The sequence below is a fragment of the Stenotrophomonas sp. Ste86 genome (genome assembly GCF_024519465.1).
Lineage (GTDB): Bacteria > Pseudomonadota > Gammaproteobacteria > Xanthomonadales > Xanthomonadaceae > Stenotrophomonas.
Genome location: NZ_JALJRW010000007.1, coordinates 113,285 through 170,955 on the forward strand (window position 1 = coordinate 113,285; position 57,671 = coordinate 170,955).

Annotated in this window: 39 protein-coding genes (2 of these 39 running past the window's edge); 34 read left to right on the plus strand and 5 right to left on the minus strand. The window is 68.6% G+C overall.

What is annotated here, in order from left to right; all coding sequences use genetic code 11:
* Positions 1-972: the beginning of a glycosyl hydrolase family 18 protein gene (locus tag NR101_RS09170; RefSeq protein ID WP_256775359.1), read on the minus strand. Its footprint begins 1,140 nt before the window's first position; 972 of the gene's 2,112 nt are visible here — the first part of the coding sequence; the start codon lies at positions 970-972; its stop codon lies off the left edge, out of view.
* Between the two features lie 290 nt (positions 973-1,262).
* Between NR101_RS09170 and purL the strand changes: the two genes are divergently transcribed.
* The 28 genes from purL to NR101_RS09310 all read left to right on the plus strand — a co-directional run bounded on the left by purL (position 1,263) and on the right by NR101_RS09310 (position 45,199).
* Positions 1,263-5,198, plus strand: coding sequence for a phosphoribosylformylglycinamidine synthase (gene purL / locus NR101_RS09175; protein WP_256775360.1), 3,936 nt, complete (start codon positions 1,263-1,265; stop codon positions 5,196-5,198).
* A gap of 450 nt (positions 5,199-5,648) precedes the next feature.
* Positions 5,649-13,220 carry an ESPR-type extended signal peptide-containing protein gene (locus NR101_RS09180; protein ID WP_256775361.1) on the plus strand — a complete coding sequence of 2,524 codons (7,572 nt, stop codon included), beginning with the start codon at positions 5,649-5,651 and terminating at the stop codon, positions 13,218-13,220.
* 158 nt (positions 13,221-13,378) lie between these two features.
* Positions 13,379-15,232, plus strand: coding sequence for a S8 family peptidase (locus NR101_RS09185; RefSeq protein ID WP_256775403.1), 1,854 nt, complete (start codon positions 13,379-13,381; stop codon positions 15,230-15,232).
* A gap of 246 nt (positions 15,233-15,478) precedes the next feature.
* Positions 15,479-17,206: a type II secretion system ATPase GspE gene (gene gspE / locus NR101_RS09190; protein WP_256775362.1), complete on the plus strand. Its 1,728-nt coding sequence runs from the start codon at positions 15,479-15,481 to the stop codon at positions 17,204-17,206.
* 37 nt (positions 17,207-17,243) lie between these two features.
* Positions 17,244-18,464, plus strand: a complete 1,221-nt coding sequence (locus tag NR101_RS09195; RefSeq protein WP_256775363.1) for a type II secretion system F family protein — start codon at positions 17,244-17,246, stop codon at positions 18,462-18,464.
* A 46-nt stretch (positions 18,465-18,510) separates the two neighbouring features.
* Positions 18,511-18,939 carry a type II secretion system major pseudopilin GspG gene (gspG, locus tag NR101_RS09200; protein WP_256775364.1) on the plus strand — a complete coding sequence of 143 codons (429 nt, stop codon included), beginning with the start codon at positions 18,511-18,513 and terminating at the stop codon, positions 18,937-18,939.
* Between the two features lie 93 nt (positions 18,940-19,032).
* Complete coding sequence (locus NR101_RS09205; RefSeq protein WP_256775404.1) at positions 19,033-19,452, plus strand: GspH/FimT family pseudopilin; 420 nt, start codon at positions 19,033-19,035, stop codon at positions 19,450-19,452.
* Positions 19,449-19,865 (plus strand): prepilin-type N-terminal cleavage/methylation domain-containing protein, encoded by a 417-nt coding sequence (locus NR101_RS09210; RefSeq protein ID WP_256775365.1) that lies wholly within the window; start codon positions 19,449-19,451, stop codon positions 19,863-19,865. Before NR101_RS09205 ends, NR101_RS09210 begins: the two co-directional genes overlap by 4 nt.
* Positions 19,862-20,506 carry a type II secretion system protein J gene (locus tag NR101_RS09215; RefSeq protein ID WP_256775366.1) on the plus strand — a complete coding sequence of 215 codons (645 nt, stop codon included), beginning with the start codon at positions 19,862-19,864 and terminating at the stop codon, positions 20,504-20,506. Before NR101_RS09210 ends, NR101_RS09215 begins: the two co-directional genes overlap by 4 nt.
* Positions 20,503-21,366 carry a type II secretion system protein GspK gene (locus NR101_RS09220; RefSeq protein WP_256775367.1) on the plus strand — a complete coding sequence of 288 codons (864 nt, stop codon included), beginning with the start codon at positions 20,503-20,505 and terminating at the stop codon, positions 21,364-21,366. Before NR101_RS09215 ends, NR101_RS09220 begins: the two co-directional genes overlap by 4 nt.
* Positions 21,363-22,529: a PilN domain-containing protein gene (locus NR101_RS09225; protein ID WP_256775368.1), complete on the plus strand. Its 1,167-nt coding sequence runs from the start codon at positions 21,363-21,365 to the stop codon at positions 22,527-22,529. Before NR101_RS09220 ends, NR101_RS09225 begins: the two co-directional genes overlap by 4 nt.
* Positions 22,504-23,307 carry a type II secretion system protein GspM gene (gspM, locus tag NR101_RS09230; protein ID WP_256775369.1) on the plus strand — a complete coding sequence of 268 codons (804 nt, stop codon included), beginning with the start codon at positions 22,504-22,506 and terminating at the stop codon, positions 23,305-23,307. Before NR101_RS09225 ends, gspM begins: the two co-directional genes overlap by 26 nt.
* Positions 23,297-24,088, plus strand: a complete 792-nt coding sequence (locus NR101_RS09235) for a general secretion pathway protein GspN (protein WP_256775370.1) — start codon at positions 23,297-23,299, stop codon at positions 24,086-24,088. Before gspM ends, NR101_RS09235 begins: the two co-directional genes overlap by 11 nt.
* A gap of 10 nt (positions 24,089-24,098) precedes the next feature.
* Positions 24,099-26,306: a type II secretion system secretin GspD gene (gene gspD, locus NR101_RS09240; RefSeq protein WP_256775371.1), complete on the plus strand. Its 2,208-nt coding sequence runs from the start codon at positions 24,099-24,101 to the stop codon at positions 26,304-26,306.
* Positions 26,307-26,409: 103 nt separating this feature from the next.
* Complete coding sequence (locus NR101_RS09245; protein ID WP_256775372.1) at positions 26,410-27,267, plus strand: glycosyltransferase; 858 nt, start codon at positions 26,410-26,412, stop codon at positions 27,265-27,267.
* Entirely contained in the window at positions 27,264-28,100 is an 837-nt protein-coding gene (locus NR101_RS09250) for a glycosyltransferase family 2 protein (protein ID WP_256775373.1), read from the plus strand. The genes NR101_RS09245 and NR101_RS09250 overlap by 4 nt, the downstream gene beginning before the upstream one ends.
* Before the next feature lie 46 nt (positions 28,101-28,146).
* A complete protein-coding gene (gene pncB, locus NR101_RS09255; RefSeq protein ID WP_256775374.1) occupies positions 28,147-29,322 on the plus strand; it encodes a nicotinate phosphoribosyltransferase in 1,176 nt (391 codons plus the stop codon).
* Positions 29,323-29,493: 171 nt separating this feature from the next.
* Positions 29,494-30,675: a UDP-N-acetylglucosamine 2-epimerase (non-hydrolyzing) gene (gene wecB / locus NR101_RS09260; protein ID WP_256775375.1), complete on the plus strand. Its 1,182-nt coding sequence runs from the start codon at positions 29,494-29,496 to the stop codon at positions 30,673-30,675.
* A complete protein-coding gene (locus tag NR101_RS09265) occupies positions 30,672-32,885 on the plus strand; it encodes a cellulose biosynthesis cyclic di-GMP-binding regulatory protein BcsB (RefSeq protein WP_256775376.1) in 2,214 nt (737 codons plus the stop codon). Before wecB ends, NR101_RS09265 begins: the two co-directional genes overlap by 4 nt.
* A gap of 6 nt (positions 32,886-32,891) precedes the next feature.
* On the plus strand, positions 32,892-35,036 hold the full coding sequence (locus NR101_RS09270) for a glycosyl transferase family protein (protein ID WP_256775377.1): 2,145 nt from the start codon (positions 32,892-32,894) through the stop codon (positions 35,034-35,036).
* The gene (locus tag NR101_RS09275; protein WP_256775378.1) at positions 35,033-37,852 is read left to right on the plus strand and encodes a hypothetical protein; all 2,820 of its coding nucleotides are present in this window, start codon (positions 35,033-35,035) and stop codon (positions 37,850-37,852) included. The genes NR101_RS09270 and NR101_RS09275 overlap by 4 nt, the downstream gene beginning before the upstream one ends.
* Before the next feature lie 20 nt (positions 37,853-37,872).
* Complete coding sequence (locus tag NR101_RS09280; protein ID WP_256775379.1) at positions 37,873-38,907, plus strand: twin-arginine translocation pathway signal; 1,035 nt, start codon at positions 37,873-37,875, stop codon at positions 38,905-38,907.
* Positions 38,908-38,911: 4 nt separating this feature from the next.
* Positions 38,912-40,036, plus strand: coding sequence for a cell division protein FtsQ (locus NR101_RS09285; protein ID WP_256775380.1), 1,125 nt, complete (start codon positions 38,912-38,914; stop codon positions 40,034-40,036).
* Positions 40,037-40,048: 12 nt separating this feature from the next.
* Positions 40,049-41,629 carry an MBOAT family O-acyltransferase gene (locus NR101_RS09290; RefSeq protein WP_256775381.1) on the plus strand — a complete coding sequence of 527 codons (1,581 nt, stop codon included), beginning with the start codon at positions 40,049-40,051 and terminating at the stop codon, positions 41,627-41,629.
* 13 nt (positions 41,630-41,642) lie between these two features.
* On the plus strand, positions 41,643-41,873 hold the full coding sequence (locus tag NR101_RS09295) for a phosphopantetheine-binding protein (RefSeq protein WP_137191072.1): 231 nt from the start codon (positions 41,643-41,645) through the stop codon (positions 41,871-41,873).
* Between the two features lie 29 nt (positions 41,874-41,902).
* Positions 41,903-43,378 carry an AMP-binding protein gene (locus tag NR101_RS09300; RefSeq protein WP_256777729.1) on the plus strand — a complete coding sequence of 492 codons (1,476 nt, stop codon included), beginning with the start codon at positions 41,903-41,905 and terminating at the stop codon, positions 43,376-43,378.
* A complete protein-coding gene (locus NR101_RS09305; RefSeq protein ID WP_256775383.1) occupies positions 43,375-44,061 on the plus strand; it encodes an alginate O-acetyltransferase AlgF in 687 nt (228 codons plus the stop codon). The genes NR101_RS09300 and NR101_RS09305 overlap by 4 nt, the downstream gene beginning before the upstream one ends.
* A 4-nt stretch (positions 44,062-44,065) precedes the next feature.
* A complete protein-coding gene (locus NR101_RS09310) occupies positions 44,066-45,199 on the plus strand; it encodes an acyl-CoA dehydrogenase family protein (RefSeq protein ID WP_256775384.1) in 1,134 nt (377 codons plus the stop codon).
* 56 nt (positions 45,200-45,255) lie between these two features.
* On the opposite strand, the gene NR101_RS09315 is transcribed toward NR101_RS09310, so the two are convergent.
* From NR101_RS09315 to ettA, 3 genes are all read right to left on the minus strand, one after another.
* Positions 45,256-46,254, minus strand: a complete 999-nt coding sequence (locus tag NR101_RS09315; protein ID WP_256775385.1) for a DUF4434 domain-containing protein — start codon at positions 46,252-46,254, stop codon at positions 45,256-45,258.
* A gap of 64 nt (positions 46,255-46,318) precedes the next feature.
* On the minus strand, positions 46,319-47,635 hold the full coding sequence (locus NR101_RS09320) for an NCS2 family permease (protein ID WP_256775386.1): 1,317 nt from the start codon (positions 47,633-47,635) through the stop codon (positions 46,319-46,321).
* 151 nt (positions 47,636-47,786) lie between these two features.
* Positions 47,787-49,451 (minus strand): energy-dependent translational throttle protein EttA, encoded by a 1,665-nt coding sequence (gene ettA / locus NR101_RS09325; protein WP_256775387.1) that lies wholly within the window; start codon positions 49,449-49,451, stop codon positions 47,787-47,789.
* Positions 49,452-49,688: 237 nt separating this feature from the next.
* Here ettA and NR101_RS09330 point away from each other — a divergent pair, with 237 nt between their 5' ends.
* Positions 49,689-50,171, plus strand: coding sequence for an RcnB family protein (locus NR101_RS09330; protein ID WP_256775388.1), 483 nt, complete (start codon positions 49,689-49,691; stop codon positions 50,169-50,171).
* Positions 50,172-50,846: 675 nt separating this feature from the next.
* Here NR101_RS09330 and NR101_RS09335 read toward each other — a convergent pair.
* Positions 50,847-54,377, minus strand: coding sequence for an autotransporter domain-containing protein (locus tag NR101_RS09335; RefSeq protein WP_256775389.1), 3,531 nt, complete (start codon positions 54,375-54,377; stop codon positions 50,847-50,849).
* 228 nt (positions 54,378-54,605) lie between these two features.
* On the opposite strand from NR101_RS09335, the gene glyA reads away from it, so the two are divergent.
* The 5 genes from glyA to ribD all read left to right on the plus strand — a co-directional run.
* On the plus strand, positions 54,606-55,859 hold the full coding sequence (gene glyA / locus NR101_RS09340) for a serine hydroxymethyltransferase (RefSeq protein WP_256775390.1): 1,254 nt from the start codon (positions 54,606-54,608) through the stop codon (positions 55,857-55,859).
* 2 nt (positions 55,860-55,861) lie between these two features.
* A complete protein-coding gene (locus NR101_RS09345) occupies positions 55,862-56,302 on the plus strand; it encodes a hypothetical protein (RefSeq protein WP_256775391.1) in 441 nt (146 codons plus the stop codon).
* A 22-nt stretch (positions 56,303-56,324) separates the two neighbouring features.
* The gene (locus tag NR101_RS09350; RefSeq protein ID WP_256775392.1) at positions 56,325-56,765 is read left to right on the plus strand and encodes a hypothetical protein; all 441 of its coding nucleotides are present in this window, start codon (positions 56,325-56,327) and stop codon (positions 56,763-56,765) included.
* A 223-nt stretch (positions 56,766-56,988) separates the two neighbouring features.
* Positions 56,989-57,510 (plus strand): transcriptional regulator NrdR, encoded by a 522-nt coding sequence (nrdR, locus tag NR101_RS09355; protein WP_256775393.1) that lies wholly within the window; start codon positions 56,989-56,991, stop codon positions 57,508-57,510.
* Between the two features lie 72 nt (positions 57,511-57,582).
* Positions 57,583-57,671, plus strand: partial view of a bifunctional diaminohydroxyphosphoribosylaminopyrimidine deaminase/5-amino-6-(5-phosphoribosylamino)uracil reductase RibD gene (ribD, locus tag NR101_RS09360; protein ID WP_256775394.1) — the start only. It continues 994 nt past the right edge of the window; 89 of the gene's 1,083 nt are visible here — the first part of the coding sequence; it begins with the start codon at positions 57,583-57,585; its stop codon lies off the right edge, out of view.

The following is a 57,671-nucleotide window of genomic DNA, read 5'->3' on the forward strand; positions in this document are numbered from 1 at the left end:
GGTGTCGATGTTCTTGACCCGGTAATTGCGCCCGTAGATGCCCCACTGGGTGAAGTACCCGATCACCCGCTTGCTGCCGCCGCCGCCGCCGCCGGCCGCGGTGGTCACACTGATCGAGCCGCTCTGCGCCGAGGCGTTGCCGGCGTTGTCGCGGGCGCGCACGGTGTAGGTGTAGGCGGTGCTGGCGGTGAGTCCGCCGTCGGTGTACTGGGTGGCGCTGGGCGAGCCGACCAGGCTGCCGTTGCGGTACACGTCGTAGCCGGCCACGCCGCTGCCGCCGCTGTTGTCGGTGGCCGCGCTCCAGGCCAGGTTGACCGTGGTGGCGGTTTTGGAGGGCGAGGCCAGGCCACCGGGCACGCTCGGCGGGGTGGTGTCGTTGCTGGCGGCAGTGACGGTCACGCTGACCGTGGTGGAGGAAGTCACCGCGTTGTTGTTGTCGGTGGCCACCGCCTTGAAGGTGTGGCTGCCGGCGCTCGCGTTGGCCCAGGTCACGCTGTACGGCGCGCTGGTGTCGATGCCCAGCGAGGTGCCGCCGCGGAAGAACTCGACCTTGCTGACGCTGCCGTCGGTGTCACTGGCGTTGGCACTGACGGTGATGCTGCTGCCGGCGGTGAAGCTGGCGCCCGCGGCGGGCGAGGTCAGGCTGACGCTGGGCGGCTGGTTGCTGCCACTGCCATCGCAGGCGCCCAGGTTGGTGTAGTAGGGCGCGCCAGCGGGGTGGTCGGGCGGGGCGTTCCAGATGTCCTGGTTGGCCCGGTACAGCACGCCGCCCTTCTGCAGGGTGGTGCCGGACAGGTAGATCACCGCCGGGTTCCATTCCGGGGCCCCGGTACAGTTCGCGGCCAGCGCCAGGGTGGGGGTGGTGGTCGCGGCGGCTGCAGCCAGGGCCAGGGCCAGCAGCCAGCGTTTGCGGCGGCCTGCCGCAAGGGAGGATATCGATGTCACCGCACTGCGCATCATCGGGTCAGGCATGGTCTTACTCCGATCTAGTGATGGGCGCGGGCCGCCGGGTGGGGCGGCCCGCGTGCAGCAGGTCCGGGCGCCGGGGAGAGGCCGGCAACAGCAGTGGGGGCGGACGAGGACCTGGCCGCAAAGCAGGCCAGCCAGGTGGTGATAACGTTGTCATGCATTCCGCCAGCAATCCGTGAACCAGCGCATGGTTCGGCCGTGAAGGCCTACGGGCGGCGGTCAGCGGTCGGGGCGGCCGCGGCGGTGGACTTGGGTACAATAGTGGGCCCGTTTCCAACCACGGTTCCCCGGACATGATGGTCCTCGAGGGCGCATCCGCCCTTTCGCCGTTCCGCCGCGAACGTCTTGAATCCCGCCTGCAGTCCCTGGCCACCGATCTGCGCATCACCGGTGCCTGGCATGTCTACTTCATCCAGACCGAGGGCGATGCGGCCCCGGACCCGGTGATCCTGAGCCGGATCCTGGAGGCCCAGCCGGACCTGGCGGGGCGTGAAGACGGCGCGGTATCGCGCTTCGTGGTGCCGCGCCTGGGCACGCTGTCGCCGTGGTCGAGCAAGGCCACCGAACTGGTGCGTGGTGCCGGGCAGCCGATCCGACGGGTCGAACGTGGCCTGCGCATCGACCTGGCCGGCTGGCCGGCCGATGCCGCCGCGCAGGAAGCGGTGATCCGCGCCCTGCACGACCCGATGACCCAGTCCGTACTGGCCCAGGCCGAACAGGCGCAGGCGCTGTTCAGCGCGCCGGCCCGTGGCGAACTGGAGCGGATCGCGCTGGAGGACCTGGAAGCGGCCAACCGCCGCCTCGGCCTGGCCATGGCCCAGGACGAGATCGACTACCTGCGCCAGCGCTTCGGCGAGTTGGGCCGCACGCCGTCGGACGTCGAACTGATGATGTTCGCGCAGGCCAATTCCGAGCACTGCCGGCACAAGATCTTCAATGCCAGCTGGACCATCGACGGCGCCGACCAGTCGCATTCGCTGTTCCGGATGATCAAGAACACCCACCAGCAGACCCCGCAGCACACGTTGAGCGCGTACAGCGACAACGCCGCGGTGGTCGCCGGTTTCCCGGCGTCACGCTATCGCCCGGACCCGGCCAGCGGCGAGTACCGCAGCGAAGCGGTGGTCGATTCGGCGTTCTGCATCAAGGTCGAAACGCACAACCACCCGACCGCGATCGCCCCGTTCCCGGGTGCGGCCACCGGTGCGGGCGGTGAGATCCGCGACGAAGGCGCCACCGGCCGCGGCGGCAAGCCCAAGGCCGGCCTGACCGGCTTCTCGGTCTCGCACCTTCGCATCCCGACGCTGCCGCAGCCGTGGGAAGCGCCGCGTGCGCTCAACCCGCGCATGGCCCCGGCGCTGGACATCATGCTGGACGGCCCGCTCGGCGGCGCCGCGTTCAACAATGAATTCGGCCGCCCGAACCTGCTCGGCTATTTCCGCAGCTTCGAGCTGCCCGAAGGGCAGGGCCTGACCCGCGCCTACGACAAGCCGATCATGCTCGCCGGTGGGCTCGGTGCGATCGACCAGAACCAGGTCGAGAAGCTGCGCCTGCAGCCGGGCGATGCGGTGATCGTGCTCGGTGGCCCGGCGATGCTGATCGGCCTCGGCGGCGGTGCCGCCAGCTCGGTGGCGTCGGGTGAGAGCGCCGAAGACCTCGATTTTGCCAGCGTGCAGCGCGACAACCCGGAAATGGAGCGTCGCTGCCAGGAAGTGATCGACCGCTGCGTCGCGCTCGGCCTGGACAACCCGATCCGCTGGTTCCATGACGTCGGTGCCGGCGGCCTGTCCAACGCGATCCCGGAACTGCTGCACGACTCCGGCGTGGGCGGCGTGATCGACCTGGGCAAGGTGCCCACCGACGATCCGTCGCTGTCGCCGATGCAGCTGTGGTGCAACGAATCGCAGGAGCGCTACGTGCTCGGCGTACCGCAGGCGCGCCTGGCCGAATTTGCCGCGCTGTGCGCGCGCGAGCGCTGCCCGTTCGCCGCGGTTGGCGTGGCCACCGCCGAAGAACGCCTGGTCGTGGCCTACGGCGCGACCGTGGGCAATACGCCGGCCGATGCGCCGATCGACCTGCCGATGGACGTGCTGTTCGGCAAGGCACCGAAGATGCACCGCGATGCCACGCACCCGCCGGCACCGCGCTGGCCGGCGTTGAAGACCGCCGGGCTGGACCTGCATGAAGCCGGCCTGCGCGTCCTCGCGCACCCGTCGGTGGCGTCCAAGAATTTCCTGGTCACCATCGGCGACCGCAGCGTTGGCGGGCTGACCGCGCGCGAACAGATGATCGGCCCATGGCAGCTGCCGTTGGCCGATGTGGCCATCACCCTGGCTGGTTTCGATACCGTCGCCGGTGAGGCGATGGCGATCGGCGAGCGCACTCCGTTGGCCCTGCTCAATGCGGCCGCATCGGCGCGCATGGCGGTGGGCGAAGCGATCACCAACCTGTGCGCCGCCCCGGTGGACGCGCTGGACACGGTGAAGCTGTCGGCCAACTGGATGGCGGCGGCCGGCCACGAAGGCGAAGACGCGCTGCTGTACGACGCAGTGCGCGCGGTGGGCATGGAACTGTGCCCGCAGCTGGACCTGAGCATTCCGGTCGGCAAGGATTCGCTGTCGATGCAGGCCCAGTGGCAGGCCGATGGCCAGGCGCACAAGTCGGTGTCGCCGGTGTCGCTGGTGATCACCGCCTTTGCGCCTGTCGCCGACGCCAGCGCACAGCTGACCCCGCTGCTCGACCGCGACACCGACAGCGAGTTGTGGCTGATCGGCCTGGGCGCCGGCAAGCAGCGCCTGGGCGGTTCGATCCTGGCCCAGGTGCATGCCGACCACAGCGCCCTGCCGGCCTTCGCCGGGGCGGCGCCGGACCTGGACGATGCACAGCGCCTGCGTGCGTTCTTCGAACTGATCCGCGATGCGCGCCAGTCCGGCCTGCTGCTGGCCTACCACGACCGCAGCGATGGCGGCGCGTTTGCCGCGCTGTGCGAAATGGCCTTCGCCTCGCGCCTGGGCCTGGACATCACCTTGGATGCCTGGGGCGATGATCCGTTCCGCAGCCTGTTCAATGAAGAACTGGGGGCGGTGGTGCAGATCGCCCGGGAAGACCGCGCGGCCTTTGCCGACCTGGTCGAGCGGCATGCGCTGACCGAATGCGCCCAGCGCATCGCGCGCCCGACCACCGCCCCGGTGGTGCGGGTGTCGCTGCAGGGCGAGAGCTTGGTGGAGTGGCGCTGGGAAGCGCTGTTCGATGCCTGGTGGTCGGTCACCCACGCCATGCAGAAGCTGCGCGACAACCCGGACAGCGCCGACCAGGAGCGTGCGATCGCGCGCAACTTCAACGCGCCGGGCCTGAAGCCGAAACTCAGCTTCGACATCAATGAAGATGTGGCAGCGCCGTACATGGATGTACCCGTGTCGCGGGCGCAGGATGCGCAGGGGCGACCGCCCTTCATCAACACCGGCGCGCGTCCGCGCGTGGCGGTGCTGCGCGAGCAGGGCGTCAACGGCCAGATCGAGATGGCCAACATCTTCGAGCGTGCCGGTTTCAGCGCGTATGACGTGCACATGAGCGACCTGATCGAAGGCCGCGTCGCGTTGTCCGACTTCACCGGCCTGGTTGCCTGTGGCGGCTTCAGTTACGGCGACGTGCTCGGCGCCGGTCGTGGCTGGGCCACCTCGGTACTGGAGCGCAGCGCGCTGCGCGATGCCTTCGCCGGCTTCTTCGCACGCCAGGACAGCTTCGCGCTGGGCGTATGCAACGGCTGCCAGATGATGAGCCAACTCAAGGACATCATCCCCGGTGCCGAGCACTGGCCGCAGTTCCGCCGCAACCGCAGCGAGCAGTTCGAAGCCCGTACCGCGCTGCTGGAAGTGGTGGAATCGCCGTCGATCCTGCTGCGCGGCATGGCCGGCTCGCGCTTGCCCGTGGCCGTGGCCCACGGTGAAGGCCAGGCGGTATTCGCCACGGCCGTGGACCAGGCCGCGGCGCGCGTTGCATTGCGCTACGTGGATGGCGATGGCAACGTGGCCACCCAGTACCCGCTCAATCCGAACGGTTCGCCGGACGGCATCACCGGCCTGACCAACACCGACGGTCGGGTCACCATCATGATGCCGCATCCCGAACGCACCCCGCGCGCACTCAACCTGAGCTGGCGTCCAAGCGAATGGCAGGGCGATTCCCCATGGCTGCGCATGTTCCGGAACGCACGCGTATGGTGCGGCTGATACTGCGCACGCGCCTGTTGTCGATGCGGTGAAAGCCGCGTGAAGAAACCGCCGGCACTCCCGGCGGTTTCTTTTTGTGCGCAGCGGAAAATGATCCCCAGCAATGAGTTACAGCGTGTTTCAGTGTGAAACCGCGTTATGACCATTACTCACATGAAACTAACGAAATAACGGTGTTTTGCGCCGTTTTTGTGACGGATTTGGCGGTCATGAGTTTTTGAGAGTCAAAGTGTTGACGTTCTTGCCACGGTGCGTTAACACTGATTGCTCATTTCGGAAGCATTCAGTTCTGCAGTACCGCATGGATGGCGAGTCGGCTGTACGTCTGTAGCGAGCCATTCGGCGCAACGCACTAAATCAAGCGAGTAAACGCCCCCAGGGGACGTTGGACCATGCGGTCCGGCGTTGGCGTCGCTTTGCCTAAAACCAGCCCACTCAGGAGTCGCATCGATGAATCGGATTTATCGCAAGGTCTGGAACAAAGCACTGGGGCAGATGGTCGTTGCCTCGGAATTGGCCAGCAGCCAGTCCGCCGGCGTGGTCATCGACCAGCGACGATCCACCGACACGCGCGGCCCGTCGCTGCTGTCGGCCGCCATCGCATTGACGCTGGGAGCGGGTATCGCCGGGTTCGCGCCAGGTGCGCAGGCGCAGTCGGTGGAAGTGGGCGGCAATGCCAACTGCGTGGTGCTCAACAGCTCGGTGATCGACAGCTGCGTGGTCGACGGCAACGCCACCGCGTCCGGCACCAATGCCGTGGCGATCGGCAGCAACAGCACCGCCTCGGCCAATAACAGCGTTGCGCTCGGCGCAGGCTCGAAGGCCAACCGCGTCAACACCGTCTCCGTCGGTGATGCCGGCAAGGAACGCCAGGTCACCAACGTGGCCGCCGGCACCGCCGCCACCGACGCGGTGAACAAGGCACAGCTGGACAAGGTTGCGGTCGCCGCCGAGGGCGCGACCCGCTATTTCAAGGCCGACGGCGCGGGCAACAACAGCGACGCGGCGAAGATCGACGGTGACGGCGCACTTGCCGCCGGCGCCGGTGCCAACGCCGACGGCGACGGCGCCACCGCGCTGGGGCAGGGCAGCCAGGCGCTGGCCAACGCCACCACGGCAGCGGGCAGCCAGGCCATTGCCGCCGGCTTGGGTGCCAGTGCGTTTGGCCAGAATGCGCTGGCCTTTGGCGATGCCAGCGTTGCGGTCGGCCAGAGTGCCGGCGCCTTCGGTCTGGGCGACGTGGCGCTCGGTGCGTCGGCACTTGCCGCCAGCGAAAACGGTGCAGCCACTGCGATTGGTGGCCTGGCCGAAGCCAGCGCCGATGGCGCCACCGCGATCGGTGGCGGTGCACTGGCGATCGGTGCCGGCAGTACCTCGCTGGGTCGCGGTGCGGGCAGTGGTGGTGAAGCTTCGGTCGCGGTGGGTGCGTTCAGCGTCGCGGTCGCCGATTTCAGCGCCGCGCTCGGCTCCAACTCCGCCGCCGTGGCCGTGGGCAGCGTGGCGCTCGGCGCCGGCTCCTACGCCGATCGCGTGGATACGGTATCGGTGGGCAATGGTGAAAACGGGCTGCGTCGGCAGATCACCAATGTGGCCGACGGGACCGAGGCCAACGATGCGGTGAACAAGTCCCAGCTCGATGACGTGGGCGCGGTTGCGGCCACCACCAGCAAGTATTTCCAGGCCAGCGGCAGCACCGACAGCGATGTGGGGGCCTACGTGGAAGGCGACAACGCCACCGCCATCGGCGAGGCCAGCAACGCCATCGGCAACGGTGCCACCGCACTGGGCGGCGGTGCGGCCGCCTATGCGCAGAACGCCACCGCCGTCGGTTTCAATGCGCTGGCCACCGGCCAGAACAGCGCGGCCTTCGGCAACAACGCGCAGGCCACTGGCCCAGGCAGCGTGGCCGTTGGCGGCGCGGCGGTGGATGCCGATGGCAACCCGCTGATCACCAACGGCGGCGTGCCGGTCGATACCGGTGCGACCAGCGCCGGCGTCGGCGGCACCGCCGTCGGTGCCAGTGCCGAAGCCTCCGGCTTTGCGGCTTCCTCCTACGGCGTGGGTGCCTATGCCGGCGGCGCGCAGTCCTCCGCCTTCGGCGCGGTCGCCAATGCAACCGGTGACTACGCCACCGCCGTCGGTACCCAGAGCGTGGCCACCGGCAACAGCAGCACCGCCATCGGCGGCCCGGCCGACCTGCTGCCGGGCCTGGGCTTCTTCGTGCAGACCCAGGCCAGCGGCGAAGCGGCCACTGCGGTGGGTGCTGGTGCGATCGCCAGCGGCGATTACGCCGTGGCCAACGGCACCCTGACCGAAGCGTCGGGTACCGAAGCCACCGCCGTGGGCTACTTTGCCTATGCACCGGGCGAGGGCGCCACCGCGCTCGGCGCGGAAACCTGGGCCAGCGGCGATCTCAGCACCGCCGTGGGTTTCTACGCCACCGCGCGCGGTGAAAACAGCGTCGCCCTCGGCGCCAACTCGACCGCCACCCGCGCCAATACCGTCTCGGTCGGCGACGTCGGCAACGAACGCCAGATCACCCATGTGGCCGCCGGTGCCGAAGCCACCGATGCAGTCAACAAGGCGCAGCTGGACGGCGTGGCGCAGGTCGCCAATGTCACCGCCAGTCGCTTCAAAGCGAATGCATCCGAGGACAGCGACGTCGGTGCGTTCGCCGACGGCGATGGTGCGCTGGCCGCCGGTGAGGCCAGCAATGCGCTGGGTGCGGGCGCGGCCGCGCTTGGCAACGGCGCCACTGCACTCGGCGATGACAGCGTCGCGGTCGGCCGCAATGTCAGTGCCAACGGCAATGGCAGCGTCGCCATCGGCGGCCTCGGCCAGGCCTATGACGCGTTCAACCAGCCGCTGGTCGATGCCAACGGCAATGCGGTGAAGGTGGGCACTACGGCGGCGCAGGATGCCGTCGCGGTGGGGGCCGGTGCACTCGCTACCGGCACCACCAGCAACGCCTTCGGCAGCGGTGCACAGGCCACTGGCAGCAACAGCCTGGCCGCCGGTTACAAGGCGCGCGCCACCGGCGACTACAGCGTCGCCCAGGGCGACAACGCCTTCGCCAGCGGTGAGGAAACCACCGCCACCGGCGCCTATGCATGGGCGACCGAAGACGGTGCGACCGCCTTCGGCGCCAGCGCGTGGGCGACCGAAGCCAATGCCACCGCCGTGGGCCAGTCGGCCTGGGCCAGCGGCACCGGCTCGACCTCGATCGGCTACAACAGCTGGGCACGTGGCAGTAGCGCCACCGCGCTCGGGCGCGGTGCGTTCGGCTATGGCGACAACAGCGTCGCAGTCGGTTTCCAGGCCCTGGGCAACAGCATCAACAGCATCGCCATCGGCACCAATGTGGTGGCCGGCGGTGAAAGCGCCATCGGCATCGGGGCCGGCAGCAGTGCCAGTGCCTCCAATACGGTGGCACTGGGCGCCGGCGCGGTCGCGGATCGCGCCTACACGGTCTCGGTTGGCAACGCGGAACGCCAGCGCCAGATCACCAACGTCGCCGCCGGTACCGAAGGCACCGATGCGGTCAATGTCGACCAGCTCACCGATGCCACCGCGCAGTTCCAGGCCAGCGGCGACGGCGTGGCCGTGGCCGGCGGTGAGGAAAGCGTAGCGGCCGGCGCCAACGCCGCCACCGATGGTGATTACGCCACGGCGGTCGGCTCCAGCAGCTTCGCTGCGGGCAGCGGCGCCACCGCGTTGGGCAGTGGTGCGTTCGCGCTGGCCGACAATGCCAGTGCGGTCGGCTTCAATGCACTGGCCACCGGCGCCAACGCCATCGCAGTGGGCGCCAACGCACAGGCCAGCGGCGAATACGCCACCGCCACCGGCGCCGAAAGCGAAGCCACCGGCGAGCAGAGCACTGCCACCGGCGCCGCCAGCATCGCCTCCGGGGCCGGCAGCCTGGCCGGCGGCGCGCTATCTGAAGCGGCCGGTGAGGAATCGGTCGCGCTGGGTTACTACAGCACCGCCAGCGGCCAGGGCGCTACCGCCGTAGGCGCTGAAAGCGTGGTCAGCGGTACGCTCTCGGCCGGTTACGGCTTCGGCGCCGAAGCCACTGCTGGTTACACCACCGCGATCGGCGGGCTGGCCGTGGCCAGCGCCTTCAATGCCACCGCGCTGGGCAGCTTCGCCCAGGCCACCGGTTCCAACAGCGTGGCCGTCGGCGGCGATGCCGAGGCGTCCGGTGCGTACAGCACCGCCACCGGCCAGGGCAGCCTGGCCACCGGCACCAACAGCGTGGCCGTCGGCGGTTCGCTGTTCGGCCTGCTGGCCACCGAAGCGTCGGGCAACTACTCCACCGCCGTCGGTGGTGGTGCGTGGTCGCCGGGCCTGAACAGCACGGCATTGGGTAATGCGGCAACCTCCAGTGGCGAGAACAGCGTCGCCCTCGGTGCCGACGCGATCGCCGACCGCGACAACACCGTCTCGGTGGGCAGCGCCGGGGCGGAGCGTCAGGTCACCAACGTCGCCGCCGGCACCGAAGGCACCGACGCGGTCAACGTCAATCAGCTGAACGCCGTGGCTGCCGCGGGCGAAGCCACCAGCAAGTACTTCAAGGCCAGCGGCAGCGACAACAGCGATGCCGGTGCCTACGTCGAGGGCGATGACGCGCTGGCCGCCGGTGAAGCGGCCACCGCGACCGGCGACGGCGCCACCGCGCTGGGTGCCGGCGCGAATGCGCTGGCCACCCGTGCCACGGCCGTGGGCGACAGCGCCTTGGCCAGCGCCGATGGGGCGGCGGCAGTGGGCAGCAATGCGCAGGCCACTGGCGAGAACAGTGTCGCCCTGGGCAGCAACGCCAGTGCCAGCGAGATCGGTGCCAGCGCCGTCGGTAGCGGTGCCGTCGCCAGCGGCGCCTATGCCACGGCCAACGGCGTCGAGTCGGTGGCAAGCGGCCAGCAGGCCACCGCCAATGGCTTCCGCAGCAGCGCTTCCGATGCCGGCGCCTCTGCGTTCGGCAGCTACAGTGAAGCCAGTGGTCGTCTGTCCAACGCGCTGGGTTACGGCGCGATTGCGTCCAACAGCCTGGCCACCGCGGTTGGCACCTCGGCGACCGCCGCCGGTGCCAGCGCGGTCGCGCTCGGTGAATCCAGTGAAGCCACCGGCGATGAAAGCGTCGCCATCGGTGGGTCGACCTTCTTCGGTCTGATCCCGGCCCGTGCCAGTGGCACCGGTGCGGCGGCGTTCGGCGCCGGTGCATGGGCGACCGACGACTACGCCACCGCGACTGGCTGGAACTCCTGGGCCGATGCCGCCAGCGCCACCGCGCTGGGTGCAAATGCCTCGGCAGAAGGCGTCAACAGCGTCGCCCTGGGGGCCGGTTCCAGCGCCGACCGCGACAACACGGTCTCGGTCGGCACGGCCACCGCGCAGCGTCAGATCACCAACGTCGCCGCCGGCACCGAAGGCACCGATGCGGTCAACCTCAACCAGCTCGATGCCGTCGCCGACGTCGCCGAGCAGACCAACCGCCAGTTCAAGGCCTCCGGCAGCGGCAACGGCGATGACGTCGGCAGCTATGTCGACGGTGCTTATGCGACGGCGGCGGGTGAAGCGGCCAATGCGTTCGGCACGGGCGCCTCGGCATACGGCAGCGGCGCGAACGCGTCCGGCCGCTATGCCTCGGCCTCGGGCTTCAACGCGTCGGCCACGGCCGATTCGGCCACTGCCATTGGTGGTGCGTTGTATTACGAAGACGCCAACGGCAACGTAGTGCTCGACAAGGCCACCAGTGCCAGCGGCATCGGCGCCACCGCACTCGGCGCCGGTGCGCAGGCGGTCGGGGTGTTCAGCACCGCCAGCGGTGCCGGTTCGACCGCCGCCGGCCTGCAGTCGTCCGCCTTCGGCTATAGCGCCGAGGCGGGCAGTGACTACAGCACCGCCGTCGGTACCTTCAGCGCCGCCAGCGGCGTGCGGACCACCGCCCTGGGCTACGGCGCCGAGGCCAGCGGTGACTACGCCTCCGCACTCGGCTGGGGCAGTGCCGCGTCGGGCGCCTACGCCAACGCGATCGGCTATGCCTCCCAGGCCAGCGGTGCCAACAGCATCGCCGCCGGCTCCAATGCCTGGGCCACGGCAGCGCAGACCACGGCGGTCGGCCAGTTGGCCTGGGCCACCTCGGCCGGCTCCACCGCGATCGGCCAGGACAGCTACGCCTACAGCGGCATCAATGCCACTGCGCTGGGCAAGAGTTCCTCGGCCAGCGGTGCCGGCAGCGTCGCGCTCGGCGCCGGTGCGCGTACCAGCGAGGCCAATGTGGTCTCGGTCGGTGGCGGCAACGGCACCACCGGTCCGTCCACGCGCCGCATCACCAACGTCGGTGCGGCGGTCAACGCCAACGATGCGGTGAACAAGGCGCAGCTGGATACCGTGGCGGCCACCGCCGATGCGGTCGGCAAGCACTTCCAGGCCAGCGGTACCGGCGTGGCCACGGCCAGCGGCAGCGATGCGCTCGCCGCCGGCTCGGGCGCGGCGGCCAGTGGCAACCGCAGCAGTGCGCTGGGCAGTGCGGCGGTTGCCTCGGCAACCGGTGCCACTGCTGTCGGCGCGGATGCTTCGGCACGCGGCGACAACAGCACCGTGCTCGGCCGCTCGGCGTCGACCAATGCGGTCAACGGCGTGGCGATCGGCAATGGCGCCTTCGCCAGCAATGGGGCGGGCAGCATCGCCCTCGGTGCCGGTGCAGGCGTCTCCGGCGCCGGTTCGGTAGCGCTGGGTTCCGGCGCACGTGCGGTGGAGGCCAACGTGGTCTCCGTCGGCGGCGGCAACGGCACCGACGGTCCGGCCACGCGCCGCATCGTCAACGTCGGCGCCGGGCGCATCGCGGCGGGCAGCACCGACGCGGTCACCGGCGGCCAGCTCAACACCACCAACCAGCGCGTGGGCGCGGTGGAAACCCGGGTGGGCGACATCGACGACCGTATCGGTTCGGTCGAGAGCGTCACCGCCAATGCATTGAGCTATGACGATGCCAGCCGCGACCGTCTCACCTTGTCAGGCGTGCAGGGCACCGTGGTGGACAACGTCGGCAGCGGCGCGATCGCCTCGGGCAGCCGCCAGGCGATCAACGGCGGCCAGTTGTTCCAGTCCTTGTCCGACGCCGCCAGCTTCCTCGGCGGCGGTGCCAGCGTAGGCATGCAGGGTGTGTTCGTGGCGCCCAACTACGTCATCCAGGGCGCGACGTACACCAACGTCGGCGACGCACTGGGCGCACTGGACCGCAAGGTCAGCGACCTCGACCAGCGGGTCGCCGGCGGCAGCGCCAACCCGCGTGCACGCAGCGCCGCGGCACCGGCGGCGGCAAGCCTGGCCGGTGCTTCGCTGGCCAGCGTGGAGGACAGCGTGACCACGGCAAGCGTGCAGGGCACGCCGACCGCGGCCAGTGCCGGTACGGCACAGGTGGTCAGTGCCCCGGTCGCCGCCGCACCGACCCCGGTCAATGCGGTGGTGATGGGCGATGGCGCGGTGGCCAGCGGGGCCTCGGCCACCGCGATCGGTCAGGGCGCCACGGCCACGGCGGCCAACTCGGTCGCGCTCGGCCAGGGCTCGGTCGCCGACCGTGCCAACGCGGTCTCTGTCGGTGCGGTGGGCAATGAGCGCCAGGTCACCAACGTCGCCGCCGGTTCGCAGGCAACCGACGCGGTCAACAAGGGCCAGCTGGACGGGGGCATCGCCACCGCCAACAGCTACACCGACCAGCGCTTCGGCGCGATGGCCGACAGCTTCGACATGTACAAGGGCGAGATCGACGAGCGCCTGCGTCACCAGGATCGTCGCATCGATCGCCAGGGAGCGATGAGCGCGGCGATGCTCAACATGGCCACCAGTGCGGCCGGTGTGCGCACCCAGAACCGGGTCGGTGTGGGCGTCGGCTACCAGGGCGGCGAGTCGGCACTGTCGCTGGGGTACCAGCGTGCGCTCAGCGAGCGCGCCACGGTCACCATCGGCGGTGCGTTCAGCAGCGATGACAGCTCCGTCGGTGTGGGTGCCGGCTTCGGCTGGTAAGCGGATGTTGCAGGGCGTGGCCCGGGTGGGCCACGCCGCAAGCAATGCAAGGCCTGAGGGGGCGGGTCACGGGATCCCTGGCCAGGGCCGGCCAGGGAGCTCGCATGGAATGTTGGCCTGAACAGTCGTTCGATCATGACCTTGAAGAGGATTTCAACGTGACCAGTAAGCAGAACCTTCGCATCAACGTACTGGCAGCCGCGCTGCTGTCGATCTCCGCCGGCTCGGCCTTTGCCGCCAGCCCGCGCACCGAAGAGCCCAAGCGCCCGGCGACGGCCGCGCAGCAGACCAGCAACGGCATCATCGTCAAGTACCGCGCAGGCAGCGCGCCTGCCTCGGACCGCTCGGCGAAGCTGGCCGTGGTGAACTCGGCGCTGTCGCGCGCCACCCTCAACGGTGGCAGTGCACGTGCTGGCGCGCTCAGCCCGCAGGTGGTGCGCAAGCTCGGCGTCGGCGCCGACCTGATCCGTCTGCAGAGCCGCCTGGGCGATGCGGAACTGCAGAAGGTACTGGCCGAACTGAAGGCCGACCCGACCGTGGAATACGCCGTGGCCGACGTGCGCATGCAGCGCGCCGACCTGCGTGCCAAGCCCACCGAGACCAAGCAGCTGGTGCCCAACGACCCTTATTACGCGCAGTACCAGTGGCACTTCGGTAATGCCACCGGCGGCATCAATGCGCCGTCGGCGTGGGATGTCTCGCAGGGCGAGGGCGTGGTGGTGGCGGTGATCGATACCGGCATCCTGCCCAACCATGAAGACTTCAGCGGCAACCTGCTGGAAGGCTACGATTTCATCAGCGATGCGGAGACCTCGCGCCGCCCGACCGACGCACGCGTCCCGGGTGCGCTGGATTACGGCGACTGGGTGGAGAACGACAACGAGTGCTACACCGGCTCGCTGGCCGAAGACAGCTCCTGGCACGGCACCCACGTGGCCGGCACGGTCGCCGAGGCCACCAACAACGGCGTCGGCATGGCCGGCGTCGCCTACAAGGCCAAGGTGCTGCCGGTGCGCGTGCTTGGCAAGTGCGGTGGCAGCCTGTCGGATATCGCCGATGCCATCACCTGGGCCTCGGGCGGTACGGTCGCGGGGATCCCGGCCAACGCCAATCCGGCCGAGATCATCAACATGAGCCTGGGCGGCAGCGGCGCCTGCGATCCGGTCTACCAGGCCGCGATCAACGGTGCGGTGTCGCGCGGCACGCTGGTGGTGGTGGCGGCAGGCAACGCTGGCGGCAATGTCTCCAACGCCCGTCCGGCCAACTGCAACAACGTCGTCGCGGTGGGTGCCACGCGCATCACCGGCGGCATCACCTACTACTCCAACTATGGTGCGGCGGTGGATCTGTCGGCCCCGGGCGGCGGTGGCAGCGTGGATGGCAATCCGGGCGGCTACATCTGGCAGGCGATTTCCAGCAGTGCCACCTCGCCTGAGCTGGGGACCTCCGATTACGGCGGCAAGGGCGGCACCTCGATGTCCTCCCCGCACGTGGCCGCGGTCGCCGCGCTGGTGCAGAGCGCCCGCATCGCCAACAACCGCGACGCGTTCACCCCGGCCCAGCTGGAAACGCTGCTGAAGGAAACGGCGCGCACGTTCCCGGTGACCATCCCGGCGGCGACCCCGATCGGTACCGGCATCGTCGACGCCAAGGCCGCGCTGGCAAAGGCGCTGGAAGAAGAGTGCACCGAGAACTGCGGTCCGACCGCGATTCCGCTGACCAACAAGGTGGCCGTGGGCGGCCTCAGCGGCGCCGGTGGCAGCGAAGTGCTGTACAGCTTCGACGCCCAGGCCGGCAAGGTGCTGAGCCTGCTCACCTACGGTGGCAGCGGCAACGTATCGGTGTACGTCAGCCAGGGCAAGGAGCCGACCGCGACCGTGTTCGACGCCAAGTCGACCCGTCCGGGCAACAGTGAAACCGTGCGCTTCACCGCGCCGGTGGCGGGTACGTACTACATCAAGTTGGTCGGCGAGTCCGCATTCAGCGGCGTGAGCGTCATCGCCAACCAGTAACCGCGTGTGGTTTGCGGGCGTCCGTCTTTGTGACGGGCGCCCGCTTTTTGTTTGGGGGTTTCTCCACCGGTCCCCGCCCAGGCGCGTAGAAGGCGAACAGCCGCGGCCGTTGAACTTCATTGGCCTCACATGCGGGATCAATCGTTGGCGCCAGGTGAGCAGCCAATCCTTTTTCTCCGGGTACCTCCAAAGCGGTGCAGGGCAGCGTTGAACTGCTAAAGTCGCACGGTCGCCAGGAGAGCTTTTGTGAACGCGGTTGCCCACGATTCCACTGCAGATTCCAGTGCGGAACACCGCATCGTCGAGGCGTTGCTGCGCAATGGCCGCCTGAAGGAAGGCGACCTCGCGCGGGCCCGTCCGCTGCACCGCGAAGCCGGTGGCAGCTTGTTGCAGTTGCTGGTGCGGTTGGGCCTGGTGTCCGAGCGCGACCACGCCCAGACCAGCGCCGAGGTTCTGCAGCTGCCGCTGCTGGAGGCACGCGCCGTGCCCGAAGCCGCCCCCGAATCGCTGCTGGACGCGCTGCCGCTGTCGCTGCGCTTCCTCAAACAATTCCATGTCTGCCCCCTGGCGCTGCAGGAGGGTGTTCTCGACCTGTGGTTGAGCGATCCGCAGGATCCTTACGCCGCCGATGCGGTGCGCCTGGCCATGGGCGTGCCGGTGCGCGTGCACGTCGGGCTGCGCGCGGAGATCGATGACCTGATCGAACGCTGGTACGGCCAGGGCCGCAGCGCGATGGGGGCGATCGTGGAGACTGCCGATGGCGAGGGCAGCGTGGTCGATGATATCGAGCACCTGCGCGATCTCGCGTCCGAGGCACCGGTGATCCGGCTGGTCAACCTGGTCATCCAGCGCGCATTCGAACTGCGCGCCTCGGACATCCATATCGAACCGTTCGAAAACCGCCTCAAGGTGCGTTATCGCGTCGATGGCGTGCTGATCGAAGGCGAGAGCCCGCCGGCCAACCTGACCGCCGCGGTGATCAGCCGCATCAAGATCATGGCCCGGCTCAACATTGCCGAGCGCCGGCTGCCGCAGGACGGTCGCATCATGTTGCGCGTGCAGGGCAAGGAACTGGACCTGCGCGTCAGCACCGTGCCTACCGCGCATGGCGAAAGCGTGGTGATGCGACTGCTCGACCGCGACACGGTGGTGTTCGATTTCCACCGGCTGGGTTTCACCGATGCGTTCCTGCCGCAGTTCCGCAAGGTGCTCGAACAGCCGCACGGCATCCTGCTGGTGACCGGCCCGACCGGTTCGGGCAAGACCACCACGTTGTACACCGCGTTGAGCCAGCTCAACACCTCCGATGTGAAGATCATCACCGTCGAGGACCCGGTCGAATACCAGATCGAAGGCATCAACCAGATCCAGGCCAAGCCGCAGATCGGGCTGGATTTCGCCCACGCGCTGCGCAGCATCGTGCGCCAGGATCCGGACATCATCATGATCGGCGAAATGCGCGATCTGGAAACCGCGCGCATCGCGATCCAGTCTGCCCTGACCGGCCACCTGGTGCTGTCCACGCTGCACACCAACAACGCAGCCGGCGGCATCACCCGCCTGCTCGACATGGGCGTGGAGGACTACCTGCTCACCTCCACCATCAACGGCATCCTGGCCCAGCGCCTGGTGCGCCGGCTGGAGCCGCAGCACGCCCAGCGCTACCTGGCCTCGCCCGAGCAGATCGAGAAGTTCGAACTGCGCCGCCTGCAACCGGACGGCGAAATCTTCCTGTATCGCGCGCAGCCCTCGGCGATTGCACCGACCGGGTATCTCGGCCGTACCACCATCATGGAGTTCCTGGTGATGAACGACGAACTGCGACGTGCGGTGATGCAACGCGCCGGCATGGGCGAGATCGAGAAGATCGCACGCGCGGCCGGCATGCGCACCATGTACGAGGATGGTCTGTCCAAGGCGTTGTCGGGCCACACCACCCTCGAGGAAGTGCTGCGCGTGACGGAGGAATCCTGATGCGTACACGGACGCGGCGGCGGGCGGGCGGCTGAGCATGGCGCAGTACCGCTACAAGGCGCTCAACGCCCATGGCGAGGTGTTCGATGGCCAGATGGACGCGGCCAGCGAAGCCGAGGTCGCGCTGCGTCTGCAGGACCAGGGTCACCTGCCGATGGAAGCGCGGCTGGCCAGCGAGGGGGTGGCTACCGCCTCCTCGTGGGCGGCCTTGTTGCGGCGCAAGCCGTTCGACGGTGCCGCGCTGGTCCAGTTCACCCAGCAGCTGGCCACCCTGCTGGGTGCCGGCCAGCCGCTGGACCGCGCGCTGACCATCCTGCTGGAACTGCCCGAGGACGAGCGCAGCCGCCGGGTGATCACCGAGATCCGCCACGTGGTGCGCGGCGGTGCTTCGCTGTCGACGGCACTGGAACGCCAGCATGGCCTGTTCTCGCGGCTGTACGTCAACATGGTCCGCGCCGGTGAGGCCGGTGGCAGCCTGCACGACACCCTGCAGCGGCTGGCCGATTATCTTGAGCGCAGCGCCGAGTTGAAGGGTCGGGTCATCAATGCGCTGATCTACCCGGCCATCCTGCTGGCCGTGGTCGGCGGCGCGCTGCTGTTCCTGCTGGGCTACGTGGTGCCGCAGTTCGCGCTCATGTACGAAAGCCTCGACGTGGCCCTGCCGTGGTTCACCCAGTGGGTACTGGCCGCCGGTCTGGTGGTGCGCGAGGGCTGGCTGGCGATGATCGTGGTGCCGGCGCTGGCGCTGCTGGTGATCGAACGCAAGCTACGGCAACCGGCGTTCCGCCTGGCGATGGACGGCTGGCTGCTGCAGCGCAAGGGCATCGGCCCGCTGCTGGCCAAGCTGGAAACCGCGCGTCTGGCGCGCACGTTGGGTACGCTGCTGCGCAATGGCGTGCCGCTGCTGGCCGGGTTGGGCATCGCCCGCAACGTGCTGGGCAACCGCGCGCTGGCCGCCGACGTGGACACCGCCAGCGACGAGGTCAAGAACGGCAACGGCCTGTCGCTGTCGTTGTCGCGCAGCAAGCGCTTTCCACGCCTGGCGCTGCAGATGATCCAGGTCGGCGAGGAGTCGGGCGCGCTCGATACCATGCTGCTCAAGACCGCCGACACCTTCGAACAGGAAAGCGCGCGTGCGATCGACCGGCTGCTGTCGGCCATGGTTCCAGTGATCACCCTGGTGCTGGCCTCGGTGGTCGGCCTGGTGATCGTGTCCGTGCTGGTGCCGCTGTACGACCTCACCAACGCCATCGGCTGACGATGGCGCACCCCTCACACATGACACCCCGCAAGGAGCCTGCCGCATGCAACGCCGCCTGATCCGTTTTTCCTCGCCGCGCAACCAGTCGGGCATGAGCCTGCTGGAAATCATCATCGTCATCGTGCTGATCGGCGCGGTGCTTACCCTGGTCGGCAGCCGCGTGCTCGGCGGCGCCGATCGCGGCAAGGCCAACATTGCCAAGGCCCAGATCCAGACCGTGGCCGGCAAGGTCGAAAACTTCCAGCTCGATACCGGCAAGCTGCCGGCCAAGCTCGATGAGCTGGTCACCCAGCCGAGCGGCAGCAACGGCTGGCTGGGACCGTATGCCAAGCCGGCCGACCTCAACGATCCGTGGGGCAACCCGCTGGAATACCGCGCACCCGGCGAAGGCCAGCCGTTCGACCTGATCAGCCTGGGCAAGGACGGCAAGGTCGGTGGCAGCAGTTACGACGCCGACATCCATTACGAGTAAGCCTGCTTGCCGGCCATTCTCCCGTCACGCCACGCACCGCTCCGTTGTCCACCGCGCCCTGCACGCGTGGCGGCGGGGCTGTCGTTGCTGGAGATGCTGCTGGTGGTCGCACTGATCGCCATCGTCGGCGTGGTCACCGCCACCGCGATGAACGGCGGCATCGACGGCATGCGCCTGCGCAATGCCGGCAAGGAGCTGGCCACCCAGCTGCGTTATACCCGCACCCAGGCCATCGCCACGGGCGAACGCCAGCGCTTCCTGATCGACCCGCAGGCGCGCACCTGGCAGGGTGCCAACGGCCGCCATGGCAGCTTGCCGGCAACGCTGGAGGTGCACTTCCGCGGCGCGCGTGAAGTGGCCGCGGCGACCGGGCAGGGCGCCATCGCGTTCTACCCCGATGGTGCCTCCAGCGGCGGCAGCATCGAGCTGGAGGTGCGCGGTGCGGTGTGGCGGATCGACGTTGGCTGGATCACCGGCGAAGTGCGCTCGGGCCAGCCGCGGGAGCGTCGATGAAGCGCCAACGCGGGTATTCGCTGCTGGAAGTGATCGTCGCCTTTGCATTGCTGGCGCTGGCGTTGACCCTGCTGCTGGGCAGCCTGTCCGGCGCCTCGCGGCAGATCAGGCAGGCCGACCTGCGCAGCCGCGCGGTGCTGCACGCGCAGTCGCTGCTGGCCGTGACCGGTATCGAGGCGCCGCTGCAGGCCGGTCACAGCGCCGGCCAGTGGGAAGACGGCCGCTACCGCTGGGAACTGGACGTGGTGCCGTATGCGGAGCCACGCGGCGCGGCGGCGGCGGTCGCCGAGCCGGTGGCCGGGCCGACGCTGGCGCAGCTGACCCTGCAGGTGCGTTGGGGCGATGCCGACGCCGACCGCCTGCAATGGCGCAGCCTGCGCCTGCTGCCGGCCAACCCGGGGGGGGCGCGATGAGCGGCCACTCGCGTACCGGCGCACAGCGCGGTTTCACCCTGATCGAAGTCCTGCTCGCAACGGCCTTGCTGGTTGGCGGCCTGGCGCTGGCCTTCGCCACGGTGCGTTCGGCGATGGCGATCAGCCAGCGCGGCGAGCAGATGGTGTCGCAGAACGAACGCATGCGCGCGGTTGAAGGCTTCCTGCGCCGGCGTCTGTCGATGGCCATGCTGACCGCGACCACGCCGCCGGATCCCACCCGCGAGCCGGTGTACTTCCTGGGCGAGGCGCAGCACATGCTGTTTGTCTCCGACCTGCCCGGATACCTCGGTCGCGGTGGGCCGTACGTGCATGACCTGCAGGTGCGTGGCAGCGGCGAGGCGCAGCGGCTGGAAGTCACGCTCACCCTGGTGCAGAACGGCGAGCGCATCGAAGAAACGCCGCCGCGTCCGCCGGAAGTGCTCGCCGATGGACTGCGCGCGGTGGCGTTCCGCTATCGCGGCATCGACCCGCGCAACGGCCAACTCGGCGACTGGCAGGACCGCTGGGAAGATACCCGGCGGCTGCCCCTGCTGGTGTCGATCACCGTCACCCCCCGGCAAGGGCCGGCCTGGCCGCCGATGGTGGCCGCGCTCGCCCAACAGCGCGGGGTACGCCAGTGAGGCGCGCGCGCGGTGCCGCGCTGGTGCTGGTGCTGTGGCTGATCGCGCTGCTCACTGCCGTGGTGGGTGCGTTCGCGCTCAGTGCGCGCGTGGAGCATCTGCAGCAGCGCGTGGTGGGCGACGATGCGATCGGGCAGGAACATGCGCGTGCCGGCCTGGAATACGCGCTGTACCGGCTGCAGCCCAGCGCCATGCGCCCGGCCTGGACGCCGGACGGGCGCCGCTACCGCTGGGAGTTCGACCAGCGCCGGATCGACCTGCGCATCGTCGATGAGAACGGCAAGATCAACCTCAACCTGGCCGACGCCACGCTGCTGCAGGCTTTCCTGCGCGCGATGGGCGTGGACACCGCGCGCGCCCAGCAACTGGCCGGGGCGATCGTCGACTGGCGCGATGCCGACAGCCTCAAGCAGCCTGCCGGCGGTGCCGAGCTGCCCGAATACGTTGCCGCCGGCCTGCCGTACGGCCCGCGCAACAACCGCTTCGAGACACTGGGCGAACTGCAGCGCGTGCTCGGCATGGATGCCGCGTTGTATGAACAACTCGAGCCGATGCTGACCCTGTACAGTCGGCAGTCCCGTCCCGATCCGCGTTTTGCCGCCGGGCCGGTGCTGACCGCCATGGGCCTGGATGCACGGGATCTGCTGGCCCAGCGCGAGCAGTCCGCGGTGGGTGAAGAACAGAAAGTGGGCGGTGCAGCGCTTGCCAGCGGCAGCGGCACCTATAGTATCGAGAGCCGCGCAATGGATGATCGCGGCCGGGTGTCGGTCCTGCAGGGGGTGGTGCGGATGGGGAACGCAGGCACGCCGGGAACGACTTACACAGTACTTCGTTGGGAACAGGGAATGGCAGCACGATGACGGCATGGCGGGACAGTCTGGTGCGGGCGCAGGGGCAACTGGCGCCGGGCGTGGGCAATGGCCTGCGCTGGTGGCGGCGTTCGCTGCTGGCGTGGTTGCCCGAGCGCTGGCAATGGGCGCTGGGCTGGTCGCGCTCGCGGCTGCTGCTGCAGCAGCACGGCGATCAGCTGGTGGTGCTGCGCGAGACCGGCGCACACACGCAAAGCGTGATCGAACTGCCCTGGCCGCAATCCCCGGCCACACTGGAACAGCGCCTGGACGCGCGGTTGCGCACGCTGCCGCGGCACTGGCTGCTGCCGGCCAGCGCCGCATTGCGCCGGCCGCTGCGCCTGCCGGCCGCCGCTGCCGCGCGTCTGCGCGATGTGGTGCGTTTTGAAATCGATCGCCAGACCCCGTTCGAACCGGCGCAGGTCAGCTTCGATGTGCGTGAGCTGGGCGCCTTGGACGATGGCCAGCTGCAGGTCGAACTGGTGGTGATGCCGCAGCAGGCGCTACAGCAGTGGGCACAGCAGGTCGGGCCGTGGGCGCAGGGATTGGCCGGCGTCGACGTCGCCGACGCCGATGGCCAGCCGCTGGGCGTCAACCTGCTGCCGCTGGAACAGCGCCAGACCCTGCGTGACCCGATGCGCCGCTGGAACCTGCTGCTGGCGGTGGCTACGCTGGTGCTGCTGGCACTGGCCGGGCAGCAGATCCTGCACAACCGACAGGCTGCGGCGGATGCGCTGCGCGACCAGGTCAACGCCGCTGCGCGGGATGCACGCCAGGTCGCCGCCGAGCGCCAGCAGTTGCAGACGCTGGTGGAAGGCGCGGCGTTCCTGGAACAGAAACGCACCGCGCACGCCAGCACCGTGGAACTGTGGAATGAACTGACCCGGTTGCTGCCCGATGGCACCTATCTTGAAAAGCTGTCGGTGGAAGGCGATTCGCTGCAGTTGATCGGGCTCAGCCGCGAAGCTTCGCAGCTGGTACCGCTGCTGCAGGACTCGCCGCTGTGGCGCAAGGTCAACCTCACCGGCGTGCTGCAGGCCGACGGGGGCGCCGCAGGGCGCGACCGCTTCACCCTCACCGCCGAACTGCAGCCATTGCCCGGGGCCGTCGCCAAGCCGGCCGCTGCCGCCCCCGCCGCGGAGGTTGCCGATGGCAATGCCGACCACACGCCGTGACCGCTGGCTGGCGCTGGCGCTGCTGCTGGCGGTGATCGCGGCGGCCTACCTGGTGCTGGTGCACCCCTGGTTCACCCGGCCGCTGCTGGCGATCAACACCGATATCAGCGACCTGCAGGAGCGCGACCAGCGCGTGCAGGCCCAGCTGCAGCAGCGCGCTGCGGTCGCGCGCGGCCTGCAGCAGGCGCAGGCCGCGCTGGCCGGGCGCCCCGGCTTCCTGCGCGAGGCGACCGCTGAATCCGCCGCCGCCGCGTTGTCCTCGCGCCTGCAGGACGCGGTGGCCTCGGCCAGTCCCGGCAACCGCAGCTGCACCATCAGCAACCGTTCGCCGTTGCAGGACACCAGCGGCGATGCGCAGTTCCCGCGTATTGCGCTGCAGGTACGCCTGCGCTGCGGCATCCCGGAAATGGCGGCGGTGTTGTACACCCTGGAAACGGGCAGCCCACGGCTGTTCATCAACAACCTCAATTTGCTCGCGCAGCGCTTCCAGCAGTCGCCCAATGAAACCGGCACCGGGCTGGATGTGTCCTTCGAACTGGTCGGCTACCTCAAGCCTGATGCGATGGCCGATGCGACCGCGGGCGCGGCGCCCGCCAGCGCACCGGTCACTGCGGCAGCGCCGGGCCTCTCCGACGGCACCGGGCTGAGCCCGGCGCCGGCGATGGCCGTGCCGAATGACCCCCAGGCGACCGCCGACGCAGCAACGCAGCAGGCCAGCGACGCGGCCGACGCTGCGAGCCGCGCGGGCGAAGGCCGGGAGGACAGCCATGAAGATTGAACTGTCTTCGCTGCGCAGCTGGTGGCTGGCCACCGCGATGCTGTGGGCGGTCGCGATCTGGATCGCCACGCTGTTCGGCCTGGGCGGGCGCATTCCCGCCGCTGCCGACGGTGAGCGCAGCGCGTCGCCGCTGCCGGCGTTGCCGGCAGCCGCGCCGGAGCGGATCGCCTCGGCCGAGGCCTATGCGCAGATCGGCGCGCGCCCGTTGTTCGCCGAGGATCGCAAGCCGCGCCCTTACCTGCTCGGCGGTAGTGAACTGGGGGCGTCCAGCGCAGTCAGCCTGACCGGTGTGCTGCTCACCGCTGACTTCAGCATGGCCATCCTCACCACCGACCAGAAGCAGTCGTTGCGGCTGCGCCTCAATGGCGAGCCGGTGAACGGCTGGCAGCTGCTGGCGCTGGAACCGCGCAGCGCCACGGTCAGCGGCCCCGGCGGTACGCAGACCCTGGAACTGACCGTGTTCAACGGCCAGGGCGGCGAGCCGCCCACGGTGCTGGGCAATCCGGTCAACGGCGCCGTGCCGCCGGCCGGTGCCGGCGTTACGCCGTTGCCGATGGCAGCGCCGCAGGCCGCACGACCGGCGCAGGCCACCGTCAACGTGCCGGGCCCGGCGCCCGCACCGCCGCCGGCACCTGCCGCGCATAACGCGCCCGCACAGGGCCCCAGTGACGCGCAGATGCAAGCCATCCGCGCGCGCATCCAGGCGCGCCGCCAGCAGCTGCAACAACAACAGCAACCGTCGCAGCGGCCGCCCACCGGCGGCTCCGGCCAGAACAACTAGAGTGCACAGCATGACATTGCGTCTTTTCTCCCCGCGTCATTTCTGCCTGTCCCTCGCCGTGGCCCTGCTGGCCGGGTGTGCGTCGGTACCGGCTCCGGACGTCCGTCGCAACGCAGACCTCGATGGCACGCATCAGGTGGTGGCCGGTGATGGCTCGCGCGAGGGCGTCGATGCCGAGGCGCTGGCCGACGGCGCGCCGCAGGCGGTGATCCGTCGCGGCACCGGCACCATGATCAACCGCAGCGCGGCCGCCGCCGCATCACCATCGCTGTCGCAGGCCGGCAACGGCACCGCCACCTTCAACTTCGAGGGCGAGTCGGTGCACGCAGTGGTCAAGGCGATCCTCGGCGACATGCTGGGCCAGAACTACGTCATCGCCCCGGGTGTGCAGGGCACCGTGACCCTGGCCACGCCCAAGCCGGTGTCCTCGGCGCAGGCGTTGAACCTGCTGGAGATGGTGCTGGGCTGGAACAACGCGCGCATGGTCTACAGCGGCGGCCGTTACAACATCGTTGCCGCCGACCAGGCGCTGGCCGGCACCGTCGCGCCGAGTACCGCTCCGGCGTCCAGTGCGCGCGGGTTCGAGGTGCGGGTGGTGCCGCTGCAGTACATCTCGGCCACCGAGATGAAGAAGGTGCTGGAGCCGTATGCGCGGCCCAATGCGATCGTCAACGTGGACAGCGGCCGCAATGTGATCACCCTTGGCGGCACCCGCAGCGAGTTGGAGAACTACCTGCGCACGGTGGAGATCTTCGACGTCGACTGGCTGTCGGGCATGTCGGTGGGCGTGTTCCCGATCCAGACCGGCAAGGCCGAGCAGGTCTCGGCCGACCTGGAAAAAGTGTTCGGCGAGCAGAGCAAGACCCCCAGTGCCGGCATGTTCCGCTTCCTGCCGCTGGAGAACGCCAACGCGGTGCTGGTGATCACCCCGCAGGCGCGTTACCTGGACCAGATCCAGCAGTGGCTGGAACGCATCGACAGCGCCGGTGGCAGCGCGCGGCTGTTTTCCTACGAGCTGCGTTACGTCAAGGCCAAGGACCTGGCCGAACGCCTGGCCGAGGCCTTTGCCAACGAGAACGGGCGCAGCGGGCGGGGCAGCAGCAGTTCGCTCGCCCCGGGCGCGACCCAGATGGAGCTGGGCAGCAACCGCGACAACGCGCTCAACAACAGCACCACGGGCAACACCGGGTCCAGCAATGGCAGCGGTCTGGGCGATGGCACGATGAGCCTGCCGCAGCGGCAGTCCGGCAACGCCAGTTTCAGCCTGGAAGTGAAGGGCGACACCGTCGGCGTATCGGCGGTGGAAGAAACCAACACGCTGCTGGTGCGCTCCACGCCGCAGGCATGGCGCTCGATCCGCGAGGTGATCGAGAAGCTCGACGTGATGCCGATGCAGGTGCACATCGAGGCGCAGGTGGCTGAAGTGGCGCTCACCGGCGACCTGAGTTATGGCGTGAACTGGTTCTTCGAGGAGGCGGTCAACGCGCCCGTGGAAAGTGGCGGGGCCGGATTGGCCAGCGCGCTCGGCCGCTCGATCTGGGGCAGCACCTCCGGTGTGGTTGGCAGTAGCGGGGTGGGCTGGACCTTCCTGGGCAAGAACGCGGCCGCGGTAATCAGCGCACTGGACAAGGTCACCAACCTGCGTCTGCTGCAGACCCCATCGCTGTTCGTGCGCAACAACGCCGAGGCCACCCTCAACGTCGGCACCAAGATTCCGATCAACTCGGTGTCGGTCAACACTGGCGTGGGCGACAATACCTACAGCCAGGTGCAGTATCTGGACACCGGTGTGATCCTCAAGGTACGTCCGCGCATTACCCGCGATGGCGTGGTGTTCCTCGATATCGTGCAGGAAGTCAGCTCGGCGGGCGCGACGCCGAACGGTTGCGATGCGACCAAGACCACCTGCAACCCGCCGATCAACACCCGCAAGATATCCACCGAGGCCGCCGTGCAGAGTGGCGATACCATCATGCTGGCCGGCCTGATCACCGACTCCAACGAGGATGGCTCCAACGGTGTCCCCGGTTTGAGCAGGATCCCGGTGGTGGGCGCACTGTTCGGACGGAAGACCCAGAAAAGCGCCCGCACCGAAGTGATCGTGCTGCTCACCCCCACGATCGTGCGCAACGCCCAGGAGTCGCGCAACCTCACCGACGAGTACAGCAGCCGCTTCCGCGCGATGGAGCCGTTCCCGAGCCATCCGAAGAAGAACTGAGCCGCCGTCGCGCTGCCACCGCAGCCGGCGCGCCTGCTACGCTGCGGCCAGGCGTCGGTCATCGTGACCGGCCGCTTCCCGTACGCCGCGCACAGGAGGACCGATGGGGACGATCGTGTTGCTGCCGATCGGGGTCGATGACAGCGCCCTGGACCGCTGCCTGGGCGCGCTGGATGCCGGCACCCCGGCCGACACCGCGCTGTGGCTGGCCGATGACGGCCAGGCCGGGCCACGCGCGCAGGCGGTGATCGCGCACTGGCTGGCACACACGCCGTTGCAGGCCGAGTACACCCGGCGCGCCAGCAGCATCGGCGAGGTCGCCCACCTGGATGAAATGCTGCGCGCCTGCGCAGGCGCGGATGTGGTGGTGCTGGCGCCCGACGCCATCCCCGCGCCGGGTTGGCTGCAGCAGCTCGATGCCTGCTTCGCGCGCGATGCCTCGATCGGCTCGGCCACCCCGTGGTGCAATGCCGGTGAGACCGCCGCATGGCCACGCCTGGGCGAGATCGACCCGGTGCCGGCCGACCTGGCGGCGATGGCCCAGGCCTGCGCAGCATTGCCGCCGATGCACCCGGAACTGCCCTCGGCCGTGACCCACGCGGTGCTGCTGCGCGCCAACGCGCGGCGCAAGGCCGGTGGACTGGACATGCACAGCTACGGGTCCTGGAACGCCGCGCTGGTCGACCTCAGCCTGCGCATGGCGGGCCTGGGCTGGCGCAATGCACTGTGCGAAACCGCGTTCGTCGCCCGCGCCAGCGAAGGCCGTGCGTTCGATGGCGACATGGACGCGCTCGGCACGCGCTGGCCCGGCTGGCAGCCGCGGCTGGCCGCGTTCCTGATGACCGACCCTCTGCGCCAGATGCGCGACACACTGCAGCAGCTGCACCGGCAGGCGATAATGCCGCGGTCCCAGGGCGATCTGTTCGCCGTGCCCGCCGCCCCACCGGAGTCACCTGCTTGAGCCTTGCCATTGCCGCGATCATCGTCAGCTACCAGAGTGCCAGCACCCTGGACAGCTGCCTGACCCGGCTGCGCGCCGCCCGCGGCGTGGTCGAGATCCGGGTGGTGGACAACGGGTCCAGCGACGGCACCCTGGAGATCATGCAGCGCCACGCCAGCGCCGACCCGCGCGTGCGTTTCATCGCTAATCCGGACAACCCCGGCTTTGCCGCCGCCAACAACCAGGGCGTGGCCGCCAGCCAGGCACCGTGGCTGGCCTTCATCAACCCGGACCTGATGGTCGACGCCGAGACCCTGGCGCAGCTGTGCGAGCGTGCGAGGGGCATCGGTGACTGCCTGCTGGGGGTCGAACAGGTCGATGAGCACGGCCAGCCCGATGCGGCGGTGCGCCGTCGCGATCCGGATTTCGGCGCGATGCTGCGCTCGCCCGGGCAGGGCGCGAAGCTGGCCCTCCCTGCTGATCCGAATCAGTCGCTGCAGCCGGTGCCGGCGCTGTCCGGCGCGCTGCTGCTGATGCCACGCACGCTGTTCGACCGCATCGGCGGCTGGGATGCCGGCTACCGCCTGCATGCCGAAGACCTGGACCTGTGCCGCCGGGTGCGCCAGGCCGGTGCGCTGGTGGCGATCGCCAATGACCTGAAGGTCGTCCACGTGCGTGGCGTCTCCAGTCGCTCGCGCCCGTTCTTCGTCGAGTGGCACAAGCATCGCGGCCTGTGGCGCTATTTCCGCAAGTTCGAAGCCGGCCAGCGCAGTCTGCCGGTGCAGGGCGCGGTGTTCGCCGCGATCTGGGCCCACGCGCTCGTGCAGATCCCGCGGCTGCTCCGCGCGCGCTGACCGCCGGGCGTTGGTCGGTACATCCGGGCAGGCGCATAATCCGGGCATGATCATCCAGTCCCTGCTCGACACCGACCTGTACAAATTCACCATGATGCAGGCGGTGCTGCATCAGCATCCCGGTGCCCAGGTCCAGTACCGGTTCAAGTGCCGCACCCCGGGTATCGACCTGGCCGCCTACATCGATCAGATCAACCAAGAGATCGATCACCTGTGCCGCCTGCGCTTCAGCGCCGACGAGCTCGACTACATGCGCGGGCTGCGTTTCGTCAAACCGGACTTCGCCGATTTCCTCGGTCTGTTCCACCTGGACCGCAAGTACATCGATCTGCGCCCGTCGGACAGCGTGCCCGGCGAGATCGACCTGAACATCACCGGCCCGTGGCTGCATACCATCCTGTTTGAAGTGCCGCTGCTGGCGATCATCAACGAGGTCTGGTTCCGCAACACCACCACGCCGGACTTCGCCGAAGGCGAGCGTCGCCTGCAGGCCAAGACCGCGCTGCTGCGCGATACCCCGGGCTTCGAGCTGTGCCGCATCGCCGATTACGGCAGCCGCCGCCGCTACTCGCGTGACTGGCATGCGCGCATGCTGCCGATGCTGCGCGAAGCGCTGGGTGCGCAGTTCGTGGGCACCAGCAACGTGCATTTCGCCCGCCTGTACGGCATGACCCCGCACGGCACCATGGCCCACGAATACCTGCAGGCGTTCCAGGCGCTGGGGCCGCGGCTGCGCGATTCGCAGGTGGCCGCGCTGGAATCGTGGGCGCGCGAATACCGCGGCGACCTCGGCATCGCGTTGTCCGACGTGGTCGGGCTGGACGCCTTCCTGCGCGATTTCGACATGTATTTCTGCAAGCTGTTCGATGGTGTGCGCCACGATTCCGGCGATCCCTTCGCCTGGGGCGACCGCATGCTGGCCCACTTCCAGGACCGTCGCGTGGATCCGCGCAGCAAGGTGCTGGTGTTCAGCGATGGCTTGAACATCGAGAAGGTGATGCAGCTGTTCGACTACTTCCGCGGCCGCTGCCAGGTCGCTTTCGGTGTCGGCACGCACCTCACCAACGACCTCGGCCCGACCCCGCTCAACATCGTCATCAAGATGGTCCGCTGCAACGGCCAGCCGGTGGCCAAACTCAGCGATTCGCCGGGCAAGAGCATGTGCGACGACCCCGGCTACCTGGCCTATCTGCGCCAGGTATTCGAACTTTCACCTGAGTGAAACGCGCACAAAAGCAACAATGAAGTGCACCTTGGGGCAATAAGTGACGCACAGCGTCACTTTTCTTAGGAAATGTGATCCACATCACGTTGCACTGGCTAGCTCTCGCCACTTGGCCTACGATTTGCGTGATGGAAGTCACACTCGTTGGTCATCACAGGGAGCTGTCCGGTGAAGGTTCTATCTGTTTTCGGTACCCGTCCTGAAGCGATCAAGATGGGACCGCTGGTCCGGGCGCTGCACGCCGCGCCGGATATCGAGTCCATTGTCTGCATCACCGGGCAACACCGTGCGATGCTTGATCAGGTGATGTCGCTGTTCGACATCCAGCCCGATCACGACCTCGATGTGATGGTGGCCAACCAGACCCTCAACGGGCTGTGCTCGCGCCTGTTCGCCAAACTCGATGCCCTCTACGAACAGGTACAGCCGGACCGGGTGCTGGTGCACGGCGATACCAGCACGGCCATGACCGCGGCATTGGCCGCTTTCCAGCGCCGCATCCCGGTGGGGCATGTCGAGGCCGGCCTGCGTACCGGCGACCTGCAGCAGCCGTGGCCGGAAGAAATGAACCGCCGCGTCATCGACGTGGTCGCCGACCATCTGTTCGCCCCGACCGACAGCTCGCGCTACAACCTGGAACAGGAAAACCTGGCCGGGCGCATCAGCGTGACCGGCAACACCGTCATCGACGCGCTCAAGCAGACCGTGGAGCGCATCGACCAGGATGCCGCGCTGCGTGCATCGATCGATGCGCAGTTCCCGTTCCTGCAGGCCGACCGCAAGCTGCTGCTGGTCACCGGCCACCGCCGCGAAAACTTCGGCGGCGGCTTCGAGAACATCTGTCGCGCGCTGGCCGAACTGGCGCAGCGTCCGGACCTGCAGATCGTCTACCCGGTGCATCTCAATCCGAACGTGCAGGGGCCGGTGCATGCGCACCTGGGCGGCCTGGACAACGTGCACCTGATCGCACCGCAGGATTACCTCAACTTCGTCCGCCTGATGCAGCGCGCGCACGTGGTGCTGACCGACTCCGGTGGGGTGCAGGAAGAAGCCCCGGCGCTGGGCCGGCCGGTGCTGGTGATGCGTGATGTCACCGAGCGGCCCGAAGCGGTGCAGGCCGGCGTTGTCCGCCTGGTCGGCACCGATCCTGCGCGGATCGTGGCGGCCGTGCATGCCGCCTGCGATGCGCCGCAGGTGGCGGCGCACTTCATCGCCGACGCCAGTCCGTACGGCGATGGCCGGGCCTCGGCGCGGATCGTTGCTGCATTGCGTGGTCAGCGGTTCGACGAGTTTGTGGCCGCCCACGCCGTCCCGATGTCCCACACCTCCCTTTCAGAACTGACGCCATGACCAACACCATCCGTAGTACCGCACGCTTCCCCAAGGTATTACCGCTGGTCTTGGCCTTGGCCTTCCCACTCAGCCCTGCGATGGCGGCCGACACCGCCGCCGGGCAGTTCAGCGAGTGGGCCGGCGATGCCACGGTGACCCGCAGCATGACCCTGCGCGAGCTGGGCTTCCGCCAGCCGATCACGCTCAGCGGGCAGGAAAGCCAGCGCGAGATCTACCTGCCGGTACCGGCAGGCGTGCCGACCCGCGACGCGCAGCTGCAGCTCGATGGCCGCTACGTGCGCGGGCATACCGGGCGCAGCTCGGGGCTGTGGTCGGTGGATGGCGACCCGGTCGCCGCGCGCTCGATCACCGATCCGCAGGGCGATGCCAGCCAGCTGCTGGCCATCGACGGCCTGCCGCGCGACAACGGCTTCGTGCGGGTCAATGTGGGCTGGTGGTCGGTCGTATCCGACTACCGCTGCGCCGACCAGAGCGCGCCAGCCAACGTGCTGCGGCTGTCGCCGGATTCGCGTTTCAGCTACCGCTTCGATGGCCGTGCCGTGAATACCGTCGCCAAGGCCTGGGGCGCATTGCCGGCACGGGTGCGGCTGCTGGTCGATGGCAAGGCGCTGCAGGCACCGGCCTATGACGCCGCCTGGCGCGTCGGTGCGGCATTGCGCAACGGCGGCAAACAGGTCGAGGTGGTAGCGCTGCCGGCAGTGGGCAGCACGGTCGACCTGACCGGCATCAGCATCCCCGCCAGCCTGCAGGGCGTGCCGGCCTACGCCGCGCTGGCCGCCGGCGGCGCGCAGCATCGCATCGCCAGCCTGGCCGAAGTGGGCGCGCTGCTGTCGCTGCGCGACAGCGGTCCGCTGGCGGTGGATGTGGCGATCAGCAGTGATCCGCTGCGCGCCGGCGTGCGCGCCGCGCTGGATGCACTGGCCACCGAAGTAGGCGCCAGCAGCAGCGATGCCGCCGCCGCGTTCAGTGCCTGGCGCGGTAGCGACATGGCCGCGCTGGAGAAAGGGCCGGGCAACGCGTCGGTGAGCGTGGCCGCCGTGGCCGGGCGTCCGACCCTGGTGGTGGCCGCTGCGGCGGGCGGCAAGGTTGCCGGCCTGCTCAGCGAGCAGTGGCGCAACTACGCCCTGGGCCGCGAGCTGCAGGTGGCCCAGGCCAGCCCGGCGCCGGTCAAGCAGGATGCCGTGCTGCTCAGCCGCCTGGGCAATATCGCCGGTACGCTGGATATCGTGACCCGTGGCGACCGCAGCGCCACCTTCGAGCTGGGCGCGCTGTCGGCCGATGGCCGACTGCCCGACCAGGTGGTGATCGACGTCTCGGCCGCCCCCAACGCGGCCGGGCAGGGCGCGGTGGCGAGCATCTATTTCAACGACTACCTGCTCGGTGCCAAGGTGCTGGCCACCGACGGCAAGCCGCAACGGCTGACCGCCAAGGTGCCCGCCTATGCACTGGCGGCCCGCAATGAAGTGAAGATCAGCTTCCTGCGCCAGCCGGCGCGGCCGTACTGCCACGACCCGGCCACCGCGTTCCCGGTGTCGATCCTGCCCAGCAGCCACCTGACCCTGGCCAAGCGCACGCTCGACAGTGATTTCATCGGGGCCGCCGGCCAGCTCGCACACGCCAATGAGGTGTTCGTCCCGGCGACCTGGCTGCAGGACGCCCCGACGTCGCTGGACAAGGTGATCGCCATCGCCAGCGCGGTGGGCGTGTCGCCGCAGGCGGCGGAACTGAAGGTGGTGGCGGCCGGCAGCGCGATCAGCCCGGGCCAGCCGTACCTGGCCTTCGCCCTGGCCCCGTCCGGCATTACGGCGGCCGGACTCAAGGACGGTCGCCTGGTGGTCAATGGCGGCGACGCGCCGCTGCTCGACGTGGCCGGACTCGACCACGCCGCCGCTGTGCAGGTCGTGGACGGCGGTGGCCACATCGGCGTGCTCTACAACGACCTTGGCCAGCAGGGGCCGTCGCTGGAGGCCCCGTTCCGGCTGCTGCGCGGCGACCTGGCCGTGCTCGATGGCAGCGGTGTCGTCAGCGATTTCGACAGCAAGGACCCCTATGGTGCCCGCGTGGCCGATGCCGGCAACCCGCAGCCGGTGTGGCAGCAGCACATGGTGTGGCTGCTGGTGCTGGTCGGGCTGGTGGTGTTCGCGCTGCTGGCCGCACGCGTCGCGCAGATCCGTCGTCGCCGCAAGTCCGGCAGCAGCGGGCACTGATCGGCCGTGAACGGTCTCCCCTGGGATATCCACCTGGCCAACTACTACGCCGCGCTGGAAACAGCCGCGGCGGTGGTAGCGGTGCTGATCCTGATCTCCAGCCTCGATGACCTGTTCATCGACGTCTGGTACTGGATCCGCGAAAGCTGGCGCACCCTGACCGTCAAGAAACGCCGCGACTACCGCCCGCTGACCCAACAGGATCTGCTGCAGCGGCCGGAGCAACCGCTGGCGATCATGGTGCCGGCGTGGGCCGAGTACGACGTGATCGCGCAGATGGTGGAAAACATGATCGATGTACTCGACTACCGCGAGTACATCGTTTTCGTGGGTACCTATCCCAACGATGCCGAGACCATCGCCGAAGTGGAGCGCATGCGTCGCCGTTACAAACGCCTGCGCCGGGTCGAGGTGCCGCATGCCGGGCCGACCAGCAAGGCCGACTGCCTGAACTGGCTGATCCTGTCGATCTTCGATTACGAGAAACGCCACGACATCGAATTCGCCGGGGTGGTCCTGCATGACAGCGAAGACGTGCTGCACCCGATGGAGCTGCGCTTCTTCAACTACCTGCTGCCGCGCAAGGACATGATCCAGCTGCCGGTGACCTCGCTGGACCGCGAGTGGTACGAGCTGATCGCCGGTGTCTACATGGACGAGTTCGCCGAGTGGCACGCCAAGGACCTGGTGGTGCGCGAAAGCGTGTCCGGCATGGTGCCGTCGGCCGGCGTGGGCACCTGCTTCTCGCGCAAGGCGCTGCTGGCGCTGAGCGCGGCCACCGACAACCAGCCCTTCAACAACGACAGCCTGACCGAAGATTACGACGTCGGCGCGCGGCTGGCGGCGATGGGCATGCAGTCGATCTTCGCCCGCTTCCCGGTCCAGTTCCGCGTGCGCCGCCCGTCGTGGTTCGGCTGGGGGCCGGTGCGCGAGAGCACCCAGTCGATGGCGCTGTGCGTGCGCGAATATTTTCCCGACAACTTCCGTGCCTCGTACCGGCAGAAGGCGCGCTGGGTCCTGGGTATCGGCCTGCAGAGCTGGGAGACGCTGGGTTGGCGCGGCTCGCTGGCGACCAAGTACCTGCTGGCGCGCGATCGCAAGGGCATCATCACCTCGTTCGTCAGCATCCTCGCCTACTTCATCTTCCTGCAGCTGCTGCTGTTCTGGGTGCTGAAGATGACCGGGCTGTGGCATACCCAGTTTCCGACCATCTTCCAGGCCGGCACGTGGCAGATGAACATCGCCCTGATCACCACCGCCGCGCTGGCCTCCCGCGTGGTGCAGCGCTTCTACTTCGTCAATCTCCTGTATGGGTGGGAACATGCGTTGATGTCGATCCCGCGCATGGTGGTCGGCAACATGATCAACTTCATGGCCACCGCGCGCGCGTGGCGGATGTTCCTGCTGTACCTGCTGTTCGGCAAGCGCATGGTGTGGGACAAGACCATGCATGATTTCCCCAGCGCCTCGCAGCTGGTGCAGACCCGCAAGCGGCTGGGCGAACTGCTGACCACCTGGCAGGCGGTCGAACCGGAACGGCTGGAACAGGCACTGCAACAGCAGCAGGGCGGCCGCCAGCAGCCGTTGGGCCGCATTCTGGTGTCGCAGGGCTGGCTCGACGATGAGACCCTGGCCGAGGCGATTGCCTTCCAAAGTGATCTGCCGCGCGCGTTGATCGACGTGGACTACCTGCGGGCCGGCGTGTTCCCGTTGTCGGTGGAAGCCTGCGTGCAGTGGCGCCTGCTGCCGCTGCCGGGCACCACGCCCGGCACCCTGTCCATCGCCGTGGCCAACCCGCTGAACGGGGCCGAGCAGGCGCAACTGCTGCAGGATGTGGAGGCCACCGCGCTGGAGCAGTCGATCGCGCGCGAAAGCGAAGTCAATGCCGGCCTGCGCCTGATCAGTGGCGAAAGCTACCGCATCGATGCGGTGCCGCTGTTGGGTGATCTGCTGGTGGAAATGCGCTTGATCGCACGCGACCAGTTCGAACGCGTGCTGGACGAGTACAAGCCGCAGCGCGATGGCCGCATCGGCGACTACCTGGTCAAGCACGGCGTGGCCACCGAGGCGGCCATCGCCGAAGCGGTACGCGAGCAGCACCGCCGTTCCGGCCAACCCCAGTACAGCGCAGACGGAGAGCTGAAGGCATGAGGACCACCCTGCTTTCGAGCGTGATCGCGCTGGGCCTGTTCGGCCTGGGCAGTGCCGGCGTGCACGCACAGGAATCGCTGCCGCTGGCCGGCAATGCCTACCGCATTGCCGAGCAGGCCTTCGGCGCCTACGAGCGCGGCGACTACCCGCAGGCCTATCGCAACGCCACCGAAGCGGCGCGCCTGCGCCCGGACCTGGCGCGGCTGCGCCTGCTGCAGATCTACGCGGCGCAGAAGCTCGGTCGCAACGACGAGGCACGCGCGCTGGCCCAGCGCGCGATCGCCGACGGCATCAACGACCCGGCGTTGCCGGGGCTGGCGAGCGCGCCGCGTACGAGCAGTGGCGTGGCAGGCGCAGCGCGTGTCACCACCGCCGCCAGACCCACCGCTGCCGAGCTCGCCTACCAACGGGCTTTCGCGCTCGCCACCCAGGCCTACGAGGCCTACAACAACGACCGCATGACCGAAGCGGCCAGCAAGGCCGAACAGGCGTTCCGCCAGCAACCGCAGCAGGGTGCGTGGGCAACGCTGTGGGTGGCGTCACTGGAAGCGCAGCAGCAACTCGAGCAGGCCGATGCCGCCGCCGCGACGGCGATCCAGCTGGGCGCACCGAACGTGGGCGACCTGCAGGCCAAGCGGGTTGCGCTCGGCCGCCAACGCGCGGTCAAGCCGGCGCAGGAAGCCTACCAGGCCCTCATCGCGCAGGATTTCGGCGCGGCAACCGGCTTTGCCAGGCAGGCGGTGGAGCGTGCGCCCGACGTCGCCTCGCACCGACTGCTGCTGATGACCGCGCAGATGCTCGATGAGCAGCTGCCGGCGGCCGAAGCTACCGCCGACCAGGCCCTGGACAACGACAGCGACGACACCGTCGCACTGGTGATGCGCGCCTACCTGCGCCAGCGGCAGATGAAATCCGCGCAGGCCAATGCAGACTTCGATGCCGCGCTCAAGCAGGACTGGCTGGACGCGCAGCAGCAACGCAACGTGCGTCTGCTGGCCGTGGACGCGGCACTTGCCGCCGGCGACCACGAGCGTGCCGCACGCCTGCTGCAGCCGCTGCAGCAGGACAGCGACGCCGACCTGGATGCCGACAGCCGCAAGGCGATCGAGCAGGCGGTGGTTGCGCGGGGCAAGGCCTTGCGCCACCCGCATGCCGCCACCGACCTGAGCCTGAGCGCGTACCCGGCACCGTTCCAGCAGTGCCGCGATACGCCCTACGGCACCCAATGCGAAGTGATGCCGGCCGATCTGCAGGGCGAGGGCGGCGCATCGCAGCGGGCCTATGCCGCCTTCGGTCGCCAGGACTACCAGGAAGCCATCCGGCAGGCGCAGCAGGCGCTCACCGATGATCCGGACAACCTCACCCTGCAGGCGCTGCTCACCACCACGCTGTCGGCCGGCGACCGCGCGCAGGCCGCGCAGGCGCGCCAGCGGCTGGATGCTGCCCTGGCCGCCAAACCGAATGATGCCAGCCTGCTGATGCAGCGCGGTTACCTCAACCAGCGGGTCGGCGAGCCTGAACAGGCCCTGGCCGATTTCCGCGCGGCCGAGGCCACCGGCAAGGCGCCGCCAACCGTGTTGCTGGACCAGGCCTATGCCAGCGCCGCCAGCGGCGACAACCGCCAGGCGGTCACCCTGTTGCGCGGTGCCATCGACAGTGCCGACGCCGGTACGTTGAAGCTGGACAAGGCGCAGCGCTACAACACCCGCAGCTCCATCGCCAACCTGTCGCGCGAGTGGGGCATCATCGCCTCGGCCGGCTATCGCGGTGCACGCCAGGCCGCCACCAACCTGGGCGGTGCGGCGATCAGCACGCCGGGCGATTCGGTGTTCGGCACGCTGGAAGCCTTCTGGCGGCCCTCGGCGACCAACACCCGGCACGGCACGCTGGAAGCCTATGCGCGCATCGCCAACACGCTCTACGACGGTGGCGGCACGTTCGAATCGATCAAGGCCGTGGACCCGTGTACGGGCGTGGCGACCGACGATGCACGTGAACGCGCCGAGCGCCTGAGCCGTTCGCGTTCGATCGCCGGCTGGCCGTCCACCATCGCCTCGTTCGGTGTGCGCTACGCGTTCGGCCAGACCGGCCTGAGTGCCGGCATCGAGCGCCGTCAGTTCGTCGGTACCGCCACCCGCAACGGCGGCATCTATCCCGATTCGGCGGCGATCCAGTGCCGCATCCAGGTCGAGTCGAACCGGCCGCTGCAGATCAACACGCTGGCCCGCTATCGGCTGGACAGCAACGCCGGCGGCTGGATGTCCTATCTCACCTACGGCTTCTACAAGGGCACCGGGGTCCGCACGGACGTCAACCAGTGGTGGACCGTCAGTGGCTACGCCCAGGCCGGCTACACCTGGGACGACAACGACGCGCACTTCACCATCGACAGTCTGGATGCCAACGGCGATCCGGCCCAGCGCATCCTCGCCTCCGACGGTCACCTGCGCCGCCAGCAATGGTTCGGCGCGGCCGAAGTGCGGGCGGGGCGCAGCTACCGCTTTGGAGCAGACCAGACCCGTTGGGTAGTCAATCCCTACCTGGTGGTGGGCGCGGACTGGATCGACCAGCGTTCCAAGGTGCGCGGCATCGAGTACCCGTTGATCGGCGTGCAGTCCTTCAACCTGTCCGATACCGCCAGCAGCTGGTCGCTCGGCGCCGGCCCGGGGATCGGCGTGCGCTACTGGTTCCGCGAAGACCATTACAACGCCGCGCGTTCGTACCTGGACCTGGGCGTGCAGTACCGCTTTGCCATCGGCGGCGGCGATACCCAGCGTGCCAAGGGCCTGTTCGCCACGGCCACGCTCTACTACTGATCATGCAGAAGGAATTGACGATGACCCTTGACCGTCGCAACGCCCCCCCGGCCCGACCGCTGCTGCGGGCCGTACTGTGCACCGCGCTGCTGGCCGCGGCGCCGCTGTCGGCACTGGCACAGGCCGCACCCGCGCCTGCTGCCGCCCCGGCCAGCCAGGATTCGTCCATCGTGATGATCGGCAAGGACGGCTGGCTGTTCCCGGCCTGGGGCAGCCTGACCGAGGTCGATGCCCCGGCGATCAACCGCAACACCCAGCTGATCGCGCAGGCACGCGCCGCGCTCGCCGCGGCGGGGGTCAAGCTGGAAGTACTGGTGCTGCCGGACAAGGCGCTGTTCTACGAAGACAAACTGCCCGATGGCAAGCGCATGAGCGATGCCGTGCGGGGTCGCTATGCGCTGGTCCACGACGGCCTGGTGAAGGCCGATGTCCCCGCGGTGGATGCACTGCAGGTGCTGCGCCAGGTCAAGCAGGGGGGCCAGGACGTGTTCTACCGCAGCGACCAGCATTGGACCCAGCCGGCCGCCGATGCGGTCGCCGTGGCGGTGGCCGCGCAGGTCCGCCAGCAGGTGCCACAGCTGGAGGGGCAGGCCGGTAGCGGCATGGCACTGGGCAGCGAGATCAAGGAACGCCGCTTCGGCGACCTGGCCGAGCTGTTCCTCACCGATGACCAGCGCAAGGCCATTGGCCGGGACACCTTCACCGTGCGCCGCCAGGCCGAACAGCAGTCGCTGCTCGACGACGCGCCGGCACCGGTGCATGTCACCGGGCACAGCATGGTGCAGCCGTATTTCGGTTTCCCGCAGAAACTCTCCAACGTGCTCGACCGGCCGGTGTCGGTGAACTGGAAGCCGGGCAACGTCGGGCACTGGGTGATGCTGCTGGAGTATCTGGAATCGCCCGAATTCCGCCAGCACAAACCCCAGGTACTGGTCTGGCAGATGTTCGAGCCGTCCTACGTGCAGGGTCCGGAGGCGCGCGGCCAGTGGGACAACGCCTCGATCATGACCCCGCAGCAGTGGACCGCGCGCTTGAACAAGGCACTGGGGCAGTAAGGCGATGAGTGCACGTCCCGGCGCGCCTGCGCCCCTGCCACCGGCCGCGCCGGCCCGTGCCCACATCGCCACCGCGGTGGTGGTGATCGCGCTGCTGCTGATCGGCCTGCTTGCCGGCGGCTGGATGCTGGGCCATGCCAGGCTGCCGGCCGGCTCGCTGGCACCGGCGCGCTGGGCCGACGGCGCGGCGGGCCGCGCGATCAACGATGCGCTCAAGCTGCCCGTGCAGGCCCAGGCCGATCGGGTCACGGCCGCGCTGCGCTATCGCCTGCTCGGCGACCTCGGACCGCAGGTGGCGCTGGGCTGCCCGGACTGGCTGTTCTACCGCGATGGGCTGCGTCCGCAACCGGGCGCGGGCGCGGACGTGTTCACCCAGCGCGTGCGGCTGATGCAGCACTGGTCGAGCCAGCTCAAGGCGCAGGGCGTGCAGCTGCTGGTGGTGGTGGTGCCGGACAAATCGCGGATTGAACAGGCCCACACCTGCGGGCTGCGCACCTCGACCGCGATGCGTGCGCGCCTGGGCCAGTGGCAGCAGGCGCTGCGCGCTGCGCAGGTGCCGTCCACCGATCTGCTGCCGGTGCTGCAGGACGGGACGGCGCCGATGTTCTTCCGCACCGACGTGCACATGAACCGGATCGGCGCCCAGCGCGCCGCCGATGCCGTGGCCGGCGCCGCGCTGCCGCTGCTGGGGGGGCAGGGCGGGCAGGCCTTCGACGTGGGCGCGCCGGGTCCGGCCAAGCCGCGCATGGGCGACCTGATCGTGCTGGCCGGACTGGAACACGCACCACCGGCATGGCGACCGGCGCTGGACCGCGAGCCGGAGCAGGTGATCACCCCACTGCGCAGCGGTGGCCTGCTCGATGACACCCCGCCGGTGGAGGTGCTGCTGCTGGGCAGTTCCAATGGCCGTCGCAGCCTGTTCGCCGAACGCCTGGGCCATGCGCTTGGGCGCGAAGTGTGGAACCAGAGCCTGGATGGCGGCCAGTTCTCCGGCGCGCTGCTGGCGGCCTGGCCGCAGCGCGCGCAGTGGCCGCCGACAGTAAAGCTGGTGGTCTGGGAATTTTCTGAAATGGCCCTGTCCTTGCCGTTGACCGACGGTGAGCAGGCAACGCTGGCCGAGATCCACTGAGCGCTACGGACGATGCTTTTCAACTCCTTCCTGTTCCTGCTGGTCTTCCTGCCGATCGCGCTGGGCGTGCACTACGCCTTGGGTGCGGTGCGGCCGCGCCTGGCCGCGCTGTGGCTGTGCGTGGCCTCCATCGTGTTCTACGGCTGGTGGAACCCGCAGTTCGTGGTGCTGCTGTCCGGCTCGATCGTGTTCAATTACCTGATCAGCCTGGTGATCCTGTCACTGGCCAAGCGACCGAAGCTGCAGCTGCTGGCCACCGCGCTGGGCGTGGCCGCCGACCTGTTGCTGCTGGTGCACTACAAGTATTTCGCGGCGATGGTGAACTTCGTCGGCGAGATGGGCTTCAACGTCGGCCCCATGGATGCGCTGATCCTGCCGCTGGGCATTTCCTTCTTCACCTTCACCCAGATCGGCTACCTGCTCGACTGCCGCGCCGGCGTGGTCAACGACCGCAGCCCGCTCAGCTACGTGCTGTTTGTGACCTTCTTCCCGCACCTGATCGCCGGGCCCATCCTCCACCACAAGGAGATGATGCCGCAGTTCAGCAAGCGCGAAACCTACCGCTTCCACGCCGACAACCTGTCGGTGGGCGGCATGCTGTTCGTGATCGGGCTGGCCAAGAAAGTGCTGCTGGCCGACACCATCGCCCCGTATGCCGATGCCGGTTTCGTGTCCACCGGCGATGTCCAGTTCTGGGGCGCGTGGGCCACCGCGCTGAGTTACGCGCTGCAGCTGTACTTCGATTTCTCCGGCTATTCGGACATGGCACTGGGGCTGGCGCGGATGTTCGGCATCCGGTTCCCGCTGAACTTCAATTCGCCGTACAAGGCGACCAGCGTGATCGATTTCTGGGCGCGCTGGCACATGACCCTGACCCGCTACATCACCGCCTACCTGTACTACCCGGTGGCCATGGCCGTGACCCGCTGGCGCACCCGCCATGGCCGCGCCACCGGCCCGACCGCAGTGGCCTCGGCCGGCGGCTTCCTGTCGATGATCGTGCTGCCCACGGTGTGGGCGATGGGCCTGGCCGGCATCTGGCACGGCGCCGGGCTGCAGTTCTTGATCTTCGGCCTGCTGCATGCCGGCTACCTCTCCATCAACCACGCCTGGCGCGTGTTCGTCGGCGGCCGCAAACCGGCCGCATTGCGCCAGCTGCGCTGGTACCAGCACGCCGGCTACGTGCTGCTGACCTTCGGCGCGGTGCTGGTGGCCCAGGCGTTCTTCCGTGCCGATGGCGTGCACGATGCCTGGGAACTGGTGCAGGGCATGTTCGGCGTCCGTGGCTGGGAAAGCGTGGAGCAGCTGGGCTACCTGGGCGGCATGGGCCTGGCCGACGGCTGGCGGCTGCTGATGGGTCATCATCTGCAGCTGGTGTACATCGTGGTACTGCTGGTCATCGTCTGGGCCACGCCCAACGCGCAGCAGATCATGGGCGTGTACTCGCCCTCGCTGGCAAAGCCCAACCCGGCGCCGCGTGCGTGGATGCGCTGGCAGCCGAACCTGCCGTGGCTGGGCGTCATGCTGCTGATGTTGCTGCTGTGCCTGCTGAGCCTGCACAAAGAATCCCGTTTCCTCTATTTCCAGTTCTGACAAGGTGAACCCGATGGATATCCAGACCCTCCAGACCCAGTTGATCGACATCGTCGAGGCGGTGATCGGCACCCGCGTGCAGCCGGACGAATACATGGAGTCGCTGTTCGACTCGATGTCCAAGGTGCAGCTGATGGTTGAGGTCAAAGACCGCCTCGGCGTGACCCTGCCGGTGGATGAGATCGATGCACTGGTCGACTCGGTGCAGGTGCTGGCCGACTACGTGGCCGCGCACCAGCGCTGAGCCGTATCCCCCCTGCAGGAGCTGCGCGCATGCGATTCGATTTCGACCACTGCCGTTTCGTCGACCTGGACCATGCCGCGCATGCGCCAGCGCTGCACGATGCCGACGGCACGCTGGACTGGGCCGCACTGCATCGCGCCACCCTGGACTGGATCGTGCGCGCGCAGGTCGCGGGGGTCCGGCCGGGGTTTGCCCTGGTGATCTCCGGGCACAAGCAGTCCGCCTTCGTGGTGGCCATGCTCGGCTGCCTGCAAATGGGCGTCACCTACGTGCCGGTGGACACCATCAATCCGCCCGCGCGGTTGCAGCGCATCACCCAGCTGACCCATGCCGGTGCGGTCTACGATGCGGCCACCGATACCTTCGGGCCGGGCGCTGATGCACCGCGCGCGTTGCGCGTGCCGGACCTGGCCTACATCATGTTCACCTCCGGCAGCACCGGGGATCCCAAGGGCGTGCAGATCGGCCGCGACAGCGTGGCGCTGTTCACCGGCTGGATCCGCGACTGCCTGCAGCTGGGCCAGGCACCGGCGTTCCTCAACCAGATGCTCTTCAGTTTCGACTTCTCGCTGTTCGACCTGTGCGGTGCGCTGGGCCTGGGCGGCAGTTGCGTGCTGTGCCCGCGCGAGGTGATCGCCGACAGCGAGCGTTTCGTCGACCACCTGCGCCACTCGGCGGTGGCGGTGTGGGCCTCCACGCCCTCGTTCGTGCGCCAGCAGATGCTCAACCCGCGCTTCAATGCCGAGCATCTGCCGTCGTTGCAGGTATTCGTGTTCGGCGCCGAATCGTTGACCCCGCGCGTGGCAGAGGAATTGTGGGCGCGCTTCCCGCAGGCGCGCATCATCAATTCCTACGGCCCCACCGAGGCGACCTGTTCGACCACCTGGGTCGAGATCGATCCGGCCTTGCGCGCGGCCGCCCCCAACCCGTTCCCGATCGGCGTGGCCAAGCCCTATGCGGAGGTGTTCATCGACGATGGCGAAATCTGCATGGCCGGCGACCACGTCATGCGTGGCTACCTGGATCGTCCGGACCTGGACCAGGGCGTGCTGTTCGACCACCACGGCAAGCGCGCCTACCGCAGTGGCGACCTCGGCGATCTTGACGAACAGGGCCGGGTGTATTTCCGCGGCCGCAAGGACGACCAGATCAAGCTCAACGGCTACCGCATCGAGCTGGCCGAAGTGGACGCCTGCCTGTCCACGCTGGACGGCGTGGTGGCGGGTGCGGCGGGGGTGCTGCGCCGCCCCGACGGCAGCCTGGTGCGGATGATCGGCTTCGTCGAACTGGCCCAGCCCGGCGACGGCCTGGTGCAGCCGCTGCCGGCCGCGCTGCAGGACTGGAAGGAACAGCTCGGCCGCCGCGTTCCGCCCTACATGATTCCCTCCGAACTGATCGCCGTGGATGCGTTGCCCACCGGCAACAGCAACAAGGTCGACCGCAGACAACTGGAGCAGCGCTATGCCTTGGCGCGCACGCTCCGCAGCCAGGAACCCAGACCATGAAGCTCCCCCTGATCCCGCTCGCCGCCGCCTTGTTCGCGCTTTCCCCGCTGGCCGCCCACGCGCAGCAGGGGGGCCAGGAAGGCCGTCTCGCGCAGCTGTATGCGCCGCGGCCGCCGGCCGGTTCGGCCTTCGTCCGCGTGCTCAACCCGGGCAGCGCCGCGCTCAAGGTCGCCGTCGGCAACGGTGCCGAGCAGAGCATCGGCCCCGCCACCCGCGCCACCCGCTACGCCATCGTCGAAGGCGGCAAGCCGTTCAACCTGCGCGTGGCCGGCAAGGCCCGCAGCCAGGCCCAGGTCGCCGCCGGCAGCTTCACTACGCTGGTGCTGGATGCGTCCACGCCGACCAAACCGCTGGCGGTATTGGCCGATGGCGGCGGCACCAGCGACGCGCTCAAGGCCGAGATCCGGTTCTACAACCTCGCCAGCGGCTGCACACAGGGCCGCCTGGCCATGGTCGACAAGGGCGCGGTGGTGTTCCCGGCCGTCGCGGCCGGCAGCAGCAGCGCGCGCGGCATCAACCCGGTCAAGGCGCGCCTGGTCGCTGGCTGCGGCAGCAAGGACAGCGCACCGCTGGCGCTGCCGGCGCTGCAGCCTGGCGATCACTACAGCCTGTTCCTGACCGGCACGGCCGCTGCCCCGGTGCTGCAGGGCCAGCTGAGCGGCACCGATGCGGTGGGCCGCTGATCCCATGTCCGAGCGTTCCGTTTTCCGCGACGACCACGCCCTGTTCCGCGCGCAGGTGCGTCGCTTCATCGACAGCGACATCGCGCCGCATTACGCACAGTGGGAGCGCGATGGCATCACCCCGCGGTCGCTGTGGCGCGCCGCGGGCGAGGCCGGCCTGCTCAACTGCCAGCTGCCCGAGCCCTACGGCCTGGGCGGCGACTACGGGCATGCCGCGTGCGTGACCGAAGAACTGGCGCGCGCCAATTACCTGGGCATCGGTTTTTCGATCCATTCGGACATGGTGGCGCCGTACCTGATGCAGTACGGCAGCGACGCACTGCGTGATGCATGGTTGCCGGCGATGGCGCGTGGCGAGGCGATCGGCGCCATCGCCATGACCGAACCCGGCGCCGGTAGCGACCTCAAGGCGATCCGCACCCGCGCCGAGCACCAGGGCGATCATTACCTGTTGAACGGCCAGAAGACCTGGATCACCAACGGCAGCAATGCCGATGTGGTGGTGGTGGTGGCGACCGTCGCGCCGGAGCTGGGTGCGCGCGGGTTGACGCTGTTCTGCGTGGACACTTCCTGGCCCGGCGTCACCCGTGGCGCGCCGATGCCCAAGATCGGACAGCACGCGCAGGACACCAGCGAGCTGTTCTTCGACAACGTGGTGGTGCCCGCGTCGCACCTGCTGGGTGAAGCGCAGCGCGGCTTCGATTATCTGGGTGAACAGCTGGCGGCCGAGCGGCTGGCCATCGCGCTGCGTGCGGCGGCCTCGGCCGAAGGCATGCTGGCCGAGACGGTGGCCTACGTGCGCCAGCGCAAGGCGTTCGGGCGCTTCCTGATCGACCACCAGAACACCCGCTTCGTCCTCGCCGATGCGGCCGCCAAACTGGCGATGCTGCGCAGTTTCCTCGACCAGTGCCTGGGCGAGCAGATGCAGGGGCGGCTGGATGCCACGATGGCGGCGATGGCCAAGCTCAACGCCACCGAACTGCAGGGCACGGTGCTCGATGACCTGTTGCAGCTGCATGGCGGCTACGGCTACAGCAGCGAGTACGGCATCGGTCGCGCCTGGACGGACGCGCGCGCGCTGCGCATTTTCGGTGGCAGCAGCGAGATCCTGCGCGAGATCATCGGCCGGACGCTGTAACCCGCGTACGGCACGAACCTGCCGGTACCGACTGTTGGTCGGTACCGGGGGACGCCCTACAGACCCCAGTGCCGGCGCAATGCCTTGGCCTGCGGCGTGTCCTGCGACAGCCACGGGTCCAGCGCGTACACCAGCACGTGTTCGGCACCGCTGTCGCGGGCCCAGGCCAGTTGCCGTTCGATGCGTGCGGCATCGGCGGTTTCGCCCTTGAACTGGGTGCCGTCGGTGTTCTCGCCGGGCAGTTCGCGGAACAGCTCCACGATCGCATCGAAGGCCACGCCGCGCTGTTTCAGCATCGCCAGCAGCGGCCGCAGTTCCTGCACATTGCCCGCACCGGCCACGCCGACCCCGTCCTGCACCATCGGCCGCAATGGCACCTGGTCGAGCAGACTGGCCCAGACCGTTTCCAGCCGTCCGCTGGTCTGCAGCCGGCTGAAATAGGTCGACACCGCGCAGTCGCCACCCTGTGCGTGCGCGGCCTGCTGCAGTCCATGCAGCCACTGCCCCAGCCATTGCACGCGCGCTGGATCGGCCCAGTGGTATTGCTCGATTTCATACGGCAGGTACCAGCCGCCGAAGGCCTGCAGACGCGCCCACGGTGCCTGTGCCAGCCACTGCTGCGCGCGCGTCAGGGTCTCGGCGAAGAACGCCTGCAGGGTGGCGTCATCGCCGCCGATCGCCTTCCACCACGACTGCTCGAACGGCAGGCCGACCCGCACGGTGATGCCCGCTTCACCCGCAGCGGTGAACAGCATCCGCAGGCTCGCATCGGGCAGCTGCCAATCGCCCTCGGGCGCGCCATGGATGCCGGTCCATTGCAGCACCAGCTGTCTGCAGCCCAGCCGCTTTGCCAGCTGCACCGAACGCTGCCAGTCGGCCATCGTCCAGTCCAGGTGGCTGCGCCAGGGCTGCAGGAAGGTGCCATCCACCTGCGCGGGCATCGAGCAGCCGGGCAGGGTGGCCAGCATGCCGACCGCCGGGGCCAGCAGTGCGGCACGCAGCAGGCGGCGGCGCAACGGCGAGCACGGATCGGCAGGCAGGCGGGCATCGGTCATGCCCCATCATCCCAGAGCCGCGTTGCGGAGGGGTGAACCGCCGCGCGCCGCGGCGGCGCCGCAGTCATTCCAGTGCGTAACGCAGCACGAACAACCCGGCTACCAGCCACACCGCCGGATGCACCTCGCGCCAGCGACCGGTGCCGGCCTTGAGCACCGCATAGGCGATGAAGCCGAAGGCCAGGCCGTTGGCGATGGAGTAGGTGAACGGCATCGCCAGCGCACACAGGGCGGCCGGCACCGATTCGGTCAGGTCGTTCCATTCCACGTCGACCAGCTCGCGCAGCATCAGCCCGGCCACGAACAACAGGGCTGGGGCAGTCGCGTAACCGGGCACCATCGCCGCCAGTGGCGAGAACAGCAACGCGGCCAGGAAGAGCGCGGCCACCACCAGTGCGGTCAGCCCGGTGCGGCCACCGGCCTGCACGCCCGAGGCGCTTTCGGCAAAGGCGGTGGTGCTGCTGGTGCCGAGCAGCGAGCCGGCCACGATCGCGGTGCTGTCGGCCAGCAATGCGCGGCCGAAACGCTTCTGCGCGCCCGGCAGCTTGAGCAGGCCCGCACGTCCCACCACGCCATACAGCGTGCCGGTGGCATCGAACACTTCCACCAGCACGAACACCAGCACCACCTGCAGCAGCACCGCGATGGGCGCGCCGCCGTCGTGATGCAGCAGGCCGGGCAGGTCCAGTTGCAGGAAGGTCGGGGCCAGGCTCGGCGGCAGCGAGATCAGCCCGTGGAACTGCACGTCACCGAGCAGCCAGGCCGCGCCGGTCACCGCCAGGATGCCGATCAGGATCGCACCGCGCACCTTGCGTGCTTCCAGGATCGCGATCAGCAGGAAGCCGGCCAGCGCCAGCAGCGGGGGTGCCGTATTGAGCGGGCCGAGTGCCACCAGGGTGTCGGTGTTGGCGATGATCACGCCGGACTTCTGCAGCGCGATGATCGCCAGGAACAGGCCGATACCGGCCACGATCGCCGCGCGCAGCGAGGCGGGAATGCCCGCCACCAACCACGCGCGCACGCCGGTCAGCGACAGCAGCAGGAACACCAGTCCGGAAATGAAGACCGCCGCCAAGGCCTGCTGCCACGGCAGCCCGGCGGCACCTACGACGGTGAAGGCGAAGAACGCATTCAAGCCCATGCCCGGGGCCATGCCGACCGGGAAGTTGGCGGCAAACGCCATCACCAGCGAGCCCAGCGCGGCGGCCAGACAGGTGGCGACGAACACCGCACCGGGATCCATGCCGGTGGTGGCCAGGATGTCCGGGTTGACGAAGACGATGTAGGACATCGTCAGGAAGGTGGTCAGGCCGGCCAGCAGTTCGGTGCGCACGGTGGTGCCGTGCTGCTGCAGCTGGAACAGGCGCTCGGGGAGGGACATGGGGGAATCTCGTGACGATAAGGCGTCATAACCAACGGTCGTGACCTACCGGAAAGCAAACGGCCGCGCAGTGCGCGCCTGTGTCATGACCAACGGTCATGACCTACCCAAATGCAAACGGCCGCGCAGTGCGCGGCCGTTTCTCGTTCCGTTACTTCAGCGCCTTGAAGCGCAGGCGCTTGGGCGCGGCGTCGTCGCCCATGCGGCGGCGCTTGTCTTCTTCGTACTCGCGGTAGTTGCCTTGGAAGAACTCCACGTGCGAGTCGCCTTCGAAGGCCAGGATGTGGGTCGCGATGCGATCCAGGAACCAGCGGTCATGCGAAATGACGAAGGTGTTGCCCGGGAACTCCAGCAGCGCATCTTCCAGCGCACGCAGGGTTTCGATGTCCAGATCGTTGGACGGTTCATCGAGCAGCAGCACGTTGCCACCCTGCAGCAGGGTCTTGGCCATGTGCAGGCGGCCACGCTCACCACCGGACAGCGAACCGACCAGCTTCTGCTGGTCCTGGCCCTTGAAGTTGAAGCGGCCGATGTAGGCGCGCGACTGGATCTCCACGCCATTGATGTTGAGGATGTCCAGGCCGCCGGCGATTTCCTGGAAGACGTTGTGGTTGCCCTCCAGCGCGTCGCGGCTCTGGTCCACATAGGACAGCTTCACGGTCGGGCCGACCACGATCTCGCCGGTATCGGGCTTTTCCTGGCCGGTGATCATCTTGAACAGGGTCGACTTACCGGCACCGTTGGGGCCGATGATGCCCACGATCGCGCCACCGGGCACCAGGAAGTTCAGGTCGTCGAACAGCAGGCGATCGCCGAACTTCTTGGAGACGTTCTTGAATTCCATCACCGCATTGCCCAGGCGCTCGCCCGGCGGGATGAAGATTTCATTGGTCTCGTTGCGCTTCTGGTAATCCACCGACTGCAGTTCTTCCAGGCGGGCCAGACGGGCCTTGCCCTTGGTACGGCCGCCCTTGGCATTCTGGCGCGACCATTCCAGTTCCTTCTGGATCGCCTTCTGGCGGGACTTTTCCTGGTTGTCTTCCTGTCGCAGGCGGTCGTCCTTCTGGGTCAGCCAGTCGGTGTAGTTGCCCTTCCACGGAATGCCGCGGCCGCGGTCCAGTTCCAGGATCCACTCGGCGGCGTTGTCCAGGAAGTAGCGATCATGGGTGACGGCCACGACGGTGCCGGTGTAGCGCGCCAGGAACTGTTCCAGCCATTCCACGGACTCGGCGTCCAGATGGTTGGTCGGTTCGTCGAGCAGCAGCATGTCCGGCTTCTGCAGCAGCAGGCGGCACAGCGCCACGCGGCGCTTTTCACCGCCGGACAGGGTGCCCACGACGGCCTCCCACGGCGGCAGGCGCAGGGCATCGGCCGCCACGTCCAGCTGGTTTTCCAGGGTGTGCGCATCGCCGGCGGCCAGGATCGCCTCCAGGCGCTCCTGTTCCTTGGCCAGCTTGTCGAAGTCGGCGCCTTCCTCGGCATAGGCCAGGTAGACGGCGTCCAGCTGGGCCTGGGCCTGCAGCACTTCGCCGACGCCTTCCTCGACCGCTTCACGCACGGTCTTGGTCGGGTCCAGCTCCGGTTCCTGGGCCAGGTAACCGACCTTGATGCCGGCCTGCGGGCGAGCTTCGCCCTCGAAGTCGGTGTCCACGCCGGCCATGATCTTCAGCACCGTGGACTTGCCGGAGCCGTTCAGGCCCAGCAGGCCGATCTTGGCACCCGGGAAGAACGACAGCGAGATGTCCTTGATGATCTGCCGCTTGGGCGGGACCACCTTGCTGACGCGGTTCATGGTGTAGATGTATTGCGAGGACATGAGGTCTCCGAAGGCGCAACCCTGCGCCCGTTCCGAGCGGAACAGGAACAGATGGATAAAAGGGGTACCCCCGATTATAGCCGGAAGCGATGACAGCCGCCGGTGGCCCCATGGGGCGGGGCTTGCCGCCGCCTGAATGGGCGGTCAAACGGCATGAACTGGAAACCGTTTCCAGCCGGAGACCGTTCAGATGACCTGCGCATGATGGAGCCATCAATCCACCAAGCGAGGCCAATCATGAGCATCAATCGATTTGTGGTCGGGGCCGTCGCCTCGCTGCTTGCCCTGGGTGCAGTGGCCCCGGCCTTCGCCGACGACGACCATCGTGGCCGTGGGCATGACCGCCACGACCGTCATGACGATCGCCGTTACGACCGTCATGACCGTCATGACCGTCATGATCGCCGCGACTGGCGCGATGACCGCCGCGAGGCGCGGCATGATCGCCGCTACTACGACAACCGCGGCCACTACCGCCCGGCGCCGCCGCCGCCGCGCGTGGTCTATCGTCCGGGACCCGGTCGCGGCTATGGGTGGGCGCGCGGTCACCGCTACAACGAGTACTACCGTGGCCCGGTCTACGTGGTCAACGACTACAACCGCTACTCGGTCCGTCGCCCGCCGTATGGCCACCACTGGATCCGCGATGACCGCGGCAACCTGCTGCTGGTCGCCATCGCTACCGGCATCATCGCCGACTACGTGATCAACAGCCGATAAGCCGGCAGGTTTTGGCACCCCATGCGGCGCCCTTCGGGGCGCCGTATGTCGTTCTGGTATCGCGTGGCATGGCTTGGAAAAGGTTCTTCTTCGATGCGCTTTTCGTGCGCGTGCATGCGCGTGGCGTGCGTTGAACGTTTTCAGACGCGGCCGTCGGTGAGTCGGGCGCTGGGCCCCCATGCCCTTTCCGGCGAATGTCCCCGGTGTCGGCCTGCGGCCGCCTCCTCCTTTGTTTCTTCGGCATCCTGCGACTTGCCGAGCATGGCTCGGCACTACCGGCCTCCTCCAAGGGCATGGGGGCCCAGCGCCCGACCCACCGAACAGCGCCAGATAAGCCTGGCCTCTACCTGCGCACCGCAAGCCGAGCCCCGTAGCGGCCGTTAGGCTCCTGGGCAAAATAAAGGAGGAGGCCGCAACGCGGCCGGGGACATTTGCGCCAGGGGCCTACCGGCCGCTACGGGGCCCTCACGCGCGCGACACTCCCGATCGGAGACGCCACCAGATCCACAGGGCGCCTGGACTGCCGGAGCATCCAAAGCCGCGCACCCTCGGCTGCGGTCCCTGGAACGCGACACTCCCTGCATTAAAAAAAAGAACAAAAAAAAGGCGCGCCCGCAGGCGCGCCCTTCCCTGGCTGCGCCGGCCATTGGCCGGCACACCCGCTTCCCGCTCACGTCAGAAGCCGACCGACCAGTCCAGCTGGGCACCAATGTCGCGCTGGCCATCCCCATCGCGCCCCTGCACCTGCAGCGACACGCGGCTGTTGGCGGTCGGGCTGACCGCCACCCCGAGCTGGGCCAGCACACTGCTGCGTGCCAGCGGTGCACCGGTGATGGCGAAGTCCTGCGTGCCTGCCACGAAGCGGGCGGTCGCGGTCGGCAGGCGGTCGCCGTCGGCGTACTGCCAGCCCACGCGTGCAGTCAGCACGGCCTTGTCCTGCAGGCCACCGCTGATGTCCCAGTCGGCCTTCAACGCTGCCAGACCGGTACGGTAACGGCTATCGGAAGAGGCGATCCGCAGCGCGCTATGGCCACCGTGTTCCTGGCTGCCATCGCTTTCCAGACGCACCTGGGCCAGCTCGATTTCCGGCGTCAGCTGCAAACGCGGTCCGCCGAACGTCCAACCGGCACGCACGAAAGCAGTAGTGGCAGTGGCATCTTCGCGGGCCGACAGCGTCTCGGCGAACGTCGTGCCGATCTGGGCCGTGCGGGTGCTGTCGGTGCGGTAGTCCGCGCGGGTCACCCCGCCGCGCAGGCGCAGCCCCAGCCAGCCATAGTCGGCGTAGACGCCGTACTCGGTCGCATCGGTCCCGGCGCGTGCGTCGCGCTCGCGCAGGCGGGTGTCCAGCTGCTGCTGGCCGGCGGCCACGCCGAGCTCCAGCGACTCGCCCACCTGCCAACCGGCACCGGCCATCAGCCCGTGCTGCTGCGCGCGCGTGCCGACATTGGCGGCAGTGGCGTCAGTGCGCCGTTGCCCGCCATTGCCGGCCAGCCACACGCGCACGCCCGGTGCGATGCCGCCGCTGATCGCGCGGCCATCCAGGTGGCGGTCGATGCCGTCGTGCAGGAAGCGGTTCTGCAGCAGCGTGCCGCGGTTGGCCGCATGCACTTCACCGCTGAGGCTGTCGAAGGCCGGCACCACCTGCGGCACTTCCAGGCGCACCACTGCGTCATAGACCGCGTTGCCGGTACCCAGCGCTTCCACGGCGCCGGCCACCGCCTTCTGGTTGTCGTTGACCACCACGTCCGGGAACGTCAGCTGCACGTCCGGCATCGATACGTCGTTGCGCGCCATCGTCAGGTAGACGTTGTTGGCGTCGTAAGCCAAGCTCGGATCGAGGAAGGCGAAGTTGCTGCTCACCCCGGCGAAGGTGCCCTGCACGCCGTCACCGGCGCTCAACACGGTGTAGCGTGTGGACACCTTCCAGTCGCCGGCCGCAGCCACCGCCACGGTGCCCGCACCACCCAGCGTGGCCACGCCCGCCACGTCCACGCGGTCGCTGCTGCCGTCGGCGGCGACATCGACGCGATAGGTCGCGCTCGGGTCGAACACCAGATCGCCGGTAACCGTCAGCCGGCCCACGCCCATGTTCGGGCCCGGGTCCAGCGTGCTGCCCGAGCGCAGGTGCACGTTGCCCACCCGGCCACTGCCGGCCAGGTACGCCGCGTTGTCCAGGTTCACCTGGCCGCCGAGCGCGCCGTCCACCATCAGGCGGCCGCCATCCACCACCGTTGTGCCGGCGAAGGCACTGCTGTCCCCGCTCAGGGTCAGCCAATGGCGCCCCTGCGCGAAGGTGCCGGTGCCGCTCAGTTGCCCGGCGTACTGCAGCACGCGGGTGGTGTCGATCTGGAACGTGCCGGCACTGCCGATGGCGATGTTGCCGGTGGGCAGGGCATTGCCGGTGGCCAGCACGCGGCCGTCGTCAATGCGGGTGGCGCCGCTGTAGGCGCTGCCCGCCATCACCAGCTCGCCGCCATCGGTCTTGACCAGCACGCCACCGGCGCTGGCACGCACGTTGCCGGCCAACGTGGCACGGCTGCCGGTGCCGACGGACACGGCCACTTCGCCGCGCAGCTGCACGCTGTTGTCCAGCGCCACCGCATCACCCAGTTCCAGTCGCGTGGCATCGTCCAGGGTCACCAGGCCGGTGCCCAGCGCCTTGCTGCCATAGACCGCCAGGGTCCCCGCATCGACCACCGTGCCGCCGCTCCAGCCACTGCTGTCCACGCTCATGGTGAGGCTGCCGGCCCCGGTCTTGCGCAGCTGGCCGTTGCCACTGACGGCACGCTGCATGAGCACATTGTTGACCGTCTCCATGGTCGAATCGGCTGCCAGCAGCACGTTGCTGTCCACGCGCAGCACGTTGTTGGCACGCAGCGTGCCGCCGCCCAGTTCGAGGGTGCCGGTGCCATTGCCGGTGGTGATGCTGGCCGGCAGTGCGCCGCCGACTGCGAGCACCGCCTGCGGGCCGACTACCAGGGTGCCGACGCCCAACGCGTTGCTGCCCAGCAGGATGTTGCCGCGCACGGTTGCCGTGGCGCCATCGGCGATATCCACGCGTCCCCAGCCATTCACGCCAATCCGCAGCGACGCGGCGTCCAGGCGCGAGCCCGTGCCGGTCACCGAGGCGGTGCCGACGCCGCTGGCGGCCAGGCCGAACGTGGTGGCGTCCAGGCTGACCGCGCCGCCGTTGGAGACGTCGATCGCACCGATGCCCGCGTTGCCGATCACCGCGACGCTGCCGGTCTGGACAAAGCGCGCGTCGGTGCCGGAGACCCGCAGGTCGCCGCGCGAGCGGTCGCTCGCCGAGCGCGCCTGGTTGCCGATGTACAACGCGCCGCGCACTTCTACGCTGGCACCGTCCTCGACCTTCACCGTGCCTTTACCGAGCTGGCCGATGTAGAGCACGTCGGTGTTCACCCACCGGCTGCCGGTGCCGGAGATCTCGGCCAGGCCCACGCCGGTATCGGTGTTGCCGACGTAGCCGGCGAGGCTGGTCATCTGCGCCCCATCGAGGATGCGCACCGTGCCGTTGCCCTGGTTGCCCAGCAGCAGGTTGCGATCGGTGCGGAACAGCGACTGCGCGCCGCTGACGTTGACCGTGCCCACGCCGCTGATGGCGGCGCCGATGTAGGAATCCAGGCCGATCGACAGCGTGCCGCCGTTGTCGATGTCGACCAGGCCCCGGCCGAGATGGCCGACGCCGAGGGTGGTGAGCGAGGTCCAGGTCGACCCCGCACCGGAGATCAGCACCCGCCCGTCGGCGGTGGCGGCGGTGCCGCCGTCACCGGTGCCGACGAAGATGGTCCCCGAGGTCAGCGTGCCGCCGGCCAGGACCGACAGGTCGCCCCGGCTGGCATAGCCGACGTGGAGGTGGTCGGTTTCCTCGCCAGGCTGGGACACCACCGCCGTGCGGCTGCCGTCGATATAGGCGGCCACCGAGCCGGCGGTGGGTTCACCGAATTCCCAGTTGCCGCCCGTGCCCCAGTCGTTGTTGATCGAGGCGCGCCACTCGTTCCAGCCGTTGACGCCGGCCAGCGCGGCCGGGGCCATGCAGGCCAGCGCGATGCCGGTGACCAGCGGTGCCAGGCGCGGCGCGCGGCGCGCACTGCGCGCGCCTGCACGGCCGCCGCCACGGGCGAATTCGGATACCACCTGCACGCACTTGAGCGCGTGGTTGAAGACCACGCGGTAAACATGATTCACAGCCAACCCCTGTTTTGATCTGAATCGGCGGTATCGGCCGTCGGCTGAACGACTTTAGGGTTTGAAATCGATTAATCTGGATAATTCAAGGAACGGCGTCGCATATCCCGTGTTTGCCCTGTACCTGCCCGACAGTCAGGCGGCCGGTCGACCGGCACGGGCCAGTCATGGGCGACCGGGCTTACAATCAACGGCTTGTCGTTTCTCTCATCCAGCCTGGAGTAACCGATGTTCCCGCGTGACGTCCGCATCGAAACCTACGATCCCGAACTGGCCAAGGCCATCGCCGCCGAAACCCAGCGCCAGGAAGACCACGTCGAGCTGATCGCCAGCGAGAACTACACCAGCCCGGCGGTGATGGAAGCCCAGGGCAGCCAGCTGACCAACAAGTACGCCGAAGGCTATCCGGGCAAGCGCTACTACGGTGGCTGCGAATACGTGGACATCGCCGAGCAGCTGGCCATCGACCGCCTCAAGCAGCTGTTCGATGCCGACTACGCCAACGTCCAGCCGCACAGCGGTTCGCAGGCCAACCAGGCGGTGTATTTCGCGCTGCTGCAGCCGGGCGACACCATCCTGGGCATGTCGCTGGCCCACGGCGGTCACCTCACCCACGGTGCCAAGGTCAATGCCTCGGGCAAGCTGTTCAACGCCGTGCAGTACGGCGTGGACGAGGCCGGCCTGATCGACTATGACGAGGTCGAGCGCCTGGCCGTCGAGCACAAGCCGAAGATGGTTGTCGCCGGTTTCTCGGCCTATTCGCAGGTGGTGGACTGGGCGCGCTTCCGCGCCATCGCCGACAAGGTCGGTGCCTACCTGTTCGTGGACATGGCCCACGTGGCCGGCCTGGTCGCCGCCGGCGTCTACCCGAGCCCGCTGCCGCACGCCCACGTGGTCACCTCGACCACCCACAAGACCCTGCGCGGTCCGCGGGGCGGCATCATCATCGCCAAGGGTGCCAGCGAAGAGCTGCAGAAGAAGCTGCAGTCGATCGTGTTCCCGGGCATCCAGGGCGGCCCGCTGATGCACGTCATCGCCGGCAAGGCCGTGGCGTTCAAGGAAGCGCTGGAGCCGGGCTTCAAGGCCTACCAGCAGCAGGTGGTCAAGAACGCCCAGGCGATGGCCAACACGCTCATCGCGCGTGGCTACAAGATCGTCTCCGGTGGCACCCAGAATCACCTGATGCTGGTGGACATGATCGGCAAGGACGTGTCCGGCAAGGATGCGGAAGCTGCCCTCGGCCAGGCCCACATCACCGTCAACAAGAACTCGGTGCCCAACGACCCGCGCTCGCCGTTCGTGACCTCGGGCCTGCGCCTGGGCACCCCGGCCGTCACCACCCGTGGCTATCTCGAGCAGGACTGCGTGGACCTGGCCAACTGGATCGCCGACGTGCTCGACGCCCCGGCCGATGCGGCGGTGATTGCCCGCGTCCGCGACGCGGTCAGCGCGCAGTGCCGCAAGTACCCGGTTTACGGCTGAGGATGGACGAGGGCCGCCAGCGTCGTCGATACGCGCTGGTGGCGGGTCTATGGGGTGTTCCCGGTGCTGGCTGCGCTGGCGCCGGTGCAACGCTGCTGGTCGGCACTGCCGCATGGGAAGGCGCGCGGTGGCCTGCGCTGCTTGGGCTGGCCTGCTGGCTGGCCCTGATCGCTTGGGCCGTGCTGAGCTGGCGCTACCTGCGGCGAGGTCGCGAGGGCCTGCGCGCGGGTCGGTGGCCGTTCTGGGACCGGTCGCTGTGGGCACTGCTCATCCTGGGCCTGATCGCCGCAGGCTGCATGCTCGCGATGTCGGGCCTGCTCGTGCTTGGTGGCCTGATGAATCGGGAACCAGGCATGATCGCGACCGGCGCCATCCTGCTGTTGTTTGGCCCGGCGCTGATGTGGCCAGTCACCCTGCTGCTGCAGGCACGTGCTGGATACTGACGCTCACAGCCAAGAGGCCCCGATGCCGACCGTCGACGATGTTCGCCACCAACGCCTCTACCTTGCCCAAGCGCTGGTGTTGGGCGTGCCCGCGGTGTTGGCCGGCGGTGGGCTGGCGATCCTGGCGATCTGGGCGTTTTTCACCCGACGCACCTATATGGGGGCCAGTGAAGGCCCGCTCCTGCTGATCTGGAGCGTGGCTGGCCTGTGCGGGCTGCTGGCCTGGCTATGGCTGAGTGGCGTGTACCTGCGGCGCGGGCGCAGCGGTCTGCGGCATGCCGGCGCGCTGGCGTGGGCTGGTCTGGGCCTGGGCATGCTTGGCGCGCTCGGGGTAGCCGGTTTCATTGCATTCGCCCTCGTCAACGGCAGCCCGTGGCAGGTGCTCGGTTACCTGGTGTTCGGCCCGCTGCTGCTCTTTCCCAGTGCGCACCTGGTGTGGCTCGCACGAGGGCAGATGCGCTGAGCGCATGCACCGAGAACATTTCTGCGGTGAGGGAGCCTCGATACGCGATCGGTGGATCGACGTGTGAAGACCGGCGACTGGCGCATCTGGCGTGATCCAGGCGCAGGCTGCAGCCGAGGGCAGGGCCTCCAGCACTTGATATTTGCTGTCGGCAGGCCTTCTCAGGTACCGTTGCGACGCTGCCGTGACCACGGCATGACGTTTTCCTGATGCAAGGCGTTCCATGTACTGTCCGTTCTGCCAGCATGCCGATACCCGTGTGATCGATTCGCGCGTCTCTGAAGACGGGGCGACGATCCGGCGTCGGCGTGAGTGCGAGGCCTGCAGTGAACGCTTCAGCACCCTGGAAACCATTGAACTGAAGCTGCCGGCGATCGTCAAGAGCGACGGCAGCCGTGAAGCGTTCGATGCGCGCAAGGTGCGCAGCGGCTTCGACCGCGCGCTGCAGAAGCGGCCGGTGCCTGAAGACAAGATCGAGCTGGCGGTGCGCGCGGTGATGCAGCAGGCGCGGATCTGCGGCGAACGTGAAATCCCCTCGATCAAGGTCGGCGAGTTCGTGATGAACGAACTGCGCAAGCTCGACCATGTCGGCTACGTGCGCTTTGCTTCGGTGTACCGCAGCTTCGAAGACGTGGCCGATTTCCGCGAAGAAATCGAGAAGCTCGAACGTGAGCTTCCTTCCAGCACCGAACAGCTGCAGCTGCTCGGCGATGTGATCGCGCTGACCAAGAAGAAAAAGGGCTGAGCCCGGCCGCATCGCGGCCAGCATCGCTGGGCTACCATCGGCGCTGAACACCTGCTGCCGATGACTGCCGCCATGACCGACTTCTCCGCCCTCGACCACCTGCACATGGCGCGCGCGCTGCGTCTGGCCGAACGTGCCGCGTACACCGCACGGCCCAATCC

Coding starts and splice junctions, on each gene's coding strand:
- purL (WP_256775360.1), top strand. CDS start 1,263: ATGATGGTCCTCGAGGGCGCATCCGCCCTTTCGCCGTTCCGCCGCGAA.
- NR101_RS09180 (WP_256775361.1), top strand. CDS start 5,649: ATGAATCGGATTTATCGCAAGGTCTGGAACAAAGCACTGGGGCAGATG.
- NR101_RS09195 (WP_256775363.1), top strand. CDS start 17,244: ATGGCGCAGTACCGCTACAAGGCGCTCAACGCCCATGGCGAGGTGTTC.
- gspG (WP_256775364.1), top strand. CDS start 18,511: ATGCAACGCCGCCTGATCCGTTTTTCCTCGCCGCGCAACCAGTCGGGC.
- NR101_RS09205 (WP_256775404.1), top strand. CDS start 19,033: ATGCTGCTGGTGGTCGCACTGATCGCCATCGTCGGCGTGGTCACCGCC.
- NR101_RS09210 (WP_256775365.1), top strand. CDS start 19,449: ATGAAGCGCCAACGCGGGTATTCGCTGCTGGAAGTGATCGTCGCCTTT.
- NR101_RS09215 (WP_256775366.1), top strand. CDS start 19,862: ATGAGCGGCCACTCGCGTACCGGCGCACAGCGCGGTTTCACCCTGATC.
- NR101_RS09225 (WP_256775368.1), top strand. CDS start 21,363: ATGACGGCATGGCGGGACAGTCTGGTGCGGGCGCAGGGGCAACTGGCG.
- gspM (WP_256775369.1), top strand. CDS start 22,504: ATGGCAATGCCGACCACACGCCGTGACCGCTGGCTGGCGCTGGCGCTG.
- NR101_RS09235 (WP_256775370.1), top strand. CDS start 23,297: ATGAAGATTGAACTGTCTTCGCTGCGCAGCTGGTGGCTGGCCACCGCG.
- gspD (WP_256775371.1), top strand. CDS start 24,099: ATGACATTGCGTCTTTTCTCCCCGCGTCATTTCTGCCTGTCCCTCGCC.
- NR101_RS09245 (WP_256775372.1), top strand. CDS start 26,410: ATGGGGACGATCGTGTTGCTGCCGATCGGGGTCGATGACAGCGCCCTG.
- pncB (WP_256775374.1), top strand. CDS start 28,147: ATGATCATCCAGTCCCTGCTCGACACCGACCTGTACAAATTCACCATG.
- NR101_RS09265 (WP_256775376.1), top strand. CDS start 30,672: ATGACCAACACCATCCGTAGTACCGCACGCTTCCCCAAGGTATTACCG.
- NR101_RS09275 (WP_256775378.1), top strand. CDS start 35,033: ATGAGGACCACCCTGCTTTCGAGCGTGATCGCGCTGGGCCTGTTCGGC.
- NR101_RS09280 (WP_256775379.1), top strand. CDS start 37,873: ATGACCCTTGACCGTCGCAACGCCCCCCCGGCCCGACCGCTGCTGCGG.
- NR101_RS09285 (WP_256775380.1), top strand. CDS start 38,912: ATGAGTGCACGTCCCGGCGCGCCTGCGCCCCTGCCACCGGCCGCGCCG.
- NR101_RS09290 (WP_256775381.1), top strand. CDS start 40,049: ATGCTTTTCAACTCCTTCCTGTTCCTGCTGGTCTTCCTGCCGATCGCG.
- NR101_RS09295 (WP_137191072.1), top strand. CDS start 41,643: ATGGATATCCAGACCCTCCAGACCCAGTTGATCGACATCGTCGAGGCG.
- NR101_RS09300 (WP_256777729.1), top strand. CDS start 41,903: ATGCGATTCGATTTCGACCACTGCCGTTTCGTCGACCTGGACCATGCC.
- NR101_RS09305 (WP_256775383.1), top strand. CDS start 43,375: ATGAAGCTCCCCCTGATCCCGCTCGCCGCCGCCTTGTTCGCGCTTTCC.
- NR101_RS09310 (WP_256775384.1), top strand. CDS start 44,066: ATGTCCGAGCGTTCCGTTTTCCGCGACGACCACGCCCTGTTCCGCGCG.
- NR101_RS09315 (WP_256775385.1), bottom strand. CDS start 46,254: ATGACCGATGCCCGCCTGCCTGCCGATCCGTGCTCGCCGTTGCGCCGC.
- NR101_RS09320 (WP_256775386.1), bottom strand. CDS start 47,635: ATGTCCCTCCCCGAGCGCCTGTTCCAGCTGCAGCAGCACGGCACCACC.
- ettA (WP_256775387.1), bottom strand. CDS start 49,451: ATGTCCTCGCAATACATCTACACCATGAACCGCGTCAGCAAGGTGGTC.
- NR101_RS09330 (WP_256775388.1), top strand. CDS start 49,689: ATGAGCATCAATCGATTTGTGGTCGGGGCCGTCGCCTCGCTGCTTGCC.
- glyA (WP_256775390.1), top strand. CDS start 54,606: ATGTTCCCGCGTGACGTCCGCATCGAAACCTACGATCCCGAACTGGCC.
- NR101_RS09345 (WP_256775391.1), top strand. CDS start 55,862: ATGGACGAGGGCCGCCAGCGTCGTCGATACGCGCTGGTGGCGGGTCTA.
- NR101_RS09350 (WP_256775392.1), top strand. CDS start 56,325: ATGCCGACCGTCGACGATGTTCGCCACCAACGCCTCTACCTTGCCCAA.
- nrdR (WP_256775393.1), top strand. CDS start 56,989: ATGTACTGTCCGTTCTGCCAGCATGCCGATACCCGTGTGATCGATTCG.